Here is a 56,651-nt window from a genome sequence, read left to right as displayed (position 1 = left end):
CATATAGGGCGCATCTGCATCGCCAGCGTCGACCGTCAGGGTGACAAAGGATTTCTTCACGCCCTGCTGCATCTCGTTCTGGATTGCAGCCTTGCCCGGGAAGTCCTGCGGCTTGTCCAGCTTGACGAAGCGACCGAGCCCGCCTTCCAGCAGCGAGTAATCCGTCGACAGATCGCCCTTCCATGCGCGATAGCCCTTCTCCAGTCGCAAGGAATTCAGAGCGTACATGCCGAACGGCTTGGCGCCGCCCGCAATGATCGCGTCATAGATCGCCGGCATGTCGTCGTTCAGCGCGTGGACCTCCCAGCCCAACTCGCCTGCGAAAGACACGCGCACCAGATGCGCGGGTTTGCCAGCCACGGTGGCCGCCTGATGGGTCAGCCAGCCAAGGCTCAGATCCGCATCCGACAGACCCGCCAGCAACTCGCGCGACTTGGGTCCGGTCACAATCAGCGTGTCGCGGGTGGTGGTCACATCCTCGACCGAGACAGTCGCCGGCATTGCGTTCACCAGAATGTCACGGTCATGCCATTGGGCGGAGGCTGCGGTGATCATGACGAAGTCGTCTTCGCCCAACCGCATGCACGACATCTCGGTCAGGATCCGGCCACGGTTGTCGGCGATGTAGACCAGATTGATGCGCCCGATCTTGGGCAGACCACCAGTGACCAGTCCACGCAGCGTTTCGGCTGCACCTTCGCCTTTGACGACAAAGCGCGAGAAGCCCGGCAAGTCCAGAACACCGACGCTATCCCGCACGGCTTCGCATTCTTCTTTGATGCGCGCCTCCCACGGGCCAGAGCGGCCCCAGGTGTGCGTCGCTTCTTCCGATGTATCGTCGCCGTCCTGCGCAAACCAGTTGGCGCGCTCCCAGCCGTTATAGGCGCCCATGACGCCACCCGCAGCAATCACACGGTCATGCACCGGCGAGAGTTTCTTGTCGCGGGCGGCAGGCCATTCGTGATGGGGGAAGTGCATGGCGTATTCGTTGCCGTAAACTTCCATACCTTTCTGATCGCAATAGTCCTGATCGGTGTAGTCGGTGTAGCGGCGCGGATCGACCGCCCACATGTCCCACTCGGGCGCGCCATCGACGATCCATTCGGCCATAACCTTACCGGCCCCGCCGCCTTGGGCGATGCCGAAGGTGAAGACGCAGGCCTCGAACGCATTCGCGACACCGGGCATCGGGCCCATCAGGGGCAAGCCGTCCGGCGCATAGGGGATCGGACCGTTGATCACGCTGGACACGCCCGAGGTTTCCATCAGCGGCACGCGGGCCATCGCGTCGACGACGATGTCTTCAATCCGGTCCAGATCTTCCTGCCACAGCTGGAAGCTGAAATCGTCCGGCATCTGGTCTTCGTCACCGATCCAATGCGCCTTACAGTTCGGCTCGTACGGGCCAAGGTTATAGCCGTGCTTTTCCTGACGCAGATAATACGACACGTCCACGTCGCGGATCAGGGGCAGCTTGCTGCCATGTTCCTTGGACCACGCTTCGACCTCGGGGATCTGTTCGGTCAGCAGGTACTGATGCTCCATCACCATCATCGGCACGGTGCGTCCGCCGTACGGCTTGAACATCTCGCCCACGCGCTGGGCATAATACCCGGCGGCGTTCACAACGTAGTCACATTCGATGTCGCCCTTTTCGGTGTGGACGATCCATGTCTTGTCTTCTTTCTGGGTCACGCCCGTCGCAGGCGTGAACCGCAGGATCTTCTGACCCAGATCGCGCGCACCCTTAGCCATGGCTTGCGTGACCTGAGCGGGGTCGATATCGCCATCCGACGGATCCCAAAGCACGCCCATCAGGTCGTGAGTTTCAAGGAACGGGTAACGCTCTTTCGCTTGCTCGGGCGTCCACATCTCCATCTCGATGCCCTGATAGCGGCCCATGGAGCGCGCATGTTCGAACTCTTCCATCCGCTCCTTGGTGTGCGCCAAGCGGATCGAGCCTGACTGGTGATAGTTCATCGGATAGTCGACCTCTTCGCCAAGACGCGAATACAGCTCGGTCGAATAGCGCTGCATGTTCATGATCGCCCAGCTGTTCGAGAACGTGGGCACGTTGCCCGCCGCGTGCCAGGTCGACCCAGCGGTCAGCTCGTTCTTTTCCAGAAGAACGCAATCGGTCCAGCCCTTCAGGCCAAGGTGGTACAGCGTCGAGGCGCCGACAACACCGCCGCCGATGATGACGACGCGTGCTTTGGTGGGGAAGTCGGACATTGAAGGTCTCCTGTTGGTCAATTCCATGCCAGCCGTGCGGCGAGTGCTCCGAAGATCACGGCGGACAGTTTGTTCATTGTTTGAGTTGATTTGCGGACTTTGTCGGCGGCCAGACCGGCGAAGATGCCGATCAGCCCGTCGGCAATGAAGCCGCCAATAGCGAAGATGATCCCAAGGATCAGGATCTGCTGCCATTCCGGGCCGATCGCGGGATCCACGAATTGCGGCAGGAAGGCGAGGATAAACAGGATCACCTTGGGGTTCAGAAGGTTGGTCACAAGACCACGGCGAAACGCGCGCCACAGATCGGCCCGGCCCTTGCGGGTATCCGGGGCGCTGCTTGAGCGCCAGCTGTGCCACGCAAGCCACGCCAGATAGGCAGCGCCTGCGTATCGGATCACATCCAGCGCGATGGGCGACGCGGCAATCAAAAGGGCCAGCCCGGCAGCGGCAAGGATGACCTGAAAGGCCACGCCAAGGATCACACCTGCGGTGGCGGCCAGACCCGATTTCGGCCCACCGGCTATGCCACTGGCAATGACAAACATCATGTCCGCGCCGGGGGTCAGATACAGCAGGATCGACGCCCCGATGAAGGTGGCGATGACCCATGGATCCATAAGAAAAAGCGTCTCTAACATAGCTTAATCCTTCTGCGGCAGGCCATCGGCGATGTCGTAGTAATCGCCTTTGTCCGCCATGAAGATGTGCTTTTCCAACGTCAGCCCCGTGGGGCCATCGACGGCACCCAGCGCGAAGCTGATCGTGTCTTCGTCATGGGCCTTCCAGAACAGGAATGACCCGCATGTCGGACACGACCCGCGCTTGGCTGCGTCACTGGCCGCGTACCACGACACTTCGCCTGTGATGGTCAAAGCCGTTTCCGGTACGAAGGCCGAGGACCAGATGCCGCCCGATTGCTTGCGGCACTGGCTGCAATGGCACATCGAGACGCCTTCGGGCGTTGCGTCAGTTGAAAATGTGATGGCCCCACATAGGCAGCTTCCCTTGATCATGGCGGCCTCGTTAATAGACCGGCGGAGCGATCACCCAGATCGCAACGGCAGGTTCGTCATAGGGATTGGCCCAGTCATAGGTCTCGTGCTTGATGCGGAAACTGTCGCCGGTTTGAACGGTGAAACTGCGCCCGCCAATGGTCAGGTCCAGCTTGCCCGAGACCATGTATCCGACCTCTTGCGTGGGACGGCTGGCTGGGGTTTGCATCTTGGAATGCGGTTCGAAGGTGGAATGCACCATCTCGAAATCATCGGTCAGGTCGGGCGACAGCAACTCCTCTCGCAACCCTTCGTGGCTTGCACCCATTGGGCGGCGATTTCCGGCCCGCACGATCCGCCCCTGCTCGCCCGCAGGCGAGGACTTGTGTGCGAAGAGAAGCGACATAGGAACGCCCAGCGCTTCGGAAATCGCACGCAGATCGGAAATCGAGGGTTCGGACTTGTCGCGTTCAACTTGGCTAAGCCACCCAATGGAACGGCCCAACGCATCGGCCAGATCCGAGATCGTCATGCCGCGCGATTTGCGCAAGGCCCGCAGGTCAGCCCCAAGACTTGTCCGGTGCAGGTGCTGTGGATCGCTGTGTAGCATGTGACCTCCGCATGAATGTTATCGTGAAATTTTCACGCTTTTTTTCATGCTGGGGCAGAAAGGTGATTCGTGGCAAGCCTGAATGCGACGGAAAATTGTCGTGTTCAGGCTGCGAAATCGGTCAGAAAAACAGAGATTCGACCGGGAACAAGCCTAGCGTGCAAAGGTATCCGACAGGATTTTCGCAAGCGCGTCAGCGTCATTCTGCGTGAACGCAGCGGGCTGATCGCTGTCGATATCCAGCACCGCGATCAGCGCGCCATCGGCATTCCAGACCGGCAACACAACTTCAGAGCGGGTCGAAGATGCGCAGGCGATGTGGCCGGGGAAAGCGTCAACATCATCGACCAACTGCACCTCACCGGTGCGGGCAGCAGCACCGCACACACCGCGCGAGAACGGGATTTGCAAACACCCATGTCCGCCTTGATACGGCCCGATCTTCAGCAGCTCGGGTTCCGTCACGCGATAGAAACCGGTCCAGTCGAACCGATCATCGGCGTGATGCAGTTCACAGGCGACAGTAGCCATCAGGGCGACCTCATCCGTTTCCCCTTCGGTCAACGAGGCAATGATCTGGGCGGTTTCGGCGTAGTTGATCTTCATGTGTTTTCCAAATGAAAAGGGCGCGGAAACCCGCGCCCCTAATCTTGCAGGTCGATGTGACCTTACACGCGTTCGATCGCGATGGCAGTACCTTCGCCACCGCCGATGCAGATCGCGGCCACACCACGTTTCAGACCACGCTTTTCCAGCGCGTTCAAGAGCGTGACCATGATGCGCGTGCCCGAGGCACCGATCGGGTGGCCCAGCGCACAGGCGCCGCCATTTACGTTCACAATGTCGCGCGACAGGCCCATTTCATGCATGAAGGCCATGGGGACGACAGCGAAAGCCTCGTTCACTTCCCACAGATCCACGTCATCTTTGGACCAGCCCAGACGATCCAACAGTTTTTGCGCTGCCGGAACGGGGGCCGTGGTGAACAGGTTAGGTTCCTGCGCGTGGCTGGCGTGACCCATGATACGTGCACGGATTTTCAGGCCAGCAGCGTTGGCCGCGTCTTCCGAAGCCACAACCAAGGCCGCCGCACCGTCCGAAATGGACGAGCTGTTGGCGGGCGTCACCGTACCATCCTTGCGGAAGGCCGGCTTCAGGGTCGGGATCTTGTCGGGGCGTGCGTTGCCGGGCTGCTCATCCTCGCCGACGACCACATCGCCCTTGCGGGTCTTGATGGTGACGGCGGCGATTTCGCCCTCGAACGCGCCGGTCTTCTGGGCTTCCAGCGAGTTCGCCAGCGACTTCAGCGCGTATTCGTCCTGCGCTTCGCGGGTGAACTGGAAACTCTCGGCGCAATCCTCGGCAAAGGTGCCCATCAGGCGCCCCTTGTCGTAGGCATCTTCCAGACCATCCAGGAACATGTGGTCTACGACCGCGCCATGACCGATCCGTGCACCGCCGCGCATTTTCGGCAGGATGTAGGGGGACTCGGTCATGCTCTCCATGCCGCCGGCGACCATGATGTCGGTGCCGCCCAGCGCCACCTGATCATAGGCGATCATCGCGGTCTTCATGCCCGAGCCACACATCTTGTTCAGCGTGGTCGCTGGAACCTCTTTGCCCAGACCGCCAGCAAAACCTGCCTGACGAGCGGGGGCTTGGCCCTGACCAGCAGGCAAAACGCAGCCCATCAGCAGCTCTTCGATTTGGCTGGCCTCTGCGCCCGCGTCTTCCAACGCGGCCTTGATCGCTGCGCCGCCCAGCTCGGAAGCCGTCACACCCGAGAATGCGCCCTGAAATCCGCCCATTGGGGTGCGCGCTGCCCCTGCGATAACCACGTTTTTCATCATAGCCTCCAACCAATGCTTTTCCTGTACTCGCTTACCGAATGGTAAGGATCGCCGTCTAGACTGTAGTTCTACTAACCGCGTGGAAGGAGCGACCCCGTGCAACTAACCTATCAAGACGGACCCGAGGCCCGAGTGATCACCGTAGACAACAGTCGAATCGACGCCGCCATCGCCATCAAGTTCAAAGATCAGATGCGCGATATGACGTCGGATGGCCCGCAGCGTGTTGTCGTGGACATGGCGAAAGTCGACTTCATCGATTCAAGCGGTCTTGGCGCGATTGTCGCCGCCATGAAACAAGTGCCTGACGGGCGCAGTTTCGAACTGGCTGCCCTGTCCAAAACCGTCGGAAAAGTCTTTACTCTGACCCGTATGGACACGGTGTTTACCATCCATGACAACGTGGCCACGGCCCTTGATGACGGTCTTGCCAACGCAAGCTGACAAGACCATCCTTACAGGAGTGCACAGAATTTGCATAACGCGGCGAAGCCACGCTCAGGTCAGAAACTCAACCTGAAATTTCCAAGCGACAACTTGTCTGTGCGACAGGTCTTGGAACAGGTGCTTGCCGTGGCCCTGTCAGAAGATGAAAAATCGGTGGTCGAAATTGTTCTGGCTGAGGTTCTGAACAACATTGTTGAACATGCCTATCAGGAAGATCCTTCAGGCCGCATCGAATTGTCTGTCGAACCCTCGGAAATGGGGTTCCGCGTCTTGGTGCAGGACGATGGACGGCCTCTACCAAAGGGACTACCCAGTAAGCCGGTCGAACATGATCTGAGTTGCGACAGCAGCGACCTTCCAGAAGGGGGATTCGGCTGGCTTTTGGTGCGCGAGCTGACCGAGGAATTACACTATGAACGGCGCGATGGACGGAACGTCCTGTCGTTCTGGATCCCCAATCCCGAGGCAAAAAAACCTGAGATTGCCCCCGTGCGCCATGGTGTCCAAAAACAACGAGAGAACTAATTGTGCCGGTCAACTGCATTTCGAAACGCGAATGAGCGCTCAGTTCAGCTGAACCTGCAGCGGGTACTGTCCATCTTCGAAATCCCCAAAAAGATCATGCAAATCAGGGTGTTCGATCGGTTCGCCAGATTGGTCTTCGACCAGGTTCTGTTCGGAAACATACGCCACATAGTAGCTTTGATCATTCTCGGCCAGCAGGTGATAGAACGGCTGATCCTTGGATGGGCGACTGTCTTCCGGAATGGCGTCGTACCATTCATCAGTGTTGGAAAAAATCGCGTCCACGTCGAATACCACCCCCCGGAAGGGATGCTTCCGATGGCGTACAACTTGACCCAGATGATATTTTGCGTGTGTCTTCAACATTTATCCAACTCTGTCCCATGACTACCGCCGAACACATCGCAATGTCCATGCGGTGCCACCGGAATTTTTGGAAACAGTTTGGGCAGCTTCTATCTGGAACCTCTGCTTTCACACAATCAGCAAAGATATGCCGCGGGCGCGAAAAAGGCTGATGTTCTGATTCCCACAAGCCGGAAAATCCGCTAGAATAAATAAAAAACATACGAGCAGTAGGCAGATGAAAAAACTCATACTCGCGACCATGGTCGTTGCGTTCGTGGCATCATGTGGCGGCAAGTCCAAGGCGCCGCGAAATCTCGATAATGCATGCAGCATCGTTCGGCAGCAGCCGAAAATCCTGAGCGCCATGAAAAAGACCGAGCGGAAATGGAATGTCCCCGTTCACGTCCAGATGGCGATCATCCATCAGGAATCCAAATTCGTGCAGGATGCACGCACCCCGATGAAATACGTGCTGGGCGTTCTTCCGATGGGGCGTCAAAGTTCGGCTTATGGGTATGCGCAGGCACTGGATGGAACGTGGGAAGAATACCAGAAGTCCGAGGGCAGCCGACGGTCGAAACGCACGAACATCCGGCACGCAACGGATTTCATGGGCTGGTACATGAATCAAACGAACGAGGTCACCGGCATCCCGCTGCATGACGCACGCAACCAATACCTAGCTTATCACGAGGGCCGGACTGGCTATCTCCGCGGCAGCTACAAATCCAAATCCTGGCTGATCCGCGTGGCAGATCAGGTGGGGTCGCGCTCGGCGATGTACCAGCACCAGTTGGCAAGCTGTCGGTAAGACCTATTCTGACCCGGTAAAGACCGGGTCAGGTCAACCGTCGGGGAAGGCTTTAGTCGCGCGCGCCCCGCTTATTGATCGCGGCAGTGATCGAAAACAGCGATGATCCAAGCGGCACGCCTTTCTCAAACTCACCCAAAAGAACTGTCGTTTTCGACCCAGCATTGTCCGTGATGATCCACTGGCGAAGCTCTGTCGGGTTTGCAGTGAACTTCAGCTCGATCGTCCCGACTTCGGGATTTTCGGGGTCCTGCGCAACGACCGTGGTCGCCGTCCCATCATAATTGTGACCCACCACCATATTTGCCTGACTCAGATTCACGTCGCGTGCCAGAATCAGGTTCAACGGCGTGCGTTTCAGTGGGTATTGCTGCGGGCCCGCGTTGGATTTTCCATCAAAGATCGCAACCTGAGATCCCCCGGCCACAACCAAGGCATCCATCGGCGGGTTGTATTCAAACCGCGCCCGTCCCGGACGTTTCAGATAGATCGTCCCGGTCGAAATCGTGCCGTCATCATTGATCTGGGTGAACTGCGATTTGGCCGTGGTCAGACCATTCAAATAGTTGGAAATCGCGTTCAGGCTGATCTTTTCGGCCTGAGCCGGAAGCGCCGTGGCCATCAAGGCCAGTGCGGCGAAAGTCATACGCAAGGGGGTCATCTATCTTACCTTTACTGCTCGGGCGTACTCTATCCCGTTTGATATGGGAAATTTAAGCCCGAACAGTAGGTGATAGGCGATAACGCGCCTTTCAAGGGTCGCGGTTATTCCGCGACAGCGGCGGTCACGATCACTTCGACCTTGTGGCCGGGGGTGGCCAGATCGGCCGAGCCGGTCGCGCGGGCAGGCGCATGGCCTTTAGGAACCCAAGCGTCCCAGACCTCGTTCATCTCGGCGAAGTCCTTCATGTCAGCCATCCAAATGATCGCTTGCAGCATGTGCTTGGTGGACGATCCGGCCTCTTCCAAAAGCTTTTCGATCTGCTCCAGACATTCGCGGGTTTGTTCGGCCACGCTGTTGCCGGGGGTGCCGACCTGACCGGCCAGATAGACGACACTTTTGTGGGTGACGCTCTGGCTCATACGGTCGTTCGTGTGACGTCGTTGAATCATGGGTTTGCCTCAGTTTTATTGTCGTTGAAGGAACACGTCGCCCCGCAAGGGACGACGCAGACCGGATCGTTGTCCGGATTTGGTTTACTGCTGTTCGGGGATCAGAATATCGCGTTTACCGACATGATTTGATGCGGAAACGAGACCTTCGTCCTCCATCTGCTCGACCAGACGCGCAGCTTTGTTATAGCCGATGCCCAGTTTGCGCTGGATGTAGGAAGTTGAGCATTTGCGATCCTTGATCACAATTCCAACCGCCTGATCATAAAGCGCATCTTCGCCATTGGTGTTGCCACCCGTGTTCAGCCCTAGAACCGCGTCGATGTTGTCGGCCTTGTCTTCTGCCGGGCCATCCGACACGCCGCCCACATATTCGGGCGGGCCGAAGCTTTTCAGATAGGTGACGACTTCTTCGACTTCCTCGTCGGACACAAACGGCCCGTGGACACGGGTGATTTTCGACCCACCTGCCATGTAGAGCATGTCGCCCATGCCCAGAAGCTGCTCGGCCCCCTGTTCACCCAGAATGGTACGGCTGTCGACTTTTGACGTCACTTGGAACGAAATCCGGGTCGGGAAGTTGGCCTTGATCGTGCCGGTAATCACGTCGACCGACGGGCGCTGCGTGGCCATGATGATGTGAATGCCCGAGGCACGCGCCATCTGCGCCAAACGCTGAATGCAGGCCTCGATTTCCTTGCCGGCGACCATCATCAGGTCAGCCATTTCATCGACGACAACGACGATGAAGGGCAGTTTCACGGGCGCGAATTCCTCGGTCTCGAAGATCGGTTCGCCGGTGTCATCATCGAAACCGGTCTGAACGGTGCGTTCGAACATCTCGCCTTTGGCCAGCGTGTCGGCGACGCGGCTGTTATAGCCTTCGATGTTACGCACGCCCATTTTGGACATCTTGCGATAACGCTCTTCCATTTCGCCCACGACCCATTTCAAGGCGACAACCGCCTTTTTCGGGTCGGTCACAACGGGCGACAACAGGTGCGGAATGCCGTCATAGACAGACAGTTCCAGCATCTTCGGATCGATCATGATCATCCGGCATTCTTCCGGCGTCAGCTTATAGAGCAACGACATGATCATTGTGTTGATGGCCACGGATTTACCGGACCCGGTTGTCCCTGCGATCAAAAGGTGGGGCATCTTGGCAAGGTTTGCCACGACAGGCTCGCCACCAATATCCTTGCCCAGCGCCAGCGGCAGGCGCTGGTTACCGTCGCCAAAGTCGCGGGTCGACAGGATCTCGCGGAAGGACACCATCTCGCGGCGTTCGTTGGGCAATTCGATCCCGATGACCGAACGACCCGGCACGGTCGAGACACGGGCCGACAATGCCGACATCGAGCGCGCGATATCATCAGCCAGACCGATCACGCGGCTGGCTTTTAGGCCGGGGGCGGGTTCCAGCTCGTACATGGTGACGACGGGGCCGGGGCGAACGGATACGATTTCGCCCTTCACGCCATAATCATCCAGAACGGTTTCCAGCATCCGCGCATTTTCTTCCAACGCTTCATCCGACAGAACATGACGCTCGATCGTCGTGGGATTGGCCAACAGGCTCAGCGGCGGAAGCTCGTACCCCGGATGGGAATCGTCGAATTTCAGCGCGGGCTGCGCCTCGGCCTTTGCACGGGTCGAGGGCTGGGCCGATTTCTTCGGCGGATGCTGTACGACCTTCTTGGCAGGCTGAGTAAAGCCCGAATGCTGCGGCGTATACACGCGTGCCTCGGGTTCGGCGGACGGGGCCATCAAATCTTCGACGATCATGTCATCGTCTTCTGCAAGCTCGTCTTCCAACGGGGCCGCCGCATAGGCGTCGACCATAGGCGCTTCGACCATCGGTGCCGCATAAGGATCCGCGTAAGGATCTTCCATGGGCACATCCATGTCGGGCTCGGCAGGCATCGAGGTGTTCAGGATCATCGGATCCGGGCTGCGGCGGTGACGCGATACGGCGCGCTCCAACGGAGGCTCGGCGCGCATTGGGTTGGCAATGGGCATCTCACGCGAACGGTTTTTCAGAGCCGACGCAATCTTGGCCCGAATGCGATCCTCGCCACCCAGTTCATCCGGGATATCCCCTTCGAACACAGCGGGTTCCACCAGTTCCGGCTCGGGCTCGACGTTGCGGCGCATCAGCGATGCCAGCAGGCCCTGCTTTTGCGGCGCGGGGGCGGGTTCTTCGTGAATAACGGCTTCAGGCGCACCATGCATCGGAGGTTCCGGGCGCAGCACACGCGCAGTACGCAAAGGCGGCGGAGACGAGAACTCTTCCTCGAGAAGCTCTTGATACTCGTCCTGCGCATGCTGCTGTTCTTTGCGGGCGGTATGACGGGCCTGCATGTGGCGGGCGGTGGCGGCGGCGCCGGTGGCCGCGCCTTTCGCGCCCTTACCCATCAGGGAAACAATGCCAGCATAGGTCATGACCACGCTGACGGCCAAGAAATGGCCGATGCGCTTCAATTCGGGCTTATCCAGACCAAGGACGAACAATGTGGCAAGCAGGGCGGCAACGGCGGTAACGACCGACATCGCCTTCAGCCCAGCGCCAGCGCTAATCGGAAGGGCCGACAACATCGCACCCAGCACGGTGTCACCAAACAATCCGCCCAGTCCAAACGAATGGGTCCAGCCAGCGCCCGGCACCAAGGTCGATGCATAGACCGAGCACAGCGCCACGGCGATCGGGGCAAAAATCAGACGCCCAACAGCGCGTTCTTCACCGATATGGAACGTCATGCGAAGGCCCCAGACCACAAGGATCAGCGGCAGCGCCCAAGAACCCAGGCCCGCGATGACCGACAAGGGCGACGCGATAAAGGCACCAAATCGACCCAAAGCATTCTGCGCGGGCGTATCGGTGGCCGACATCCAGCCGGGATCTTCAGGCGAATAGCTTCCAAGGATCAACGCAATCACGATGCCAAGGGCAATCAGACCGATGCCCAAAAGCTCTTTCCCGCGTCGTTCCAACACCGCTTGCGTGGTGCTGTCAAAGATCGGATCTCGTTGTTTCGCCTGATACGCCATACCACCTCGTCCTTACTTATACAGACCGTCGCGGATCTGAATCAGACCTCGCGTCATGTCTTCTTTCGGGGCCACCATTGCGACCCGGATGAACCCCTTGCCGGGGTTTTCTTCATTCACATCCCGCGACAGATACGCGCCGGGCAGAACCCGCACGCCAGTCTCGGTCCACATTTTCATCGCCGCAGCTTCGCCATCTTCAACGGGCAGCCACAGGAAAAAGCCGGCTTCTGGGGGCCTGTACCCCGGAACGTCCGCGAAAATTTCATCCGCAATGGCGTACTTCTCTTGGTACAGCCGGCGGTTTTCGATCACATGCTCTTCGTCGGTCCAGGCCCGTTCTGCGACGCGCTGCAAAGGCAAGGGCAGCGGCGCACCGGCATAGGCACGCAGCTGGCGCACCCGCTTGATGCTTTCCGGCCCTCCGGCCACAAAGCCCGAGCGCAAGCCGGGAAGGTTTGACCGTTTCGACAGCGAATGGAAGATCGTCACGCGTTCCGGGTCAGCGCCGCCTTCGCGGGCAACCTCAAGCGCGCCGGGGGGCGGCGCGTCACGGTAAATCTCGGAATAACACTCGTCCGCAAAAATCTTGAAATCATACTTCTCGGCCAGCGCAATCAGGTTCGCCCAGTAGTCGCGGTCTGCCACGGCGCCCTGCGGGTTGGTCGGCGAGCAGATAAAGGCCACTTCGGTCCGGTTCAGGATCTCGGGCGGCAGTTTCGAATAGTCCGGCAGAAAGTTGTTGTCGGGGATCGCGGGCAGGAACACGGGTTCTGCGCCCACGGTCACGGCGGCAACCGCATAGACCTGATAGAACGGGTTCGGGATCAGAACGACGGGCTTTTCGCCGCGCGACGTCTGTTCCGGGCAAAGGGCAATCAACGCGTTGAACAGACCTTCGCGAGTTCCGTTCAGCGCCATGATTTGATCGTTGGGGACATCCACGCCATAGCGCCGATTCAGCCAGCCAGAGATCGCATCCAACAGCTCGGGCGCACCATCATTCGGCGGATATTTTGCAAATCCATCAACGGCTTGGGCCAACACTTCAGGCACCCAGCTTGGAAAGGGATGCTTGGGTTCGCCAATGGTCATATGCATGACTTCTCCGCCCGGCGCATGAGCGTCGAGAAGGGTCCGCAATCGCGGGAATGCATACTCGGGCAAGCCGGAATACCGCTCGGGAAACGTCATTTGAAACGTCTTTATACTGCCTCAGTTTTCGGGGTCATGTCGCCCCGTTACGGTCGACGATAGCCTGCAAATCCCGGCTGGTCCAGAATTTCACCGTAAAATTCGACGCTTGGAGGATGCAGTTGTGGCTTTTAGGACAACACTGCCTCGCAGGCCGCGCCAAGGCGCAGCAGGCGTTCTTCACCCATCGGCGCACCCAAAAGCATGATCCCGGTCGACGGCAGCCCGGTCGGCAGGCTGAGACCGCATAGTCCCAGCAGGTTTCCGATCCGCGTATTACGCAGCGCCCAAAGGTTTTCTTCGACGTAATAGTCATGGTCCGACATCAGGCGAGCCACATTGGGCGGCATGATGGCCGAGGTCGGAAGGACCACGGCATCGTACCCGGCGACCTCGGACAGGAATTCGGTGCGAATGTCGTCCAATCGCTGCCACGCCGCCACAAAATCGGCCCCCGAGAAGGATGCCCCCGCCATGAACCGCTCGCGAATTTCAGCGAACATCAGGTCTGGCTGGGCCTCGATCTCTTCGCGCCACATGGCGTAGGCTTCGGTGGTAAACAGAACGCCCGACATGGCCAAAGCCTCGTCCACAATGGGAAGGTGCAAACGTTCGACCAACGCACCACCATCCATCAGGCGGCCCAGCGCGCTGTCGAACCCGGCCAGCGGTTCGTCCCGGCAGCCCTCGAACCCGTTTTCCAGCACCAAAAGACGTGTGCCTTTCAGGGAAGCGCCGCGCAGATCGGCAGGTGTTCCGCCTTCTAACGTGGCCAACATCAGGGCGGCGTCTTCGACCGTACGGCACAGGGGCCCAACCGTGTCAAAGCTAGCCACCAAGGGCACCACGCCCTTCAACGACACCCGACCCGAGGTCGTTTTCAATCCCACCAGATCATTCCAAGCCGACGGGATCCGCACCGATCCGCCCGTGTCCGACCCGATCCCGCAGGGGGCCAACCCGAAGGCCACCGAGGTCGCCGCCCCAGACGAGCTGCCGCCCGACACGGCGTCATGATCATTCACACAGGGGCTGGTCGCGGTGACCGGATTCAGGCCAAGGCCCGAGAAGGCAAGCTCGCTCATATGTGTCTTGCCCAGACAGATCATCCCGGCGGCGGTGGCGTTGCGCAGAACCTCGGCGTCTTCATTGGGCACGCGGTCTTTTAACAAGGCCGAGCCGGATTCGGTCGCAGTACCAGCAGTGTCGAACAGGTCTTTCCAGCTGATCGGCACACCGTCCAGCGGACCAAGGCGATGCCCGGATTGCGCACGCTCCGACGCGGCGCGGGCCTCGGACATGGCGCGGTCCTCGGTCAGGCGGGCATAGATGCGGTCGCCAAACGGATGAGCTTTGATGGCGTCCAGATAGGTGCGCGCCAGGTCCACCGGGTCAATCTGACCCTTGGCAATACCCCGGCCAAGATCTGCCATGCTCATGTTCAGCCATGCGTTGCTCATCCCTGCCTCCTATTTTCGTTGTTCGATGGACGGTAACGACAGGACGACGCATGGACAATCCCAAACAGCGGGGGCAGAAAGAGGGTATGAAACATGATGCCGATATCCTGATCGTTGGCGGAGGTCTGAACGGCCCTGCCCTTGCGCTGGCTCTTGGAGACACCGGGTTCAAGGTGACCATGATTGACGCGTTGCCGAAGGGCGCGCGGGGGGGCGATGACTTTGACGGGCGCGGTTATGCGTTGGCGTTGGCGTCGCAACGGTTGCTGGTTGCCCTTGGCGTTTGGCCCCAAGTCTCGGAACACGCGCAGCCGCTTCTGGACATCCGCATTTCCGACGGACGCCCCGGCGAAGGCCCCGGCCCGTTCGTGCTGGAGTTCGACCACGCCGAGATCGACGAAGGCCCGATGGGCTATATGGTCGAAGATCGCTTCCTGTCCCGCGCCTTCCTGGACGCAGTCGAGGCACACCCGAACATCACACTGATTGATCAGGATACGGTGGTGGATCAAACGATCGAGCCGGCCTCGGTCACGTTGAAACTAGCCTCGGGCAAAACTCTGACCGGACGCATGGTTGTTGGCTGCGATGGGCGTAGGACTGGCACGGGCGAACGCGCGGGCATCAAGCGGCATGGGCATGATTATGGTCAGACCTCGCTGGTTTGCGCGATTGATCACGAATTGCCGCATGAGGGCGTAGCGCACCAGTTCTTTATGCCTGCAGGCCCCTTGGCGATCCTGCCGCTGCCGGGCAACCAATGCTCGATCGTCTGGACCGAAACCCATGACGAGGCTGCCCGCATTCACGCGCTGGATGACGAAGGATATCTGGAGGAATTGCGCCCACGCTTTGGGTCGTTCCTTGGAGACATCAGCCTTGCAGGAAAACGGTTCACATATCCGCTGAACCTGACCGTGGCGAACAGCTTCATCGCGGATCGTCTGGCCTTGGTTGGGGATGCGGCACACGGGATGCACCCGATTGCCGGGCAAGGGTTGAACGCAGGTCTGAAAGACGTGGCAGCGCTGGCCGAAGTTCTGACACTGGCCCGCCGTCGGGGCGAAGACATCGGTCGTCTGGATGTTCTGGAGCGCTATCAACAATGGCGTCGCTGGGACATTTCGCAGATGGTCATGATGACCGAGGCAACCAACCGGCTGTTTTCAAACGACAATCCAATCCTGCGTGTCGCGCGTGACATCGGATTGGGCGCAGTGAACGCCATGCCCGGCCTGCGCCGCAACTTCATCCGCGAGGCCGCTGGCCTGACGGGGGATCTGCCGCGTCTTTTGCAGGGCCGCCAGATCTGATCGCCCATTGCTGATCCGCATCGCCTGCCCTACCGTGCGGTAAACGCCGGTGGAGGGGCAGCTATGAACATTCTTTTCATCATGTATGACCAGCTGCGGTTTGATTACCTCAGCTGCGCCGGTCACCCGACGCTGAAGACCCCCAATTTCGACCGCGTCGCGGCGCGTGGTGTGCGCTTTACCAATTGCTATGTGCAGTCCCCCATTTGTGGTGCCAGCCGGATGAGCACCTATACCGGGCGCTATGCCTCGTCCCACGGGGCGCAATGGAACGGCTTCCCGCTGCGCGTGGGTGAACACACGATGGGCGACCACCTGCGCGAAGCCGGGATGGGCTGCTGGCTTCTTGGCAAGACCCATATGAAGGTCGATGCCGAGGGTATGAAACGTCTTGGCATCGCGCCCGACAGCGTCATCGGTGCGCGTCAGGCCGAATGCGGCTTTGACGTCTGGGTCCGTGACGACGGTCTGTGGGCCGAGGGGCCAGACGGATTCTATGACGAAAAGCACTCGCCCTATAACGCGTATTTGAAGTCCAAAGGGTACGAGGCCGAAAATCCGTGGTCGGTGAATGCCAACGCGGGCGTTGAAGATGGCGAGATCGCCAGCGGCTGGATGTTCGACAACGCCGACAAGCCCGCCAATATCCGCGAAGAAGACAGCGAAACCGCGTGGCTGACCAGCGAAACCCTGCGCTTCATGGACCAAGCCAAGGGGCCGTGGTGCGCGCATGTCAGCTATATCAAACCGCATTGGCCCTACATCGTGCCTGCGCCCTATCACGACATGTTTGGGCCGGATGACGTGCCGCCCGCCGTGCGCTCGGACGAGGAACGCCAAGATGCGCAGCCCGTGTTTGACGCCTTCATGCACAACAAGATCGCCGCCGCCTTCCAGCAGGACGAGGTTCGTCGCAAAGTGATTCCCGCCTATATGGGCCTGATCAAGCAATGCGACGATCATCTGGGGCGCATTCTGGATCATCTGGACGCTACTGGGCAGGCAGATGACACGATGATCGTTCTGACCTCGGACCACGGGGATTATCTGGGCGATCACTGGCTGGGCGAGAAAGACTTGTTCCACGAACCCTCCGTGAAAGTGCCTCTGATCATTGCCGATCCGCGCTCGTCAGCAGATGCCACCCGGGGCACCACTTGCGATGCGCTGGTTGAAGCCATCGACCTGGCCCCCACCTTTGTCGAGGTCGCTGGCGGCACCGTCGCCGACCACATTCTTGAGGGTCACAGCCTGATGCCGTGGCTGCGCGGCGAAACGCCCGATTGGCGCCAGTTCGCGATCAGCGAATACGATTATTCTTCAACGCCCGTCTGCGACAAACTGGGTGTCAGTACGCGAGATGCGCGGCTGTTTATGGTCTTCGACGGACGCTACAAGCTGATGCACGCCGAAGGCGGCTTGCGCCCAATGTTGTTTGATCTGGACACCGACCCGGACGAGCTGAACGATCTGGCGCGTGGCAACGCCCATCAGGATCAGATCGCCCGCCTGTACGAGATGCTTGGCCAATGGGGCCGCCGGATGAGCCAGCGCGTCACCAAATCCGATGCCCAGATCGAAGCCGGGCGTGGCCGCTCGATGCGTCGTGGCATCCTGCCTTTCCTGAAAGACGGATCCGAAGTGGCGGACGAACTGACGCAGGCCTATCGCGGCCGCGCAGTGGACAATCACGTGCAGGACGACGAGGCGTGATCAGGGCGCATCTCGCTACATTTCCAGAACGACAAGACCTGCTGCTTGAGGCAGTCAGAAGCATCGCGCCGCAGGTTGATCGGCTCTTTGTCTGCTTGAACGAATTCACAGCGCCTCCGCCCGGGTTGGACGAGATCCCGAACCTGGAATACATGATCCCGGATGAGGATCTGAAGGACGCTGGCAAATTCGCGTTTCCGGTGGCTGAGGATGATATCGTTTTCACCATTGATGACGACATCATCTATCCGGACGACTATGTCGAACGTACGCTCGGCTTCACTGACCAGCTTGACCTAGAGAAAAATACGCTTGGGTATCAGGCGCACGCCTTCGTTTTCAAAAAACAGCAAGATAGCCTCGGCTGGCGGAACTTTGCGTTTGGTAAGAAATGCCCTCAGATTTTTAAGGTCGACCTGCTGGGCACCGGGACTGCGTGCTTTCTTGGGCAGAACTGCCCGACGCTGGCCGATATTCAACCCTGCGCCGGCTTTGTTGATCTGCGGTTTTCGCGCCATCAAACGAACACGGGCGTCACGATGTGGTCGCTACCGCGCGACGAGGGCTATTTGACGAACAACCTGCCTGACGGGCTTTGGGACTCCTCACTGTTCAACACCGTGAACCTGAAGAGACCCCCGAACATGAAGAACGAAGTGCGGCGGCTTCTGAATGAAAGAACCCCGCATTCCGGATTGAAGCTGGAAAAGGTTCTGAAAGAGCGTAACACCCCGCCCCTTTGATCCCATCCAGACATGAAAAAACCGGCCAGACGATACACATCTGGCCGGTTCTTCAAATCTTCATCTTAGTAAGCCATGCGGAAGTAGTCGGCTTCGTAGATGTTGGTCATCCCGGTGCCGCAGAAACCCATATTCGCGTTCGAGGTGGAATCAATCTCTCCTCCAGCGATCAGGGACGCACCCTCAATACCATTTGCATTCGCTGTGAAATCGATATCGCCCGCTGCGATAATTTGGCTGCCAAAGATGTGGAAATCCGAGGTGAACGACACACCGCCCATGGTCAACAACACGGCGCCACCACCATCCGCACAACTGTCATTCTTTCCGAGCGTCAAGCTTGAGCTCGAGTCCATGGACTTGGTATCGGTATGGGTGGTTGCGATGATCGAGTTTTCGATGTTCAGCGCCTGACCGAACTTCACCAAACAACTGGTTACAATAACCACATCAGTAATTGCCGACGGCTCGTCGATCGTCAGAACCCCGTTATTACCGCAACCAATAATATGAACACGATTAGCCTTCAGATCCGACATCAATAGCTTCTGGCCGTTGTTGAGGGAAAAGAATTCAACTGGTTTCAAGGGATCAATGTAATCCGGCAAGTATTCGGGATCACGATCTTTCAGACCCTGAATGATAAAGGGCAGCTTGGCCACAATGCGCATGCGATAGGCACCCTCGCGCAGCGCAGCTTGCAGACCCTCGTTTTGTTCCCACCCCGACCGGGGCAGATCAATGTCTCCAAGATTAGGCATGGACACGATGGTACCCGTTTCGAACGAGTTGCCATTGTTCAAAGAAACATGATCGTTTGAATGGATGCAGAACCCATTAGAATAGGCATTGTTCGATTGAACATCGACACGCTCATCTGCCACGAATCCTTCACGGAAACAGGTCGGACGGAAGGTGGTGAACACCGACTGGACTGACATGTCATAGTTAACAAAGCCCAGAACGCGCAGAACAAATGTCGAAACCGGGTTTGATTTTGAACTCAGTCGCGTCGAATAGACATGAACGGCCGATCTCGAGTTTGAATCGGGCGTGAACTTCTCGGTCGACGGGTCATACCTACCGAACGTAATATCCTTCGCCTCGATGACATCGCCATACGTCGCTTTCGGCATGCTTGCTTGAGCCAAAGCCAGTGCTTGGGTCTTCGCCGTGTTTGGATCGCTTTCAAAATCGCGGCGATACAGCGCTGCATGGGCCGTCAGGTCAGCGGACACCTGCAACTGCGTACGCGCGGTCATCAGGTTGTGCATGTCGATCGCCAGACCTCCGACCAGAACGATCGCAGCAAAAAGGAACAATCCGAAAATCGTGATTGCACCGTTTTCGTTTTTTCTGAAGTGCCGGATACGGCTAAGAAATAAAGAGGTATGGGTCATGGCGATCACCTTAATACTCAACGAAATGTTGCGACTGGGCAGAGACCGAGAAGCCAGTAAGGATATTGAATTTCCCGTTAAAAACCAGATCCGAGATCGGAACCGACGCAGTCGTGGTGATCACTCCGGTCGACGAATTGACTGTGGTCTTCACAGTGCCATTGCTGGCAAAGCCCGAGATGCGGTCTTTGACATAGGTCTGAGTGTTGGCCGCAGCTGCCTGCATGTCGTCTACGGGTCCGATACGCCCCACCGACAGTGCTCGGTTCGCGTCTTGTACAACGCGCATCATGATCGATTGTTTGTAGAACACGAAGGACGTGTTGATGATCAGGATGAAAATCATGAAAAGTGCGGGCAACCACAGAACCGTCTCTACGGTCGCAGTACCATCTTCATTCATCACTCTATTTTTGGACCAAATATTCATTTCACCTGCTCAAGATAAGAAAGCTCGACGCCCTTTAAACCTTAACGGGCAACTTAGCCCGCAAGAAGGAAAAAAGAGCCGGGAATGTGTGCAAAATGTGGCATTTCACCCAGCCACCTGTACTTTTGTATAGGTTACCGTGTCGTACCTGCCTTAATGGTTAAAATCGAGCGTTCACGCGCGCCACATTCAGGCCCATCTTCCTTAACGACTCGAATCATACCAAGTGGTTGATACGGGGTAGAAATTCCACTGTCAGGAGAAAATGGTGCCCAGAAGAGGCATCTAGCCCGAAATTATCGCTTTATTATCAAGGCCATACTGGACTGTTTTTTGTGAAATGTGAAGCGATAGTGAAGCGATCTTCTCGGAGCGTCCAAAATTTGTTTCGCAATCCCAGTGCAAGCTGCACCAACCCATACCACCCCTATAATTTGTCCCACTATACAACTGGCTCGTAGCTGGGCCTTCAATTCTCGCCATAGTTCAACAAATGGTCTGGAAATCGCGCTTCATACAGCGTATTTCGAATACCGCACCAAGCCGGACTGAAGCCGTGCATGGAATTTCGAAAAGATAAGTTTATGAAAAAGCTAAAATTTTCACAGAAAGAGCGCCTAGAGCGCTTGCGGAAAAAACGCAGGCGCAGTGACCTGAGGCGCAGAAATTATCTGTATTCCGGTGAGCGTTATCTGATCTCTATGCCCGAGGCATTCAATCTGTCGAGTGAGTGTGCCGATACGCTTGCCTGCATTCAGGAAATTAAAAAAATCGGCAACAATCCGGAAGGGCGACAATCGGTAATCCAGATTGATTTCAGCAAGACTAAATGGGCGTCTGCGGCTGCAATGCTAGTCTTGAACGCTGAAATTGACCGTATAATGTCTAGGCACCCTACCAAGGTTCGATTGATTGCATCCCGACTAGGGGATTGGGCTGCTCATGTTGTTATGCGCCTCGAACAACTGGGTTTCTTTGATCTAATCGGCATTGAGCTTGGCGTTCGCTGGCCTGACGAGTGGAGGCACGAGGAAGTAACAGTTCTCCCGATGATTGCCTGCAATAAACTAGACCCGGCAAGGGTACAAAGAATCCGAACGCGACTAGAGCAGGTTGCGAATGTACTGGAGCAAGGTCCAGAGCTATACGAAGCGATGATCGAAGCGACCGGAAACGCAGTTGACCACGCTTATCCAGAGGATGAAGGTTACAATTTCTCACCCTTGGACGGTAAACCGTGGTGGGCAACCGGTGTGTTCTCTGCTTCAAGGGCAGAGGTAAGTGTAGTTGTATTTGATCAAGGTGTAGGCATACCTGCGACGTTGAATCGGTGGCATCTTGCAGAGCGTGTCCGTTCGATTCTTGGGGTCAGCTCGATAATGTCATCATTGGTTAAGGATCATGCGCGTATGATTGCTGCCGCACTGGAGGTAAGCAGGACATCAAAAGGATCGGCTATGGGCAGAGGTCAGGGACTAACGGACGTGATCTCGCCAGTAGAGGGCTACGGCAAAGGAAGAGTACGTATATTGAGTGGCGCGGGAGGCATCATATATACTCCTAACCAGGAGGTGGAGTTATTTTCACTTCCTCGCCACATTGGCGGGACACTAATTGAATGGAGCCTGCCGGTGGAAATCCAGGCTGAGAGACAAGCGTCATGACCAAACAAATCAATGTCATCGAAGACTTTCATCCGTTCCCGGCAGGGCGCTATCTTGTCGACGGTGATGGAAACGGTACTAGATTTAGAGAGGACTTCCTCCTTCCACATCTGAAGGCGGGTGAGGAGGTCATTATCGACTTAGACGGTGCGCCCGGCTATCCATCATCGTTTTTAGAGGAGGCATTTGGTGGTCTTGTTCGGGCTTCAATGTCGCCAGACATGATTCGTGAACTCTTGAGGTTTCACGCCTCGAAAGGGTATCAAAGATATGTGACCCGCATCTGGGAATTTATCGACCAGGCCGCCGCAAACAAGGCTAAGGGCGGGCAAATAGCAGGATAGGCTGGAATCTAGTTGCTCTCATTTTTAGTTGATGCATTCGCTGCGGGGGTAGGCTTTATCCTCGCTAAACTGGGCACAGTTTGGTTTGACTCTCGCGTCTCTCACAGTTCCTTCATTGAGGAGGAGCGCACACAAGATGTTCATCGCATTGTTGCGCAGATTGATCGAGTTTCAGAGCTCGGGGGGCTGTACTGGCTTCGTGACGGTTCGGATGAAGACGAAGAACTTAAGGTGCAAATTGTGCCCGCAATGCACGACATCGGGAAGATGTGTAGTGACATGTTCGATGGCGATGCCGGGAAGGCTGTGGAAACTGAAGTAAACCGCTTGGATAGTGTTCTTACTGGAGGTGAGTTCGGAGGGCGCGAACGAAAAAAGGACGAAATCCGCGCTATTCAGATGAGAAGCCAGGCGCATGACCTTGCAAGAGTTGTACGCAACCAGAGGCGCAAACTGAAGCGTAAGTGGTTTTGATTCATCTCCCAGCCGCCGTGTAGCAATACTCAGTGATCGCCGCTCCTAAGTCGTGAATTATTGGGGTGTAGAACATACTCCGAGCGGCGCTCTGTCGCGCTCAACAGTTCAGGCTCTTTGGCCTTGTATTCATTACCGTCAAAAAAACAGAGAGCGGCATCTCTGCCGCCCTCGTGGGTTCGTTTTGGGGGTCACACTGTCGCTCTCTTGCCCCGCTCCCATTCCAGGAAGAACAAGAACGCCCCGAGCCTAAACACCAGGTAACCACAGTGGGCCATCACATCTTTTCGGGCATAGGCGATGGGTTCGCCAGGGAGGGGTTCGTCACGCTGGAGATCGAGGACAAGGCGTCCGATTTTCAGGGCGGGTTGGATAGGGTCTTTAAGCACGGTTTTTCTCCTTCTTCTTCAAGGGGAGAAGTGCTTCCACTTGTAGGAATAATCCTTTCCCTCCAAAGACTTAAGATGAAAGTGCGGCACGGGTCAACAGGTTTTCCGCGCTCTGATTGCCTATGCGAAACGCACCCTCCAACATCGCATACCCTCTGAGGTTCCTAGAAGTCCTCACAGAGCTCCCGTTCTTCCAGCATGTACTCTTCCCAGGCAGCGACCAACTGCGGCGAATACCGTTCAAACGCTGCTAGAGTGAACAAAGGAGCCTCGCGCAAGATCGAGCCAAACGTGCGAGAGAGCCTGTCAGCTAGCTCCTGGACTCCCGCATCCCAGCGTTCATCATCATCCCACCAATCTTTCACATCCTCACCGTCGATCCCTTTCAGGGCCGCTTCCGCGTCCTGCCAGGTCATCCCGTGGCAATCCTCTGTGGTCACCTTTCCGGACTTCAGCAGCTTCATGAAGGTTCGCCGCATCCTAGCGATGGTGTTGTCTGCGACCAATCCAAGGGCGATTAACTGCTTCTTGGAAGTGCTCCACCCTTCACCATCCCAGCTCAAACAAATCCGTTGCCAAGCTGCATTGCTGAGCTCCGTTTTGGTCAGAGGGGAGGACACTTTCTTGTTGAGTGTGATTGAGCGATCCAGTGCCTCAAGAGGTCCCCCGTGAAACACCTGACAGGGCACCTTGAAGCGCTTCGGCTGGGTTTTCTTATCCCGTGCGTATTGGCGGTATGCCTCAACCCGAAAGTGACCATCAATGACGATGAAATCGGGCCCACATTGCCAGATTACGATGGGGTCCAGCCTGTGGCCCGGTTCACGCTTGATCGCTTGCTTCAGGTTGTCCAGGTGCAGCTCGTGGCCCCACATATCCCCTGGTCCATCCTCTCGGTGCTGGAAGACCAGAGGCTCCACTGAGAGCGAGGATAACACGACGGTGCGGATGTTCTCAGCTCGTTGTCCCAGGCCCTCCTCATGCTGAAGGGAAAGGCGGTCAAACGCTTCCTTTCGGGTCTCCCCGCGCTCTACCCCCAATTGTTCAAAGAAGGACATTGCCATTCTCCTTGCTTGTTGAATTGAAAGAGGACCCCGAAGGGTCCCCTAGGTTTCAGTTGTGATTTTGGCTTCGGCTAGAACTTCAGCAGCAGGTTCTCACGGTCACCCTTCTGGGCAATCCCGCGTTCTGCCTCTGCCTCTGCCTCGTACCGCTCGTACTCCACCCACGCCTCGTACAGCTCCGGGTTGCTCTCAAAGTGGGCCGCTCGGGACTTCTGTTTGTAGGCGGTGATGATGTTGCGCAACATCTCGACTCGATGGCTTTTAGCCAGGGAGGTGATCCCGTCAGGGACCTTCTCGCGGCCAAGGTCGTAGCGTTCGGTCTGCATTGCAGCTTCGAGCTGAGCCTCAAGGTTCTTCGCGCCGATCTTCACGGTTCCCATGAGGCGGGACCACTCCTGGAATTGCTCCGAGGAGAGGGTAATTGCCCCAATCTTTCGATCCGGACCAGTGAAGCCGTAGTTCAGCTTGCGGAGCTCCTCATCCACAACGCTCCGGGGGCCGGAAGTGACGGTAACCTTCAAGGGCTTCTTGAGGCCGCTCCGCGCTGGTGTGAGCTTGCAGGTATTGAGCTGCCTTCCCCTCACCAAAGTGAGCGTCAAACTTCTCCGCCTTGTCGGGGTGATCGAGTAGGTAAGCTACATCTTTGGAGGTCGGTGTTGCGCTGTACATGTCTCGACGCTTCTCATTGTTCGATTGTGAAAGTGAATGGTCCGATGCCTGCCCTGTCGGTGACAGTCTGCTTCGCAAGAGCGTCCACGCGTTCGTTGCCAGAAATGCCAGAATGCCCAGGGATGTGCGTGAAGGTGACCTCGCGGGTGGCCATCAAGGCGTCCAGTTGCTCCCAAAGGTCACGGTTCTTGACGGGCTTCTTCTTGGCATTCCGCCAATTCTTCACCTTCCACCCCTCAAGCCATTGTGTGGCACTGTTCACCACATAAGCGCTGTCGCTCAGGATATGGACGAGTGCAGCTTCAGGGGTCTCCTCCAGGGCCTTGATGGCGGCGAGGAGTTCTGCTCGTTGGTTGGTCGTGTCGCTGAGGAACCCTGAGGCTTCGGTGAAGGTTCCATCGGGGTTTTGGGTGAAATGGGCCCAAGCGCCAGGGCCGGGATTGCCGCTGCAAGCGCCATCTGTGTAGGCAATGTGGGATTGTTCCGCCGAAGCAGGTTGTTGCATGTTGTTCATGTGGGAAGTCCTATGTTTACTCGGGGGAGATCGAAGCGCTCCTCCCTTTATAGGTGCAACCTTAATGGCGGTTGGGACAGACTGAGGTTCCTCACGAGTTCGCTCGGGAGCCTTGTTTTTATGGCTCAGGAGGTAGGTAAACGGCGGTCGTCTGATAGCAGGGCCCCAGAGGCTACGAGACGCCAATCCGCTCGCAGCTTTTCTGCCTTTCCCGCGCGAAACTGATACACACAACTACGCACGGGTATGATGAACCCCGCCCGCCGGGGGCGAGCCACAAGCAAACTATTGGGGTGGGTCAGGGCTGGCTGGCCTCACTCTCTTTGATCTTCGCCAGGACCCGGTAAACCGACGACCGAGCGATGCCGAGCTCCTCCGCAATCTGGGTGGGTTTCTTCCCCTCTTCCTGCGCCTTCTTAACCGCCTCGTGATCAATCTCTACGGGTCTTCCGTTGAACCGCCCTTCTGCCTTTGCCAGTGCTATGCCTTCTTCCTGCCGCTCTGCCCTGAGCGCGGTCTCGAACTCAGCAATGGCTCCCAGCATAGTGAACATGAGCCGTCCCTGTGGGGTCGTTGTGTCGATGCTTTGTTCAATGACCCGCAGCCCCACTTCTTTCCGCTCTAGCTCCTTGGCGATTTCATGGAGGTCGAGAACTGACCGAGCTAGGCGGTCCAAACGGGTCACCATCAACACGTCCCCGTCCCGCACCCAGTCCAGTGCTCTCTCCAGCTCCGGACGTTTGTCTCGGGACTTTCCACTCGCTTTGTCAATGAACAGTCTCGTTGCACCGTTCTGTTCAAGGCTATGGACCTGTGTCTTCTCGTTCTGCTTGGCGGTCGATACTCGCGCGTACCCTACTATTGTCCCAGTCATGTCTCACCTCGTGTTCGAAATCCTCTAAGGCTTTATGAGAATAGTGTCCCATAAGTGTCAACCCCAACTTATAGGACAAAAAATATCATATGAAATCAATGAGAAGGGGAAATCCTGAAAGTATCCTATTTGGTATACCTTTTAGGACCAAAGGGGAGTGCCCGCTCGTCCATCTATTCGCCTGGGATCGGAGCATACTGGTCTCGCGCTTTCCCTATAGGGGCAACCTAATTGGTCTTCGCCCTCGGAAAGAGCTTCCGGTCTCCCTCTTATTGGGCAACCCAATCAAACTACTGGCTGTGTTATCCCCAGGGTTCCAGTGAAGTGACGAGGGAGGCCCTTCACACAGAGCAAAAGACCCCGGTGGGTGGGGCAGGTGCAGAGAGGGGACCGCAAAGGTGGCCCGTGGGGAGGGGGTACGGGGGGAAATCCATCGCGTTCGATACCTAAGAAGGGGGCTCAAATTTTTGGGGTAAAAGTTGCTTAGCATTCAATGTGGGATATGCCCGCTCCTCAATAGCCCTATCCGGAGAGATCGGTAGGTGGGCTGCACCCTAGTTTGGCTGAAAAATGCGCTCCATAAGATAATATGTCCCGTGAAGAGTTGTGACCAAAATGCTGCCCATAACAAAGGAAAGACAAAAAACTAGACTAACTTCTAAGCAGTTATTGATAGTAGCGGCATGTATTGGCCAATGTCCGGTAATTACTGCTCCAATTGCAGGAGCGCAGATACCAACAACAAAGCAAATTGCGACCAAAAGTAGGCTAGTAATTGCTAGATAGCCAAACAGGTAAGATAAGAACATTCTGCGTGTAAGTTCTTCGGGTCCTTCTGTTTGTGCAGTTTTGATAAAAACCTCAGGTGCTGGAGCGGGCATGGTTTCATCCATGTGTTCTCCACCAAAGGTGGCTACGGCTGCTAGAGAAGCTATATAGAAGCCTGGTAGAAGTGAAATAACGCCAATGATCCCTGTAACGAAGCCAGCATCACCCGTTAGTGTGATTTCACCTGGAAGAAGAGCAACTCCGCTCGTTAGGACAGTTGCGAAAAATAAAGGAAAAACAATAGTATAGAAGCGCATCGAGGTGTGTTCGATGCGTCGATATGCATACCAACGAGTTAGTTCATACCAAGTCAATGTTTCTCTTTCGTTCTTTTTAACTGTCTACTTCAAGCTGTTTATTTTGTCGACTAGAACTTTTGCCATCAGTTCCGAAAACTCTGAGTGTATCTTACTGTCGGGAGTAATGGTTGCCATCTTGGAAGATATTGGGCCCACGATCATTTTTTGGATTAACAATTCATCAAAGAGCACAGTTCCATCAACTATCTTAAACTTGATTGGTTGTGTGGTGCCGTTGAGTTTGTATGAGAAGCGGCCACTCAACAGCTTTCCAGGCACTGCTTTGATAATGTTTTTAATACCATCAATAGTTTTTGGGAACCCTTGCTCTTTTGATGGTTTGAGTACGACAGCTTCTTCAGCCTGCAAACTTGCAGCCGCGTGTCCCATCGTTCCAGTAGGTTTTGTCCGAACGATTTTGAGATCGACACCGTGAGCCTTGGCTAGATCTGCTTCAATGAAATCTTTAGGCATACCGAGAAATTCGAATAACGGGCGATATGGTTCCGCTTTTTTTGCTGTGGAAGTGGTCCGCTTGGCGGTCATTTCCTGTGGATCGTTGACGTATATCTCATTGAAAACGTATCGAAGCAGAGCCTGACAGATTGAACGTCCTAATCCTTCGGATGCTTCAACGGCGGTGTAATAAAGGTGACCATCTTTTGTATTTCTAGGAACCAAGTGAATTGCGATGTGACCACCTGCAGCATTGCCTTGATTTACTTTTTTCTCGATGATGTCTGTGTCATAGCTTCCAGCCGATTGTTTCGTTGAAATAGCTGGATCGCTACCGTTCTCGTCGTGCTTTCCAACATAAAGGAAGGCCAGATCCTTGCTGTCATCAAAAACGATGTCAGATATAAAGTAAGATACGCGTCCACCTTCTCGATCCATCGCAGTTGAGTTGGTGAGGCGATATGTATCTAGAACCCCTAACAGGTCTTTAAGCGGTGCGGGCAGAATGTGTTGCTTGTTCGTTGAGACAAAAAGATCGCAAAACATTACGGGGCGGTTGTGTTGGTTCACTGCAGCACTTTCAAATTATTAGGCTTTTTATAGGTAACCTGAAGTTGATTAGCTATCAATAGCGTTTCCAATGCCGGGATGTAGCCCTGATCGTTCTAGCCCTTCAGAAATGATTTTCTCCAACTCACTCAAGAACTCATCCGAACCATAGTCGTTTGCAACTGACTTACGCCCATGACCATGAATGCGGTTGGTCATTTCTTCCCGAGCTACTCTGCGCATCCAATCCTTATGGGAGTGGCGAATTGAGTATGGTACCTTCTTGATTGTGACCCAAACATCCGCCTTCTTCATCGCTTTAATCATGAGCCCGGAGACGTTTCCCGGTCCACCTCTATGCGCATACCGAGGGATTACATCGATTTTTGAATGAGCGGTTCCGATAAGCTTCTCTTTGCGGCGAGTTAAGATTGTTAACCCCCTCCCTACCAGAGGCACACTTCTCTCGGAGCCTTCGGTCTTAATCGGCCTACCAGGTCCCGCGTTGATCCGAATATGGGGGACATCATCCTTCAAACGCACGTCTTCCCATTTTAGACGGCAGAGCTCAGATGGACGCGCACCCGTGTAGATCATCAGCGTCCAGAGGTCTTTGATGTCTTCATTGCTTTTGTTGATCTCCGGCTGACACAGCTTAATCTCATCTACTGTAAGCGCTTGGCGCTTCTCTTTCGCCGGGCCCTCCTTGTGGCCTTTGGGTAGAGATATTCCTCCGAAGGGGTTGACCAATTGTGGCAGGTTCAATCTGCGCTTTGCCACGTTGTAGACCGCCCGCAGAGACCCCAAGCGCTTCTTCACTGTATCTGCAGCCTTCCCGGCCTCCAACAGTGTATCACGGAGCTTATAGGCGTCATCAAAGGTCACCTCAGCGATCTCCGGATTGTCTTCACCTTTGGCTTCACAGAGAGCCCGTGCAGCTAGCGTTGTTTGCTTCTTGAGGTTTTCAAAGTTATCCCCTGCCCGCTCATCTAGGTAAACCTCTACAGCCTCATTCAAGCGGATGGCCGGAGGTTTCACTCCTTGGAACTTTGCCTTCATAAGCAGGAGCTGCTTCTTGGGATCACTTTCAGCGAGGATTGCTTGGGTCATCTTCTCGAACACCGGCGGCGTTGAAGTATCCAATAGGACGGGCTGCATGTCTGATTGAGCTCCCTGCCAAACCCCAAGGTCCTTCAAGGTTTCCTTTGCAGTCTGATATTCGAGCTTTTCCGTTCCCTTTGAACGGAGCTCCGCAAACAACCGCTGAACCTTTTGGTGAATTTCTTCACGCCTCTGGACCGCAACCAGCTCATCAGTCGTTTCCAGGGTCTGATCGATAAAACTCTTACCAATAACGAGCCGCAAATCCTCGGGAACGCGCCTTCTGTAGCGATAGATCCCGGAGCGGTTTTCTTTTCTGAGATGCTTAACAGACACTGTGAGCCTCATCGCCGTGTTCACTCCGTTGTAAAGCGAATGTGAAGCGATTTCCAGCTAAGTGGCTGTTTTATCTTACATTTCAAGGGAAAATGGTGCCCAGAAGAGGACTCGAACCTCCACGTCCATACGGACACTAGCACCTGAAGCTAGCGCGTCTACCAATTCCGCCATCTGGGCACGGGTTGGTGAAGGGGGATTTAGTGTGACGCGTGGGGAGTGTCAACATTATTTCTTCGCTTTTCCGTGATTCCGTTTGCGCCTTGCTCAAACGCGCTTGGAAAGCTATGCAAAGCCTAGGAATTCAAGGAGAGCTTCCATGTCCAAGTTGGTCACGATTTATGGCGGTTCAGGCTTTGTAGGGCGCTATATCGCCCGTCGCATGGCCAAGCATGGTTGGCGCGTTCGCGTTGCTGTGCGCCGACCGAACGAAGCGCTGTTCGTAAAACCTTATGGCGCCGTGGGTCAGGTAGAACCGATCCTGTGCAACATCCGAGATGACGCATCCGTTCGCGCCGCCATGCAAGGCGCAGATGCAGTTGTAAACTGCGTGGGTGTTTTGAACTCGATCGGGAAGAACAGCTTTGATGCAGTGCATCATGACGGCGCAGGCCGCGTGGCACGGATCGCGACCGAGGAAGGCGTGGGCCAGTTGGTTCAGCTGTCGGCCATCGGCGCGAATGCCGAAAGCGAAAGCGAATACGCCCGCACCAAAGCTCAGGGTGAAGAGGACGTTCAGGCCGCCTTCCCTGGCGCAGTGATCTTGCGACCCTCGGTCATCTTCGGAACCGACGACCAGTTCTTCAACCGTTTCGCCAACATGACCCGCTTCGGTCCGGTCATGCCGATCACTGGCGGCGACACCAAGTTCCAGCCGGTTCACGTGGACGACGTAGCCAACGCTGCCGAGCTGGCGGTACTGGGTCAGGTCGAAGCTGGTGTTTACGAGCTGGGCGGCCCGGACGTGGAAACTCTGCGTGAATCGATTGACCGCATGCTGACCGTTACCCAGCGCCGCCGTTTGGTTGTAAACCTGCCCTTTGGCATCGCACGCCTTCAGGCTGGGATCTTTGATTTGATCCAGTGGATCTCAGGCGGCTTGATTGCATCGCCCCTGACCCGTGATCAGGTCACCAGCCTTGGCTATGACAACGTGGTATCCGAGGACGCCAAGGGCTTTGCCGATCTGGGCATTACCCCGCGTGCCATGGCCGCGATCCTGCCGGACTATCTGTGGCGCTTCCGCGTAAGCGGGCAGTATGCCGCGATCCAGAACTCGGCAAAGAACCTGCGCACTGACATCTGAGGCAACGGTTTGTGAATAGAAAAGGGCGCGGTTCTCCGCGCCTTTTTTCGTTACAGATAGGCGATTCCCAACAGCACCACACCCAGCGCGATCCGATAGATCACATATGGGGTAAAGCTGACGGACCTCAGAAGCCGCATCATCAGGCTGAGCGCTAGCAGAGCTGCGACGAACGAAAACACCGCCGCGATGGCGCCGTCCTTGGCAACTTGCGCATCTGCTGTGGCCACAACTTCGGCCCCCAGCAAAACGCCCGAAGCGATGATCGTCGGGATCGACATCAACATGGCCAGCTTCGCCCCGTCCGACCGCTCGTATCCCAGCGCGCGCGCACCCGAGATCGTGGCCCCGGACCGTGACGTGCCCGGGATCAGCGCCAGCGCCTGCCACAGCCCCATGATAATGGCGTCCCTCAGGCTCCAATCACCCGCGTTCTTCTGAACGCTGCCCTTCTGATCAACCCAATACAGCACCAGGCCAAACAGGATCATCGTCCACGCAATGACCTTGATCGACCGCATCTGATCGCTCAGCCCTGTCATTTTGAAAATCAATCCAAGGACTACTGCCGGTATCGTGGCCACCAGCAACAGGAAGGCAAGCTTCGCGCCCGGCGTGTCGATCCGACCCGTCAACATCCGCGGGATACCCGCCAATCCGATCTGCACATCGCGCCAGAAGTACAGCATCACCGCCCCCAGCGTGCCGATATGCACCGCCACATCAATCGCCAGACCCTGATCCGGAAGCCCGGTCAAATGTGGCACCAACACCAGATGACCCGAGGACGAAACGGGCAGAAACTCGGTGATTCCCTGAATGATGGCGACCAGAAGAATGTGGGCAAGCGACATGCTCGGTTCCTTGAAAATAAAGCTGTGCGGCAAGCTAAAGCAGCGGTCCGGAAAGGGAAGAGGCTTTATAGGTATGCTCTACTTACCTATTTTTTGACGACACGGCGACAAATTGGCTCATCCGTACCCATTTTTTCGCATTTAGGTAAGCATTATTGACTTTTCATTTCTGACGAGTCCCCTTAAAAACCAAACTCCAAGCCAAGAGTCTGCCCGAAAACGGGCCAGCCGAGGGAGAGCCAGGATGGCAAAGCAGCCTATGTTGAAATTCGTGTCGGTCGATCGGGACATGCCCGAGAAGCGCGCCGCCGAAAACCGTAAAGAAGACTTCAACGAGATCTACGCCGAGTTCGCCGCGCAGAAGGCAGCCGAGCAGGCCAGCCGCTGTAGCCAGTGCGGCGTACCTTATTGTCAGTCACATTGCCCGCTGCACAACAACATCCCCGATTGGCTGCGCATGACCGCCACCGGCCGTCTGAAAGAGGCATATGCCCTCAGCCAGTCCACCAACACCTTCCCCGAGATCTGTGGCCGCATCTGCCCGCAGGACCGTCTGTGCGAAGGCAACTGCGTGATCGAACAGTCGGGCCACGGCACCGTGACCATCGGCGCGGTCGAGAAATACATCACTGACACAGCATGGGAAAACGGCTGGGTCGAAGACATCACCCCGGCTGCGGATCGCTCGGAAAAAGTTGCCATCATCGGTGCAGGCCCCGGTGGTCTGGCGGCCGCTGACGTGCTGGTACGCGCTGGCGTCAAAGTCACCGTTTATGACCGCCACGACCGTGCAGGCGGGCTGCTGACCTATGGCATCCCCGGTTTCAAGCTGGAAAAAGACGTGGTCATGCGCCGCGTGAAGTTGCTGGAAGACGCAGGCGTTGAGTTCGTTCTGAACTGCAATGTCGGCGAAGACATCACCTTCCAAGACATCCGCGCCCAGAACGACGCCGTTCTGCTGGCCACCGGCGTTTACAAAGGCCGTGACCTGTCGGGTCCGGGTGCTGGTGCCGACGGCATCGTTCCGGCGCTGGACTATCTGACCTGCTCGAACAAGCTGAGCTTTGGTGACACCGTGCCGGAATACGAAAGCGGCGAGCTGAATGCAGAAGGCAAGAACGTCGTCGTCATCGGCGGTGGTGACACCGCAATGGACTGCGTTCGCACCGCGATCCGTCAGGGCGCCAAGTCGGTGAAATGTCTGTATCGTCGCGACCGCGCCAACATGCCCGGCTCGCAGCGGGAAACACAGAACGCCGAAGAGGAAGGCGTGGAATTCGTCTGGCTGTCGGCCCCGAAAGGCTTCACCGGCAATCCGGTCAACGGCGTGATCGTTCAGAAGATGCGCCTTGGCGCACCCGATGCATCTGGCCGTCGCAGCCCGGAAGTGATCGAAGGCTCGGACTATACCGAAGACGCCGATCTGGTCATCAAAGCCCTAGGCTTTGAACCCGAAGACCTGCCGACCCTGTGGGGCGAGAAAGATCTGCCGGTAACCCGCTGGGGCACTGTGAAAGCCGCGTTCGAGACGCATCAGACCGATCTGGACGGCGTCTGGGCCGTGGGCGACATCGTGCGCGGTGCGTCGCTGGTGGTCTGGGCCATCCGCGATGGTCGTGAAGCAGCGGCCAGCATTCTGGACAGCCTGAGCGCAACTGCCGCTGTCGCAGCCGAGTAAAAGGCCAAGCCACCGACGTTTTGACCATGTTCAACATCAAAGCACTCATAAAACGGCCACCGCGGCCGCAGGATGACTACACGGTCATTCACCGATCTGATCGGGTGCTTGTTCGTATGTGTAAGGGTCATAGCAACAAGATCGTCCTGTGCTTCAACGGTCTATTTCTTGAAGAGGACGGCCCGCCGCGCCTTGAATTCAAGAAGTTGGCCAGCGAAAATCGCCTGCACAATCTGCTGTATGTTACGGATTTGACCCACTCGTACTACTCGCAACCGGGCGTCCGCGATGAGGTTGTCCGCGAGGTGTCGCAGTTCCTCGAGCAGACTGGCTTTGAATGTGACTCGGCAGTGGGAAATTCAAGCGGGGGCTATGGCGCTATGTCATTCGCCGGCGTGTTTGGTCTTTCAAATGTGGTGGCTTTCGTGCCTGCCTTGTCGGTCAGCCCCGAGATGGTTGCAGGACCGGAATGGGATGGATTTCGCGATCATCTCGGCCCGGACATTCTGCCTTCGGCCTTGAACGCGGTTACAGATACGAAAGCTCGCTTCTGTCTCATCTATGGCAACAAGGACGCAGACGATAACAAGCAGAGATCTCTGCTTCAGGGTATCGCGCCTGCTGGGTCTCTTCATATGCTCGAAGTAGACGGCTTGGATCATACAGTTGCCCCGCACCTAAAACGTAACAAACTGCTTGGCCCTATCGTATCGGCCGGGCTTTTCGGCAGCGACGAGGATGTCGCCGCCACTTTCAAATCAATTCCGGAATCTGTGTATCTCTTCGCCGACGCGAATGATCCAGCCAACGCCACATTTTCCTTCAAAGAGGGTGAAACACATGTCAAAGTATGATGCTGATTGGGTCCGCCGCGAAGAAGCCAAGCGCGCCTTTATGAACGAAAACAGCCTTTACCGCGAAGAAGAAGAGCACAGCTCGTGCGGTGTTGGCCTTGTTGTTGCCGTGGACGGCAAGCCGTCGCGCAAAGTGGTCGAAGCCGGTATTAATGCGCTGAAGGCGATCTGGCACCGAGGTGCAGTGGACGCGGACGGCAAGACCGGCGACGGCGCGGGTATCCATGTCGATATCCCCGTACCGTTCTTCTATGACCAAATCCGCCGTACCGGCCACGAGCCGCGTCAAAACCAGTTGATCGCCGTGGGTCAGGTCTTCCTGCCGCGCACCGATTTCGGTGCTCAGGAAACCTGCCGGACGATCGTGGAAACCGAAGTCCTGAAAATGGGCTACTACATCTATGGCTGGCGCCACGTTCCGGTCGACATCGACTGTCTGGGTGAAAAGGCCAACGCGACTCGTCCCGAAATCGAGCAGATCCTGATCTCGAACTCGAAAGGTGTCGACGAAGAGACATTCGAGCGCGAGCTTTACGTGATCCGTCGCCGGATTGAAAAAGCCGCCGCAGCTTCGCAGATCAACGACCTGTATATCGCGTCGCTGTCGTGCCGTTCGATCATCTACAAAGGCATGATGCTGGCCGAGCAAGTTGCGGTTTTCTATCCCGACCTGATGGACGAGCGTTTCAAGTCCAAGTTTGCGATCTATCACCAGCGCTATTCGACCAACACCTTCCCGCAGTGGTGGCTGGCCCAGCCTTTCCGCATGCTTGCCCATAACGGCGAGATCAACACGCTGAAGGGCAACCTGAACTGGATGAAGTCGCACGAGATCCGCATGGCCTCGGCGTTCTTTGGCGATCTTGCTGAAGACATCAAGCCGATCGTGCCGGGCGGGTCGTCGGACTCGGCTGCTTTGGACGCCGTGTTCGAGGTGATGGTGCGCGCGGGCCGTTCGGCCCCAATGGCGAAAACCATGATGGTTCCGGAAAGCTGGTCCAAGCAAGCCATCGACCTGCCGCAGGCGTGGAAGGATATGTATTCCTACTGCAACTCGGTGATGGAACCGTGGGACGGCCCTGCCGCCCTTGCCATGACTGACGGCCGCTGGGTGTGTGCTGGTCTTGACCGGAACGGCTTGCGCCCGATGCGCTATGTTGTGACCAGTGACGGTCTGGTGATTGCCGGTTCCGAAGCGGGCATGGTGCCGATCGATGAAGCAACTGTCGTGGAAAAAGGCGCGCTTGGTCCGGGTCAATTGCTGGCCGTGGATACCAAGGACGGCAAGCTGTACCACGACGTTGAAATCAAGGACAAACTGGCCGCAGCACAGCCGTTTGGCGAGTGGGTTGGCAAGATCAACGACATGGAAGAAAGCCTGTCGCAGATCGACGAGAAGCCGTTGTTCCAAGGCGATGAACTGCGTCGCCGTCAGGTAGCTGCCGGTTACACTCTGGAAGAGCTTGAGCAGATTCTGGCCCCGATGGCTGAAGACGGCAAAGAAACGCTGGCCTCGATGGGGGATGACACCCCGTCGGCTGTTCTGTCGAACAAATATCGCCCGCTCAGCCACTTCTTCCGCCAGAACTTCAGCCAGGTCACGAACCCGCCGATCGACAGCTTGCGCGAATACCGCGTGATGTCGCTGAAAACGCGCTTCGGCAACCTGAAGAACGTGTTGGATGAAAGCGGTGCGCAGACGGAAATCGTCGTGCTGGAAAGCCCCTTTGTTGGCAACGAACAGTTCGTGAAGCTGACCGAGGCGTTCAACTCGCCGATGACCGAGATCGACTGTACATTCCCGGCAGGCGGCGACGAAAGCACGCTGCGCTTGGCGCTGGAAGAGATCCGCGCCCAAGCGGAAGAGGCCGTGCGCTCGGGTGCTGGTCACCTTGTTCTGACCGATCAGGCACAGAACGAAGATCGTGTTGCCATGCCGATGATCCTTGCGACCTCGGCTGTTCACAGCTGGCTGGTCAAGAAAGGTCTGCGGACGTTTACCTCGCTGAACGTGCGTTCGGCTGAATGTATCGACCCGCATTACTTCGCGGTTCTGGTGGGCTGTGGTGCAACCACGGTGAACGCCTATCTGGCCGAGGATTCGCTGGCCGATCGTATCGATCGTGGCCTTCTGGACTGCTCGCTGACCGAAGCTGTTAGCCGTTATCGTGAAGCCATCGACCAAGGTCTGCTGAAGATCATGGCGAAGATGGGTATCTCGGTCATCTCGTCCTATCGCGGTGGCCTGAACTTCGAGGCCGTCGGCCTGTCGCGTGCCATGGTTGCGGAATACTTCCCCGGCATGACCTCGCGCATTTCGGGCATCGGTGTCGGCGGTATTCAGAAGAAAGTGGAAAAAATCCACGCCGCTGGCTTTGGCGGTGGCGACAAGGTTCTGCCGGTTGGTGGTTTCTATAAGGCACGCCGTTCGGGCGAGACTCACGCCTGGGAAGCCCAGACCATGCACCTCATGCAATCGGCCTGCGACCGCGCCTCGTTCGAGATGTGGAAGCAGTATTCGGCGCGTATGCAGTCGAACCCGCCGATCCATCTGCGTGACCTTCTGGACATCAAGCCGATGGGCAAGCCGGTTCCGATCGAGGAAGTGGAAAGCATCAACGCGATCCGCAAGCGTTTCGTGACTCCGGGCATGTCGCTGGGCGCGCTGTCGCCGGAAGCTCACAAGACCCTGAACGTCGCAATGAACCGCATCGGCGCCAAGTCGGATTCGGGTGAGGGCGGAGAAGATCCCGCGCACTTCCACCCGGAACCCAACGGCGATAACCCGTCGGCCAAGATCAAGCAGGTCGCATCAGGCCGTTTCGGTGTAACCGCCGAATACCTGAACCAGTGTGAAGAGCTTGAGATTAAAGTCGCACAGGGCGCCAAGCCCGGTGAAGGTGGTCAGCTGCCCGGCATGAAGGTCACCGACCTGATCGCCCGTCTGCGCCACTCGACCAAGGGTGTGACGCTGATTTCTCCGCCGCCGCACCACGACATCTATTCGATCGAGGATCTGGCCCAGCTGATCTACGACCTGAAGCAGATCAACCCGCGCTGTAAGGTGACGGTGAAGCTGGTTGCATCGTCCGGTGTTGGTACGATTGCGGCTGGTGTTGCGAAAGCGAAAGCCGACGTGATCCTGATCTCGGGCCACAATGGCGGCACGGGCGCATCGCCTGCGACCTCGATCAAATTCGCGGGTCTGCCGTGGGAAATGGGTCTGACCGAGGCACACCAAGTGCTGGCCATGAACAACCTGCGCGACCGTATTACGCTGCGAACCGATGGTGGTCTGCGCACCGGTCGTGACATCGTCATGGCCGCGATGATGGGCGCCGAGGAATACGGCATCGGCACCGCCGCCCTGATCGCGATGGGCTGTATCATGGTCCGTCAATGTCAGTCGAACACCTGCCCCGTTGGCGTCTGTACCCAAGACGAAGAACTGCGTGGCAAGTTCACTGGCAACGCCGACAAGGTCGTGAACCTGATCACCTTCTACGCTCAGGAAGTGCGTGAAATCCTGGCCGAGCTGGGCGCGCGTTCGCTGGACGACGTGATTGGCCGCGCTGATCTGCTGTCGCAGGTTTCGCGTGGGTCGGCGCATCTGGATGACCTCGACCTGAACCCGCTGCTGCTGGTGGTCGATGGTGCGGACAAGATCGTCTACAACCGCGATCGCGCACGCAACGCCGTGCCGGATACTCTGGACGCCGAGATCGTGCGCGATGCGCAGCGCTTCTTGGAAGATGGCGAGAAGATGCAGCTGTCCTATACTGTGCAGAACACGCACCGGACGGTCGGCACGCGGATTTCGTCGCATATCGTGAAATGCTTCGGCATGCGCAACTCGCTGCAGCCCGATCACCTGACGGTGAAACTGCAAGGCTCGGCCGGTCAGTCGCTGGGTGCCTTTGCGGCCCCCGGTCTGAAGATCGAAGTATCGGGTGACGCGAACGACTATGTGGCCAAGGGTATTTCCGGCGGCACCGTGGTTGTGCGTCCGCCGCTGGTCAGCCCGCTGGTTGCCTCGGACAACACGATCATCGGCAACACTGTGCTTTACGGTGCGACCGACGGTTACCTGTTCGCAGCAGGCCGCGCGGGCGAGCGTTTCGCGGTGCGGAACTCGGGCGCGAAAGTCGTGATCGAGGGCTGTGGCTCGAATGGGTGCGAGTACATGACCGGCGGTGTCGCCGTTATCCTTGGCTCGATCGGTTCGAACTTCGGTGCCGGTATGACGGGCGGTATGGCCTATCTGTACGATCCGGACGGCGAAGCTCAGGACCATATGAACATGGAAAGCCTTGTGACCTGCCCCGTTGCAGTTGATCATTGGGAAGCCGAGCTGAAAGGCCTGATCGAGCGCCATGCCGAGGAAACCCGCAGCCAGAAGGCCACGGAGATCCTGCGTCACTGGGACAGCGAGAAAGCCAACTTCCTGCAGATCTGCCCGAAAGAGATGCTGAACAAGCTGCCCGCGCCTCTGTCGCTGGAAGCAGACGCAATTCCCGCCGAGTAACTTCGGCGCAGCAGAAACACACAGGGCGGCCTTCGGGCCGCCCTTTTTTTGTTACAGGCGTGCCAGCCCCACAACATAGTTCTTGCCATAGATCTTCGCACAGCGCGGACAGGTGGTGTAGAAGAACCAGACCTCGGCATTTTGCGTGCCATGCTCTGTCGCAAGCCCCTGCATTTCATTGTGCCAGTTCTTAGCCTCGCGATACCCGCCTTCAAAAACCTTGGTGACGAATTCACCTGACAGGGTGGTCATCTCTTCGGCGTCCACAGGCTTGTTTGCGGCGAACAGATGTTCTGCTTTCCACGACGACAAATCGCGGCTCATCACGACGAAGTCGGACGCCTCATACGCTCCACTGTCTTCCATATGCTTGAAAACGCGGGAAAACACCTTCCCCATATCGACAGGCACATGAAGAACCGAGTGCGTTTTGGCCCTGACAAAGGGCTTATCTTTAAAATGAAGCGTCACGCCTTCCCAAGTCTCAGGTTTGAAAACGGGGCAACAGCCAGTCGGATTATCGCTCATGTCATAGAACGGAAGTTCATTCATTTCCATTGGACCCTCCTTACCTGAATGCATTTTTGCACATCCCGAGAACCCGCGCTTTGATCCAGACCTTGACCCCCGCCCGTTTGTCGTGGTCTGAAAGGTCTGTGGCACGAGCAATGAAAAAAAAGCCGGCAGCCAAGAAAAAGGCGCCGAAGGCAAAGACAGGCAAGACCAAGCCCGGAAAGTGGTTCAAACCACTCCGCTGGCTGCGTCGCGGCGTCTTGGCTGTGGTGATTCTGATCGCCCTGTTCGTTACCGCCTATTCTGTGCTTAACCCCCCCACCACGCCCTATATCATCGCCGAAAAGATGCGGTTGGGGGATGTGGATCGGCAGTGGGTCGATCTGGAAGAAATCGCCCCGGTCATGGCCCGCTCTGTCGTTGCCGCCGAAGACGCGAACTTCTGCCAGCACTGGGGCTTCGATATGGGCGCAATCCGTGCCGCAATCGAGGACGGAGGCAATCGGGGCGCGTCCACTTTGACCCAACAGGTCGTGAAGAATACCTTCCTGTGGCATGGGCGGTCGTGGCTGCGCAAAGTGATGGAAGCCGGGCTGACCCCAGCGGTCGAACTGGTCTGGACCAAGCGGCGAATTGTTGAAGTGTACCTGAACATCGCCGAGTTTGACGAAGGCGTCTTTGGCGTCGAAGCTGCCGCGCGCCACTACTTCGGTGTCGGCCCCGAGGAACTGACCGCAGTGCAGGCCGGCCGTCTGGCGGCCCTACTACCCAACCCCAAGGAACGATCCGCCGCGCGACCGTCGCCATTCGTGCGCAAACGGGCCCAGTCAATCATTGATGGGGCGGCCACGATCCGCGCGGATGGTCGCTCTGACTGCTTCGAGGATTGATCCCGTGACGCGTTCGGGGCAATACGGGACATACTCCAAGACCAGAAGTTGCACATGAACCGCCTTTTTCACGTTCCCCTCTCTCCGTTTTGCCGCAAGGTGCGGCTGTCCCTTGCCGAAAAGAAGGTCGAGGTCGAGCTTGTCGAAGAGCGCTATTGGGAACGTAACCCCGAGTTTCTGCGCCGCAATCCGGCGGGCAAAGTACCGATCCTGAAGATCGACGGACAGCTTCTGACCGAAAGTGCCGCGATCTGCGAATATCTGGAAGAAAAACACCCCGAGCCCGCGCTTCTTCCCCGCGATCCCGAGGGGCGCTATGAGGTGCGTCGTCTGGTCAGCTGGTTTGACGACAAATTCCATAACGAGGTGACCTCGAACCTGCTGTATGAGCGGGTAAACAAAAAGGTCATGGGCGCCGGATATCCCGAAAGCAAGAACGTGAAGGCGGGTGCCAAGGCGATCAAGTATCACCTAGACTATATGGGATGGCTGTTGGACCAACGGCGCTGGTTGGCGGGCAACGAACTGTCGCTGGCGGATTTCGCCGCAGCTGCGCATCTGTCATCGCTGGATTACATCCGAGATGTGGATTGGAACCGGAATGCGAACGTGCGTGACTGGTATGCCAAGATCAAATCCCGCCCGGCATTTCGGTCGATTCTGGCCGACCAGATCCCCGGCTTCCCCCAGCCCGCGCACTACGCGGATCTGGACTTTTGAGCCGCAAGCCGCCGCAGGGGGGCCGTCTGCCCCCCGATCCGGGCAAACCCGGCTCTCCCCCCGAGGATATTTCAGGTAAGAAAATAGAGATTGTCGCACAGGCCGAAGCCGAGGGCTTTGCTATGGCGCGCATTTGTCGACCAGATGCCGTGCCCGAGATCGCCGCACGGCTTGAGCAGTTCGTGGCCGAAGGACGGCACGGGGACATGGCGTGGATGGGTGAGCGGATGCATTGGCGCGGCAACCCCGCCGCCCTTTGGCCCGAGGCAAAATCCGTGATCATGCTGGCCGAGCCCTATACCCCCAGTCACGACCCAATGGAGGTGATCGGACAGCCGGACCGCGCGGCCATCAGCGTATATGCGCAGAATAGAGACTATCATGACATCGTGAAGAAGCGGCTCAAACGCGTGGGGCGCTGGATGATTGATCACTTCGGCGGCGAAATCAAAGTCTTCGTCGACACCGCCCCGGTGATGGAAAAGCCCCTTGGCGCCGCCGCTGGTCTTGGCTGGCAGGGTAAGCACACCAACCTTCTGTCGCGCGAACTGGGGAACTGGTTCTTTCTGGGCGCGATCTTCACCACGCTGGAGTTGCCGGTGGACGAACCGGGGCGCGAGAATTGCGGATCCTGCACCTCTTGTCTGGACGCCTGCCCGACCGATGCGTTCCCCGCGCCGTTCCAGTTGGATGCGCGGCGCTGCATTTCCTATCTGACGATCGAGCACAAAGGCCCCATGTCCGAAGAGTTGCGATCAAAACTGGGCAACCGGATTTATGGCTGTGACGATTGCCTTGCTGCCTGCCCGTGGAACAAGTTCGCCGAAGGCGCACACGAGATGCGCTATGCCGCACGTGAGGATCTTGTGGCCCCGAAACTGGCCGAGCTGATGGGGTTGGATGACGCCGGGTTCCGAGAGAAGTTTTCGGGCAGTCCGATCAAGCGGATTGGGCGGGATCGGTTCCTGCGCAACGTGCTTTACGCCGTCGGGAACTCTGCCGACAGTGCATTTTTGCCTGCGTTAGAGCCGCATTTGGCGGATCCGGACCCAGTGGTGGCAGATGCGGCGCGCTGGGCCAAATCGCGGCTTCAGGCCGTCTAGTTTTCCAAGATTTCGGGCGGTACGATCATGCGATACGCCCCTACCGCAGCGTTGATCCCAGTCGAGGCGTGTGACGCTGGATAGGGCCCGATGGTCGAGGCTCCGATCAGGTAAGTCACCGTCATCTCGTTTCCCGGCACGGGAAGCCGTTTGACACTGCCGACGACCCCCTTTGCCTCGAATGCATAAGCGATTTTTGTGCCCAGAAGCTCGCTGGTTTTCGTGTCTTCATCAGGATCGAAACGGATCACGATGGTTAGCATGGCACCATCATCCGAGGTCTGCTCGACCAGCGCCTGCTTGGTAATGCCCAGAGGGCGAATCGTCGGGTCCTTGGTCACCGCATACCACGCCAGGGCCGCCACGGTTGGCAGCACCACAACCACGATGATCGCAATCAAGATCTTGATGTTTCTGGACAGCAAAACGCCCGCCCCCTTTGAGTGGCATCAGCCTAGGGGACGGGCGTTCAAAAAAAGTTAAGCGGCGTTAGCTTCTCACGAGTTTCTCGTAGCTTTCCGAGATGTCGCGGGTCAGCGCACCCACCTCGAACATATAGTCCCCGATCTGACCAACGGGTGTGACTTCGGCTGCAGAGCCGGTCAGCCAGCACTGTTCGAAATCGGCCAGTTCTTCGGGCATGATATAGCGTTCATGCACGGTGATGCCTTTTTCCTTCAGCATGCCGATAACCGTCTGACGGGTTAGGCCGTTCAGGATCGCGTCGGGAAGCGGCGTGTGAACCTCGCCGTCCTTCACGAAGAAGACGTTCGCGCCGGTCGCCTCGGCCACGTAGCCGCGGTAGTCCATGAACAGCGCATCCGAGCAGCCTTTGGCCTCGGCCGCGTGCTTGGACATGGTGCAGATCATGTAAAGACCTGCCGCTTTGGCGGCTGTCGGAATGGTTTCCGGCGACGGACGTTTCCACTTGGCGATGTCCAGCTTGGCGCCTTTCATCTTGGCGTCGCCGTAGTAATCGCCCCATGCCCACGCGGCCACGGCCATACGGACGGGGTTCTTCGCGGAGCTGACACCCATGTCTTCCCCGGCACCGCGCCACGCAACAACGCGAACGTAGGCGTTGGTCAGGTCGTTCGCCTCGACAACTGCTTGTTTGGCGGCTTCGATTTCATCCACCGAATAGGGGATGGGCATGTCCATCATCTCGCCCGATTTCAGCAGGCGTTCCGAGTGCTTGCGGCTGAGGAAGATCTTGCCGTCATACAGGCGCTCGCCCTCAAAAACCGACGAGGCATAGTGCAGCGCGTGGGTCAGAATGTGGACGTTCGCATCGCGCCAATCGACCAATTGGCCGTCCATCCAGATCTTGCCGTCGCGATCATCATATCCGCTCATGTTTCCGTCCTTTCCAGTTCTGTGCCACGGGACCGTCCCGCAGTGCTTTTGCAATTGTTGCGCAATATCGGTCCGCTTCGGACATAATATTTCGCGAAATCCGCAAATCGCTAACAATTGATTCTTGGAAAGTCAACAACACTGACATAAAACTGGAAACTGTAACATGATTTGTGAAGAGGACATCATGAGTGAGCGGCAGCCCCACGGCGGGCAAAGCCTTCTGTTTCTAACAGACGAGCAATTGCGCAAGGGCATCGAGGCGATGTTCTTTGCCTATCGCGGCTTTACTGCTGATCCGGATCGTATTCTGAACAAATATGGATATGGCCGCGCCCATCACCGTGCGCTGCACTTTATCAGCCGTACACCGGGCACGACGGTAAACAACCTGCTGTCTATCCTTGGCGTGACCAAACAGTCGCTGAACCGCGTGCTGAGGACGTTGATCACGGATGAACTGGTGGAAAGCCGCGTTGGTACCCGTGACAAGCGCGAGCGGCATCTGGTTCTGACCGACAAGGGCGCTGCGCTGGAACAAGAGCTATCCGACGCCCAGCGCGAACGGATGCGCCAAGCCTATCGTGAAGCCGGGCCAGAGGCCGTACAGGGGTTCCGCACTGTGCTAGAAGCAATGATGGACCACGACATGCAGCGCCATTTCACTCGGATGAAGGATAGCAGAAATGACTGAGGCACCCGAGGCACATCTTCTGATCATCGATGATGACGAACGCATTCGTGGGCTGCTTCAGAAGTTTCTGGTGCGCAACGGGTTCTGGGTCAGCGCGGCACGGGATGCGGCGCACGCTCGACGCTTGTTGGCCGGGCTGGATTTCGATCTGATCGTGACCGACGTCATGATGCCGGGCGAAGATGGGATCAGCCTGACCCGATCTTTGCGTGAAACCCTGACCACGCCAATCCTGCTTCTGACCGCCAAAGGCGAGACCGAGGACCGCATCAGGGGCCTTGAGGCAGGGGCGGATGACTATCTGGCCAAACCGTTTGAGCCAAAAGAGCTTCTGCTGCGGATCAACGCTATCTTGCGACGCATACCGACCACGACCGAGGATCAAAGCCCGAAATCCCTGACGTTGGGCGACAAGACCTATGACATCGAGCGGGGCGAGCTTTGGTGCGGCGAGGAGTTGGTGCGCCTGACCGCGACAGAGAACCAGCTGATGAAGATCTTCTCGGCCACACCAGCCGAACCGGTCAGCCGAACCTCGTTGGTCGAGCAACTGGGCCGGGATCAGGGGCAGGCACAAGAGCGTGCCGTGGATGTGCAGATCACGCGTCTGCGCCGCAAGCTTGAAATGGACCCTAAACAACCGCGCTATCTGCAGACGGTGCGCGGAGCGGGATATATGCTGGCGCCGGACTAAGGCACTTTCAGTCGAACAGCACCTCGCATTCCGGCGGCATTTCATAAAGCCAGTCCTGAACAGCGAAGGCTGGGCTCGTGACGGATATCGAACGCGTTGTATCGTCTTGTCCTACCGAAATCTCGCCCTTGCCAGTTAGAAGGTTCAGATCACAGCTGCCGATATCGTCAAGATTCAGCGTGTCATACCAGCGATACGTATACCCGACGACCCTCATCGCGCCCTCACGCCAGGCAAGCGTATGGATCTGCTCCCACCGGTTCCGACCAATTGAACTGTTGTGTGACATCATCTGAAGCGAACCGCGTGGGGTGATCGTTAGCGACGGCTGCTGACCAATCCCTCCGACCCAGATAAGGTTCTGCAGCCAAATTGTTTGCAAACCATCACCCAACTTCAAAAGAAGATCGGCTTGGCCGTGGTCCCCAAAATCAATCAACGCCACATGATCCGCGATACCATCGGCGTTGAAATCGCCGGTGACTTGGGTCGAAAACCCTTCTGCGAAAGCCGGGGGTGCGACCACGAGTAACGGTAGTATCCAGCGCATGGGAACCTCTCTTGTTGTTGTGTCAGTATTGTCCTAGCGTCGCGCCATGACAACGTTGCTCTACACCCACCCCGTCAGCTTTGATCACGTGACCCCGCCCGGCCATCCCGAGCAGGTGGCGCGGTTAGAGGCAATCGAAACCGCCCTGTCGGCCCCTCATTTTCAGTCTCTAGTTCGGCCCGAACCGCCTGTTGCTTCTTTGGATCATGTGCGCCTTGGACATTCCCGTGCCTATTTCGAGCGGATCGAGAATGCCCAGCCGGTCGAAGGTTGGGCGCAGCTGGATGGCGACACCTTCATGGCCCCCGGATCGTTCGAAGCCGCCTTGCGCGCGATTGGTGGGAACGTGGACGCTGTGGATCGCCTGATGGCAGGTGAAGCGCAAAACGCATTTGTCGCCTGTCGCCCCCCCGGCCACCACGCCGAGAAAGCCAACCCGATGGGGTTCTGCCTGTTTTCAACGGTCGCCATTGCCGCCATTCACGCGGCCAATGAGCATGGGCTGGATCGCGTGGCGGTGCTGGATTTCGACGTGCATCACGGCAACGGCACGCAGGATGTGCTGTGGCATGAAAGCCGAGTGCGGTTCGTATCTTCTCACCAGATGCCGCTTTATCCGGGATCTGGCGGTCTTCACCAAAAAGGCGCGTTTGGGCAGGTGCTTAACCTTCCCCTGAAAAGCGGAACCGGCGGCGAGGAAATGCGTGACGCGTGGGATCGCATCCTGACCGACGTGATCGAGCCCTATAACCCGCAGCTTGTTCTGGTCTCTGCCGGGTTCGACGCCCATAGGCGCGACCCTCTGGCCAATCTGCATTGGGAAACCGAGGATTTCGCCTGGCTGGCGCATCGTATCTGCGATCTGGCGGATAAATGCTGTGCCGGGCGGGTGGTATCGTCGCTTGAGGGCGGCTATGATCTGGAAGCCCTTGGCGACAGCGTCGGGGCCTATATCAACGTGATGATGGAGCGCGGCGCATGAGCGACAAACCAGTAAGCGAAATGTCCTTTGAAGAGGCCATGCGGGAACTCGAGGCCGTCGTGGGCCAACTGGAACGCGGTGACGTGGCGCTTGAGGATTCGATCAAGCTGTATGAACGCGGGGCCGAGCTGAAAGCGCGGTGCGAAACCAAGCTGAAAGAGGCCGAAGAAAAGGTCGCTGCGATCACCTTGGACAAGAACGGAGAGCCTAGCGGCACCACTCCTGTCGAAGGGCTGTAAATGTTCAAGACACGTCTGGACGACACGGCGCGCGCCGCGCGGGCGCATCTGCACGCAGCGATTTCCGACAAGGGCGCCTTGGCCGAACCGATGCGCTATGCCACGGCGGGCGGCAAGGGTCTGCGCGCCTTTTTGGTGATGGAAAGCGCCCGTATTCACGGCGTTTCCGAATCCCGCGCGCTGTGGCCTGCAGCCGCAATCGAAGCAATCCACGCCTATTCTCTGGTCCATGATGACATGCCCTGCATGGACGACGACGACCTGCGGCGCGGACTGCCGACCGTGCACAAGAAATGGGACGATGCCACCGCCGTTCTGGTGGGCGATGCCCTGCAAACGCTCGCGTTCGAGCTGCTGACCCATGACGACGTGGGCGAGGCCCGCGTGCCACTGATCTCGTCCATGGCACGCGCCGCCGGACAGTTGGGCATGGTGCATGGGCAGGCGTTGGATATCGCCGCCGAAACCGCCGATTCCCCGCTGAATTTGGACCAGATCACCGAGCTTCAGGCCGGTAAAACCGGCGCGCTCATCCGTTGGTCTGGCGAAGCGGGTGCCATGTTGGCCGGGGCAGACATTGCCCCGATGCGAGACTATTCCACCGCGCTTGGTCTGGCCTTTCAAATCGCCGATGACATTCTGGATGTCGAAGGGGATGCCGCCGCCGTTGGAAAAGCCGTTGGCAAGGATGCGGATGCAGGCAAAGCCACGTTCGTCTCGCTTTTGGGGTTGGAAGCGGCAAAGACCCGCGCAAAAGAGCTTGTTGATCAAGCCTGTGACGCACTTTCACCCTATGGTGAGGATGCCGACACCTTGCGAGAGGCCGCGCGCTTCGTTATCCAACGGGACAGATAGGCAAACGGGGCATTTTATGTCTGACAGACCCGAAACACCCATTCTGGACCGCGTAGCAGTCCCCGCCGACATGAAATCCTTGTCGGACAGCGAGCTTGAGCGGCTGGCCCATGAAGTCCGGGCCGAAACGATCTCGGCCGTGTCGGAAACCGGCGGGCATTTGGGCGCTGGTTTGGGTGTTGTTGAGCTGACCGTGGCGCTGCATGCGGTGTTTGACGCCCCCAAGGACCGGATCGTCTGGGACGTGGGCCACCAGTGTTACCCACATAAGATTCTGACGGGTCGACGTGACCGCATCCGCACTCTGCGCTGCGAAGGTGGCTTGTCTGGCTTCACCAAACGCTCGGAAAGCCCGTTTGATCCGTTCGGCGCCGGGCATAGCTCGACCTCGATTTCGGCTGCCCTCGGCTTCTCGGTCGCCCGCGACCTTGGCGGCGCACCGGAACATGGGATCGGCGACGCGGTTGCCGTGATCGGTGACGGATCCATGTCGGCCGGTATGGCGTTCGAAGCGATGAACAACGCAGGTCACCTGAACCGCCGCCTGTTCGTGATCCTGAATGACAATGACATGTCGATCGCCCCGCCGGTCGGTGCGCTGTCCAGCTATCTCAGCCGTCTTTACGCCGAAGAACCGTTTCAAGAGTTGAAAGCCGCCGCTAAAGGCGCGGTCAGCCTGCTGCCCGAACCCTTCCAGGAAGGCGCACGCCGCGCCAAGGAAATGGTGAAATCCATGACCGTCGGCGGCACTCTGTTCGAAGAACTGGGCTTTTCTTACGTTGGCCCCATCGACGGGCATGACATGGACAGCCTTCTGTCCGTCTTGCGCACCGTCCATGACCGCGCCACCGGCCCGATGCTGATCCATGTGATCACCAAAAAGGGCAAGGGCTATGCCCCCGCCGAGGCGGCGCGCGACCGTGGCCATGCCACTGCGACATTCGACGTGGCCAGCGGCAAGCAGCACAAAGCGCCATCCAATGCGCCTAGCTATACCTCGGTCTTCGGGAAAGAGCTGGTCCGGCTGGCCACCGAAGATGACAAGGTCTGCGCCGTCACCGCTGCGATGCCGGACGGGACCGGGCTGAACCTGATGGCGGAACGCTATCCCTCGCGCTGTTTTGACGTGGGCATTGCCGAACAACATGGCGTCACCTTCGCCGCCGCGCTGGCCGCTGGCGGCATGAAGCCCTTCTGCGCGATGTATTCGACCTTCCTGCAACGCGGATACGACCAAGTCGTGCATGATGTGGCCGTCCAACGCCTGCCCGTGCGCTTTGCCATCGACCGTGCCGGTCTGGTGGGCGCCGATGGGGCGACCCATGCCGGATCCTTCGACATCGCCTTCTTGGCCAACCTGCCCGACATCGTCTTGATGGCCGCCGCGGATGAAGCCGAGCTGATGCACATGATCGCCACCGCGCATTCGATCAACGACCGGCCATCCGCCTTCCGCTACCCGCGTGGCGAAGGCGTGGGTGTCGAGCTGCCTGAAAAAGGCGAAGTGCTGGAGATTGGCAAAGGTCGCATGATCCGCGAAGGCTCGCGCGTGGCAATCCTGTCCTTCGGCACCCGCCTGTCGGAAGCCGAAGCCGCGGCCGAGGCTTTGACCGCACGTGGCATCACCCCCACCGTCGCTGACGCCCGTTTCGCCAAACCGCTGGATCGCGAGTTGATCCTGTCGCTGGCGGAACACCACGAAGCCCTGATCACCATCGAAGAAGGTGCAGTCGGTGGATTCGGAAGCCATGTGGCGCAGCTTTTGGCGGAAGAAGGTGTGTTCGACACCGGCCTTAAGTTCCGCTCGATGGTTCTGCCCGATACGTTCATCGACCACGCATCGCCTGCACGGATGTACGAGGACGCCAAGCTGTCCGCCAAGGACATCGAAGCCAAGGTGCTGGACGTGCTGGGCGTCGCGCAGATCGGTGAAAAGCGAGCCTAACCCTCGGCTTTTAGCAGTGCTTTCAGCCCGTCCTGATAGGTCGGAAAGCGCAGCTTTACCCCCAGCTCGTCTTTGATCCGGTCGTTCCGCACCCGCTTGCTTTCCGCATAAAAACTGCGCGCCATTGGGGTCATCTCGGCGGTTTCGAAATCTATGGCAGGTGGCACGGGCAGACCCAGCAACTCTGCCGCATAGGCCAGAACATCCTCGGGCGGGGCGGCGTTGTCATCGCAGAGATTATAGATCCCTCCCGGATTGGGCTGTGTGATCGAGGCCGCCAGAACCTGCGCGATATCGGCGACATGGATGCGCGAAAACACCTGATCTTTCTTGATGATCCGCCGCGCGGTCCCCTTACGCACCTTGGAAAACGGGCCGCGCCCGGGGCCATAGATACCCGCCAGCCGGAAGATATGCAGGGGCAGCCCCGCCTCCGCCGCCAACGCCTGCCAGTCCGCTTCGGCCTGCACGCGCAATTTGCCCCGTCGTGTGGACGGCATAAGCGGCGTGTCCTCGTCGACCCATCCGCCCTGATGGTCGCCATAGACTCCGGTGGTCGAGAGGTAGCCGACCCACTCAAGCTGCGGGGCTAAAGCTGAGATTTCGTCTCTAACCTGGCGCAAAACGGGGTCTCCGTCCCCGTCTGGCCCGGCAGAGATCAGAAGATGTGTCGCCTGAGACAGCGCATGCGAAATGTCGCCGCCCGGCCATTGGATCACATCCGGCCCAGCCTCGCGCGAGGTGCCGATTACGGTGAAATCACCCGGCAATTCTGCCGCCAATGCGCGCGCCGAATAGCCAAATCCGAATACAAAGAGTGTCTTTTTCATGCGCGCAGTATCGCCGCCACCGCGCGATTTGAAAGTGCAAAATCACCGGACCCGGATAGGGGGTTGCGCTAACAGAAGATTTCGGAACAATTGGTCCATGGAAAGACCAATTCTTAAATCTTGGCCCGAAAGTGCTGCGCGATTGATTGCCGTCGCCGCCGGGCGTGAAGCAGCAGACACCGTAATTCAAGGCGGCCGCGTGGTGAATGTTCACACGCGCGAGGTGCTGGACTGGCAGGTCGCGATGGCCGACGGGCGCTTTGCCTATGTCGGCCCAGACGCAAGCCATTGTATCGGACCGGATACACAGGTGATCGACGCCGATGGGCAATATCTGATCCCCGGCCTGTGCGATGGGCATATGCATATTGAAAGCGGAATGCTGACCCCGGCCGAGTTTGCCCGCGCCGTGATCCCCCATGGCACCACCACCATGTTCACCGACCCGCACGAGATCGCAAATGTGCTGGGATTGGAAGGTGTGCGCTTGATGCATGATGAGGCTCTGATCCAGCCGGTCAACATCTATACACAGATGCCGTCCTGCGCGCCGTCCGCGCCGGGACTTGAGACAACCGGCTTTGAAATCACCCCCGAGGATGTGGCCGAGGCGATGACGTGGCCCGGCATCATCGGGCTGGGCGAAATGATGAATTTCCCCGGCGTGATTCATAGCGACCCAAAAATGCTGGCGGAAATGGCTGCAACACAGAACGCGGGCAAGACCATCGGCGGGCACTATGCCAGCCCCGATCTGGGCCCGAATTTCCACGCCTATGCGGCGGGTGGGCCTGCCGATGACCACGAGGGCACCTGTGAAACAGACGCCATTGCGCGTGTCCGTCAGGGGATGCGGTCGATGATGCGGCTAGGGTCCGCTTGGTTTGACGTGGAAAAACAGATCACGGCGGTGACCGAAAAGGGACTGGACCCGCGCAATTTCATCATCTGCACGGATGATTGCCATTCGGGAACGTTGGTCGAGGAAGGCCATGTGAACCGCGCCCTGCGTTATGCGATCAGCTATGGCTGTGATCCTTTGATTGCGCTCCAGATGGCGACGATCAACACCGCGACCCATTTCGGATTGGAACGCGAACTAGGCTCTATTACACCGGGAAGACGTGCTGATGTGATCTTTACCGACGACCTGTCCACCCTGCCGATCAACCGCGTATTCGCCCGTGGCGCCAGCGTGGCTGAGGGCGGAAAGATCACCGTGGACTGCCCACATCTGGATTGGCCGGACCATGCGAAGGCCACGATGCACATGGGTAAAGCAATCGTGCCCGATGACTTCATCGTGAAAGCACCCGAGGGTGCAAACTCGGTCACGGCCAAAGTGATTGGGATCGTCGAAAATCAGGCGCCCACAAAGGCTCTAACACGGGACCTTTCGGTGTCTGACGGCATCGTTCAGACCGACGAAGCGCAGGATGTGGCGCAGGTTGCGCTGGTCGAACGCCACAAGGGCACCGGCGGCGTGGTCAATGGCTTTGTGAATGGGTTCGGGTATCAGGGCCAGATGGCCATGGCATCCACCGTGGCACATGACAGCCACCACATGATCGTGGTTGGCACCTCGCATGACGACATGGCACTGGCCGCCAACCGTCTGGCCGATGTTGGCGGCGGTATGTGTGTCTATCAAGGCGGAAAAGAGCTGGCACTGGTCGAACTGCCCGTCGCGGGCCTGATGTCCGACGCCCCGGCATCCGAGGTGGCCGTGAAAGCGCAGGGCATCATTGATGCAATGGAGACTTGCGGCTGCACCTTGAATAACGCCTCGATCCAACACAGCTTCTTAGCCTTGGTTGTCATACCCGAGTTACGGATCTCTGATTTGGGATTGGTAGATGTGACGAAATTCGAACTGACCGATTTGTTGAAGGAAAATTAATGACCCCCAGCGCACCCTCAATCCCTGTGGTTAGCCCCGGCGGCGGAGACTATCAGGTTTTCACCGACCCCAAAGCCGCGGTGGACGAGCTGAAATCGCTTTATGAAATTGCCTGCGCCTTTCTGTGCGAGACGTTCGAGCAGAACGCCAGCGGCACTCAACCACCCAGCCGGTTCCGCGCGTTTTATCCCGAGATTCGCCTGACCACGACCAGCCACGCGCAAAAGGACAGCCGTCTAAGCTTTGGCCACGTGTCGGCCCCCGGCACCTATGCCAGCACGATCACCCGCCCGGATCTGTTCGAGAACTATCTGGTGCAGCAAATCGAATTGTTGATGCAGAACCATGGCGTGCCAGTGCAGGTCGGATACTCGACCACCCCGATCCCTGTGCATTTCGCGGTGTCGCGCAATCCGGACATCACCGTTCCACAGGAAGGGGCGATGACCTATCCGCTGCGAGATGTCTTTGACGTGCCGGATTTGTCGACCACCAATGATGACATCGTAAACGGCGTGGCCGAGCTTGATGACGGCAATGCCGCGCCGCTGGCCCCGTTTACTGCCCAACGTGTGGACTATTCGCTGGCCCGCCTGTCGCATTACACCGCGACCACACCCGAGGACTTCCAGAACCACGTTCTGTTCACCAACTATCAGTTCTATGTCGAAGAGTTCGAGGCCTACGCCCGCCAGATGCTGGCCGATCCCGACAGCGGATATAATGCCTTTGTTGGGCCGGGCTATCATCGGATCACAAACGCGGATGAAGATCTGCCGACCCCGGAAAAACTGCCGCAAATGCCCAGCTATCACCTGACGCGTCCTGACGGATCAGGGATTACGCTGGTCAATATCGGTGTCGGCCCTTCGAATGCGAAAACTGCAACGGATCATATTGCGGTCCTTCGCCCTCATGCCTGGCTGATGGTTGGCCACTGTGCAGGACTTCGCAACAGCCAGCGCCTTGGGGACTTCGTTCTGGCCCACGCCTATCTGCGTGAAGACAAAGTACTGGACGATGATCTGCCGATCTGGGTACCGATCCCGCCACTGGCGGAAATCCAGATCGCCTTGGAAAAGGCCGTGGCGAAGATCACCGAATACGAAGGCTATGACCTGAAGCGCATCATGCGAACCGGTACCGTCGCGACACTGGACAACCGCAACTGGGAACTGCGCGACCAACGTGGCCCTGTCCAGCGCCTATCCCAGTCCCGCGCCATTGCACTTGATATGGAAAGTGCGACCATCGCGGCGAACGGTTTTCGCTTCCGGGTGCCCTATGGCACGCTGCTCTGCGTCTCGGACAAACCGCTGCACGGAGAGCTGAAACTGCCCGGTATGGCGTCCGATTTCTACAAGACGCAGGTGGCGCGACATTTGCAGATCGGGATTCACGCGATGGAGACCCTGCGCGATATGCCGATCGAACGTATCCACAGCCGGAAACTGCGTAGCTTCGAAGAAACGGCATTCTTGTAAGTGGGGGGCAAATAGCCGTTTGAAGGTGAATTCAAACCTGACCCTAGGGAAGCCACGCTATTTTTTGGCGAAAAAGCGCGATTTCCTAGGAAAATAGGGGCAACTAACGATTGTGTCGCCCTGCTACATACAGTTAAATGCCCGCAATGAAGCCCAAGAAATGGGCAATTGTGAGGAGTGTTATACATGTCGAAACCGATGACCAAGACCCAGCTGGTAGCCGCTCTGGCCGAAGAAATGGGTTCGGACAAGAAGTCCGCCGCTGGTGCCCTGGAAGGTATCATCAACATCATCACCCGCGAAGTTTCGGGCGGTGGCGCTGTGACTCTGCCCGGCGTTGGCAAAATCTATTGCCGCGAGCGTCCGGCACGCATGGTGCGCAACCCCGCCACCGGCGAGCAGATCCAGAAAGAGGCCGACAAGGTCGTCAAGATGACCATCGCCAAAGCGCTGAAAGACAGCGTAAACGGCTGATCTGGTCACAAGGGGCCTTGCCCCGCTGCCAGAATTCGGAAAGGGTCGCCAAATTGGCGGCCCTTTTCATTAAGGCGTTGCCAATTCGCGTTGATACATTGAGCATCGCTTTTCGCGTTCGACCGAAGGAAGAGACAGCGAATAAGCGATCCAATATGAACTGGAAGCGCTCTAGGAGACGACATGGATCTGCGCGCAATCTTCATGGGGCTGGCCTTTGCCCTGATGTGGAGCTCGGCCTTCACTTCGGCCCGGATCATCGTCTCGGATGCTCCGCCCCTTTATTCATTGTCTCTTAGGTTCCTGATCTCGGGGCTACTTGGCGTCATCATTGCACGTGCACTGGGGCAAAGCTGGCAGCTGACACGGAACCAGTGGCGAGCCGTCATCATCTTTGGATTTTGTCAAAACGCGCTGTATTTGGGTCTAAATTTCGTCGCCATGCAGTGGATCGAAGCGGGTCTCGCCTCGATCATCGCATCCACCATGCCATTGATGGTGGCCCTTGCTGGCTGGATCCTACTGGGGGATCGTCTCCGCCCGATGGCGGTCGCGGGATTGTTTGCAGGTATCATCGGCGTGGCTCTGATTATGGGATCACGTCTGTCAGGCGGCGTGGACATCACAGGTGTCATTCTGTGTTTCGTGGCAGCTGCCGCGCTGACCGCCGCCACCCTGTCTGTGCGCACTGCATCTTCGGGCGGCAATCTGATGATGATTGTCGGCTTGCAAATGTTTATCGGTGCCGGCGCACTGTTCATCGCAGCCCTGTTCCTTGAGAGCCCAGCCTTCACCCCCAGCCTGCGCCTTGCCTCGGCTTTCACCTATACCGTTCTGGTTCCCGGTCTAATGGCCACGTGGGTTTGGTTCACCTTGGTCGGCCGAATTGGAGCGATCAAAGCCGCGACGTTCCACTTCCTGAACCCGTTTTTCGGTGTCGCAATTGCATGGTTGCTGCTTGGCGAAGCGCTAAGTGTTGTGGACTTTATCGGCGTGGCCATCATCACCGTCGGCATCCTTGCGGTGCAATTGTCGAAACAAAACCCCACAGAGACGTGAAGCCGCTTGCCCGCTTCGTGAGATGACTTTCCGGGCAATATCCGAGACATTCCAAGCATGGAACTTGTCTTTGGATATCTTGCCGGGCTTCTAACCCTGATCAACCCCTGCGTCTTGCCGGTGCTGCCCATCGTGTTGGCCACCGCATTGCAGGCCAGCCGGTTTGGCCCCTTAGCTGTTGCGGCAGGGATGAGCGTATCTTTCGTCACGCTTGGCCTTCTGGTCACAGTGCTGGGCTATACCATCGGCCTGACCGAGGACATGGTCGCCCGCGCCGGTGCCATCCTGATGGTGGGTTTTGGCCTAATCCTGATGACCCCTGTTCTGTCCGAACGATTTGCCACCGCCACGGCGGGTGTCTCGACCCAAGCGGACACGACTCTGGACGACGTGAACCGCAATGGCCTGTCTGGTCAGTTCCTTGGCGGTATGTTGCTTGGCGCAGTCTGGAGCCCCTGCATCGGTCCAACCCTAGGCGGTGCGATCTCGCTTGCCTCGCAGGGTAAGTCGATCCAGTGGGCCGCTGCCATCATGGTGGCGTTCGCGTTGGGCGTCTCCACGATCATCATCGCACTGGGCTATGGCGCGCGGGCCGCAATCATGCGCAGACAGGCTCTAATGCGGCGGATTGCGCAGAAATCACGCCCGATTATGGGCGCCATATTCCTCGCCGTTGGCGTCGCTATTCTGTTTCGTTTTCACCACACCCTCGAAGCCTGGGCAGTGCAGTTCCTGCCTGCATGGCTCAACGATTTCTCTGTATCCCTCTGAAAGGAGATAACCATGAACCGCCGCGACTTCCTGTCCCTTACCGCCGCCGTATCGCTTGTGCCGGCCTTGGCCCGCGCAGGCTCTATGGACTATGCCCCCGGCCTTGTTACCCAAGCGCTAGAGAACGGCGAAACCGTCTTTTTGGACTTCAAAGCCAGCTGGTGCTCGACCTGCGCCGCGCAAGAACGCGTGATCAATGCTTTGAAGGCCGAGAACCCAGCCTATAACGATGCGATCACCTTTATCGATGTCGATTGGGACAAGCATGGAAAGTCAAAACTGGCCAAGTCGTTGCGCATTCCGCGACGTTCGACATTGGTTGTTTTGAAAGGCGATGAAGAGCTTGGGCGCATCGTAGCTGGCACCAGCAAGGCCGACATTCAGGCGCTGATGGATACCGCACTGACCGCCGCCACGGCCTGATCGCCAACGAATGGATCGGCTGGGCTGAACGCCTTAGCCGATCTGACCGCGCGGGCCTTCGCCAATCTGCGCACGATGCAGCATCAGGTGGTCAAGGATCACGCAGGCGGCCATCGCCTCGCCAACTGGGACGGCGCGGATCCCAACGCAGGGGTC

At 57.6% G+C, this 56,651-nt stretch carries 56 protein-coding genes and 1 tRNA gene (2 of these 57 running past the window's edge); 28 read left to right on the top strand and 29 right to left on the bottom strand.

The genetic code is table 11. The annotated features are described in order from the left end of the window. From ALP8811_RS15485 to ALP8811_RS15460, 6 genes are all read right to left on the bottom strand, one after another. Positions 1 to 2,232, bottom strand: partial view of a GcvT family protein gene (locus tag ALP8811_RS15485; protein WP_108858154.1) — the 5' portion only. It extends 216 nt beyond the left edge of the window; the window shows 2,232 of its 2,448 coding nt (coding positions 1-2,232); its start codon is at positions 2,230 to 2,232; its stop codon lies off the left edge, out of view. 17 nt (positions 2,233 to 2,249) lie between these two features. Further along, a complete protein-coding gene (locus ALP8811_RS15480; protein ID WP_108858153.1) occupies positions 2,250 to 2,873 on the bottom strand; it encodes a LysE family translocator in 624 nt (207 codons plus the stop codon). A 3-nt stretch (positions 2,874 to 2,876) separates the two neighbouring features. Beyond that, positions 2,877 to 3,248, bottom strand: coding sequence for a GFA family protein (locus ALP8811_RS15475; protein ID WP_108858152.1), 372 nt, complete (start codon positions 3,246 to 3,248; stop codon positions 2,877 to 2,879). A 10-nt stretch (positions 3,249 to 3,258) separates the two neighbouring features. Continuing rightward, complete coding sequence (locus ALP8811_RS15470; RefSeq protein WP_108858151.1) at positions 3,259 to 3,837, bottom strand: helix-turn-helix domain-containing protein; 579 nt, start codon at positions 3,835 to 3,837, stop codon at positions 3,259 to 3,261. A gap of 153 nt (positions 3,838 to 3,990) precedes the next feature. Continuing rightward, on the bottom strand, positions 3,991 to 4,443 hold the full coding sequence (gene msrC, locus ALP8811_RS15465; RefSeq protein WP_108858150.1) for a free L-methionine (R)-S-oxide reductase MsrC: 453 nt from the start codon (positions 4,441 to 4,443) through the stop codon (positions 3,991 to 3,993). Between the two features lie 62 nt (positions 4,444 to 4,505). Further along, on the bottom strand, positions 4,506 to 5,684 hold the full coding sequence (locus ALP8811_RS15460) for a thiolase family protein (RefSeq protein WP_108858313.1): 1,179 nt from the start codon (positions 5,682 to 5,684) through the stop codon (positions 4,506 to 4,508). Between the two features lie 99 nt (positions 5,685 to 5,783). Between ALP8811_RS15460 and ALP8811_RS15455 the strand changes: the two genes are divergently transcribed. Then, the gene (locus ALP8811_RS15455) at positions 5,784 to 6,131 is read left to right on the top strand and encodes an STAS domain-containing protein (RefSeq protein WP_108858149.1); all 348 of its coding nucleotides are present in this window, start codon (positions 5,784 to 5,786) and stop codon (positions 6,129 to 6,131) included. A 99-nt stretch (positions 6,132 to 6,230) separates the two neighbouring features. Beyond that, positions 6,231 to 6,659, top strand: a complete 429-nt coding sequence (locus ALP8811_RS15450; RefSeq protein ID WP_281260734.1) for an ATP-binding protein — start codon at positions 6,231 to 6,233, stop codon at positions 6,657 to 6,659. Between the two features lie 39 nt (positions 6,660 to 6,698). Here the strand turns inward: ALP8811_RS15450 and hspQ are convergent, their stop codons facing one another. Beyond that, positions 6,699 to 7,025 (bottom strand): heat shock protein HspQ, encoded by a 327-nt coding sequence (gene hspQ, locus ALP8811_RS15445; RefSeq protein ID WP_108858147.1) that lies wholly within the window; start codon positions 7,023 to 7,025, stop codon positions 6,699 to 6,701. Between the two features lie 217 nt (positions 7,026 to 7,242). Here hspQ and ALP8811_RS15440 point away from each other — a divergent pair, with 217 nt between their 5' ends. After that, positions 7,243 to 7,818, top strand: a complete 576-nt coding sequence (locus ALP8811_RS15440) for a transglycosylase SLT domain-containing protein (protein WP_108858146.1) — start codon at positions 7,243 to 7,245, stop codon at positions 7,816 to 7,818. 52 nt (positions 7,819 to 7,870) lie between these two features. Here ALP8811_RS15440 and ALP8811_RS15435 read toward each other — a convergent pair whose 3' ends face one another. The 5 genes from ALP8811_RS15435 to ALP8811_RS15415 form a co-directional block, all read right to left on the bottom strand. Next, positions 7,871 to 8,479 (bottom strand): LolA family protein, encoded by a 609-nt coding sequence (locus ALP8811_RS15435; RefSeq protein ID WP_108858145.1) that lies wholly within the window; start codon positions 8,477 to 8,479, stop codon positions 7,871 to 7,873. A gap of 104 nt (positions 8,480 to 8,583) precedes the next feature. Further along, positions 8,584 to 8,931, bottom strand: a complete 348-nt coding sequence (locus tag ALP8811_RS15430) for a RidA family protein (protein WP_108858144.1) — start codon at positions 8,929 to 8,931, stop codon at positions 8,584 to 8,586. An 84-nt stretch (positions 8,932 to 9,015) separates the two neighbouring features. Next, positions 9,016 to 11,982, bottom strand: coding sequence for a DNA translocase FtsK (locus ALP8811_RS15425; protein ID WP_108858143.1), 2,967 nt, complete (start codon positions 11,980 to 11,982; stop codon positions 9,016 to 9,018). A 12-nt stretch (positions 11,983 to 11,994) separates the two neighbouring features. Beyond that, positions 11,995 to 13,176 carry an aminotransferase class I/II-fold pyridoxal phosphate-dependent enzyme gene (locus ALP8811_RS15420; RefSeq protein WP_108858142.1) on the bottom strand — a complete coding sequence of 394 codons (1,182 nt, stop codon included), beginning with the start codon at positions 13,174 to 13,176 and terminating at the stop codon, positions 11,995 to 11,997. A gap of 131 nt (positions 13,177 to 13,307) precedes the next feature. Beyond that, positions 13,308 to 14,636 (bottom strand): amidase, encoded by a 1,329-nt coding sequence (locus ALP8811_RS15415; RefSeq protein WP_245924677.1) that lies wholly within the window; start codon positions 14,634 to 14,636, stop codon positions 13,308 to 13,310. A gap of 86 nt (positions 14,637 to 14,722) precedes the next feature. Between ALP8811_RS15415 and ALP8811_RS15410 the strand changes: the two genes are divergently transcribed. The 3 genes from ALP8811_RS15410 to ALP8811_RS15400 all read left to right on the top strand — a co-directional run bounded on the left by ALP8811_RS15410 (position 14,723) and on the right by ALP8811_RS15400 (position 18,405). After that, on the top strand, positions 14,723 to 15,949 hold the full coding sequence (locus ALP8811_RS15410; protein WP_108858311.1) for an FAD-dependent monooxygenase: 1,227 nt from the start codon (positions 14,723 to 14,725) through the stop codon (positions 15,947 to 15,949). Between the two features lie 63 nt (positions 15,950 to 16,012). Then, positions 16,013 to 17,662 carry a sulfatase-like hydrolase/transferase gene (locus tag ALP8811_RS15405; RefSeq protein WP_108858141.1) on the top strand — a complete coding sequence of 550 codons (1,650 nt, stop codon included), beginning with the start codon at positions 16,013 to 16,015 and terminating at the stop codon, positions 17,660 to 17,662. 95 nt (positions 17,663 to 17,757) lie between these two features. After that, complete coding sequence (locus ALP8811_RS15400; RefSeq protein WP_146184038.1) at positions 17,758 to 18,405, top strand: hypothetical protein; 648 nt, start codon at positions 17,758 to 17,760, stop codon at positions 18,403 to 18,405. A gap of 65 nt (positions 18,406 to 18,470) precedes the next feature. Here ALP8811_RS15400 and ALP8811_RS15395 read toward each other — a convergent pair whose 3' ends face one another. Further along, positions 18,471 to 19,805, bottom strand: a complete 1,335-nt coding sequence (locus ALP8811_RS15395; RefSeq protein WP_108858139.1) for a Tad domain-containing protein — start codon at positions 19,803 to 19,805, stop codon at positions 18,471 to 18,473. 10 nt (positions 19,806 to 19,815) lie between these two features. Next, positions 19,816 to 20,208, bottom strand: coding sequence for a TadE/TadG family type IV pilus assembly protein (locus ALP8811_RS15390; protein ID WP_181363785.1), 393 nt, complete (start codon positions 20,206 to 20,208; stop codon positions 19,816 to 19,818). A gap of 587 nt (positions 20,209 to 20,795) precedes the next feature. Here ALP8811_RS15390 and ALP8811_RS15385 point away from each other — a divergent pair. The 3 genes from ALP8811_RS15385 to ALP8811_RS15375 are packed head-to-tail and all read left to right on the top strand — an operon-like array spanning position 20,796 to position 22,717. Further along, entirely contained in the window at positions 20,796 to 21,899 is a 1,104-nt protein-coding gene (locus ALP8811_RS15385; protein WP_108858137.1) for a hypothetical protein, read from the top strand. Continuing rightward, entirely contained in the window at positions 21,896 to 22,243 is a 348-nt protein-coding gene (locus tag ALP8811_RS15380; protein ID WP_108858136.1) for an STAS-like domain-containing protein, read from the top strand. The genes ALP8811_RS15385 and ALP8811_RS15380 overlap by 4 nt, the downstream gene beginning before the upstream one ends. Positions 22,244 to 22,255: 12 nt before the next feature. Further along, a complete protein-coding gene (locus tag ALP8811_RS15375; protein ID WP_108858135.1) occupies positions 22,256 to 22,717 on the top strand; it encodes a hypothetical protein in 462 nt (153 codons plus the stop codon). A 553-nt stretch (positions 22,718 to 23,270) separates the two neighbouring features. Here the strand turns inward: ALP8811_RS15375 and ALP8811_RS15365 are convergent. From ALP8811_RS15365 to ALP8811_RS15335, 8 genes are all read right to left on the bottom strand, one after another. Then, positions 23,271 to 24,164 (bottom strand): hypothetical protein, encoded by an 894-nt coding sequence (locus ALP8811_RS15365; protein WP_108858133.1) that lies wholly within the window; start codon positions 24,162 to 24,164, stop codon positions 23,271 to 23,273. Between the two features lie 77 nt (positions 24,165 to 24,241). Then, the gene (locus ALP8811_RS15360) at positions 24,242 to 24,769 is read right to left on the bottom strand and encodes a hypothetical protein (RefSeq protein WP_108858132.1); all 528 of its coding nucleotides are present in this window, start codon (positions 24,767 to 24,769) and stop codon (positions 24,242 to 24,244) included. A gap of 83 nt (positions 24,770 to 24,852) precedes the next feature. Next, the gene (locus ALP8811_RS15355) at positions 24,853 to 25,353 is read right to left on the bottom strand and encodes a ribonuclease H family protein (RefSeq protein ID WP_245924676.1); all 501 of its coding nucleotides are present in this window, start codon (positions 25,351 to 25,353) and stop codon (positions 24,853 to 24,855) included. 298 nt (positions 25,354 to 25,651) lie between these two features. After that, complete coding sequence (locus ALP8811_RS15350; RefSeq protein WP_108858131.1) at positions 25,652 to 26,227, bottom strand: recombinase family protein; 576 nt, start codon at positions 26,225 to 26,227, stop codon at positions 25,652 to 25,654. Positions 26,228 to 26,781: 554 nt separating this feature from the next. After that, on the bottom strand, positions 26,782 to 27,312 hold the full coding sequence (locus tag ALP8811_RS16275; protein ID WP_181363784.1) for a hypothetical protein: 531 nt from the start codon (positions 27,310 to 27,312) through the stop codon (positions 26,782 to 26,784). Positions 27,313 to 27,396: 84 nt separating this feature from the next. Further along, positions 27,397 to 28,380 carry a hypothetical protein gene (locus ALP8811_RS15345; protein WP_146184036.1) on the bottom strand — a complete coding sequence of 328 codons (984 nt, stop codon included), beginning with the start codon at positions 28,378 to 28,380 and terminating at the stop codon, positions 27,397 to 27,399. Positions 28,381 to 28,428: 48 nt separating this feature from the next. Next, positions 28,429 to 29,808 (bottom strand): DUF6538 domain-containing protein, encoded by a 1,380-nt coding sequence (locus tag ALP8811_RS15340; protein ID WP_108858129.1) that lies wholly within the window; start codon positions 29,806 to 29,808, stop codon positions 28,429 to 28,431. Positions 29,809 to 29,889: 81 nt separating this feature from the next. Beyond that, positions 29,890 to 29,976: transfer RNA gene (locus tag ALP8811_RS15335), tRNA-Leu, on the bottom strand. A 139-nt stretch (positions 29,977 to 30,115) separates the two neighbouring features. Between ALP8811_RS15335 and ALP8811_RS15330 the strand changes: the two genes are divergently transcribed. Then, the gene (locus tag ALP8811_RS15330; RefSeq protein WP_108858128.1) at positions 30,116 to 31,102 is read left to right on the top strand and encodes a complex I NDUFA9 subunit family protein; all 987 of its coding nucleotides are present in this window, start codon (positions 30,116 to 30,118) and stop codon (positions 31,100 to 31,102) included. 50 nt (positions 31,103 to 31,152) lie between these two features. Here the strand turns inward: ALP8811_RS15330 and ALP8811_RS15325 are convergent, their stop codons facing one another. After that, positions 31,153 to 31,956, bottom strand: a complete 804-nt coding sequence (locus tag ALP8811_RS15325) for an undecaprenyl-diphosphate phosphatase (protein ID WP_108858127.1) — start codon at positions 31,954 to 31,956, stop codon at positions 31,153 to 31,155. Between the two features lie 244 nt (positions 31,957 to 32,200). On the opposite strand from ALP8811_RS15325, the gene ALP8811_RS15320 reads away from it, so the two are divergent. Genes ALP8811_RS15320 through gltB form a run of 3 tightly spaced genes read left to right on the top strand, consistent with a single transcriptional unit; the run spans position 32,201 to position 39,013 of the window. Then, complete coding sequence (locus ALP8811_RS15320) at positions 32,201 to 33,634, top strand: NAD(P)-dependent oxidoreductase (RefSeq protein ID WP_108858126.1); 1,434 nt, start codon at positions 32,201 to 32,203, stop codon at positions 33,632 to 33,634. 26 nt (positions 33,635 to 33,660) lie between these two features. Next, positions 33,661 to 34,488 carry a hypothetical protein gene (locus ALP8811_RS15315; RefSeq protein WP_108858125.1) on the top strand — a complete coding sequence of 276 codons (828 nt, stop codon included), beginning with the start codon at positions 33,661 to 33,663 and terminating at the stop codon, positions 34,486 to 34,488. Further along, the gene (gene gltB, locus ALP8811_RS15310; RefSeq protein ID WP_108858124.1) at positions 34,475 to 39,013 is read left to right on the top strand and encodes a glutamate synthase large subunit; all 4,539 of its coding nucleotides are present in this window, start codon (positions 34,475 to 34,477) and stop codon (positions 39,011 to 39,013) included. The genes ALP8811_RS15315 and gltB overlap by 14 nt, the downstream gene beginning before the upstream one ends. 51 nt (positions 39,014 to 39,064) lie before the next feature. On the opposite strand, the gene ALP8811_RS15305 is transcribed toward gltB, so the two are convergent. Further along, positions 39,065 to 39,571 (bottom strand): hydrolase, encoded by a 507-nt coding sequence (locus ALP8811_RS15305; protein ID WP_108858123.1) that lies wholly within the window; start codon positions 39,569 to 39,571, stop codon positions 39,065 to 39,067. A gap of 110 nt (positions 39,572 to 39,681) precedes the next feature. Here ALP8811_RS15305 and mtgA point away from each other — a divergent pair, with 110 nt between their 5' ends. From mtgA to queG, 3 genes are all read left to right on the top strand, one after another. Further along, the gene (mtgA, locus tag ALP8811_RS15300) at positions 39,682 to 40,416 is read left to right on the top strand and encodes a monofunctional biosynthetic peptidoglycan transglycosylase (RefSeq protein WP_108858122.1); all 735 of its coding nucleotides are present in this window, start codon (positions 39,682 to 39,684) and stop codon (positions 40,414 to 40,416) included. Between the two features lie 54 nt (positions 40,417 to 40,470). After that, complete coding sequence (gene fzlA, locus ALP8811_RS15295; RefSeq protein WP_108858121.1) at positions 40,471 to 41,136, top strand: FtsZ-binding protein FzlA; 666 nt, start codon at positions 40,471 to 40,473, stop codon at positions 41,134 to 41,136. 68 nt (positions 41,137 to 41,204) lie between these two features. Beyond that, positions 41,205 to 42,239, top strand: coding sequence for a tRNA epoxyqueuosine(34) reductase QueG (gene queG, locus ALP8811_RS15290; RefSeq protein ID WP_108858309.1), 1,035 nt, complete (start codon positions 41,205 to 41,207; stop codon positions 42,237 to 42,239). Here queG and ALP8811_RS15285 read toward each other — a convergent pair. Continuing rightward, complete coding sequence (locus ALP8811_RS15285) at positions 42,236 to 42,664, bottom strand: hypothetical protein (protein WP_108858120.1); 429 nt, start codon at positions 42,662 to 42,664, stop codon at positions 42,236 to 42,238. The genes queG and ALP8811_RS15285 overlap by 4 nt on opposite strands. 64 nt (positions 42,665 to 42,728) lie before the next feature. Next, a complete protein-coding gene (locus ALP8811_RS15280) occupies positions 42,729 to 43,595 on the bottom strand; it encodes a branched-chain amino acid aminotransferase (RefSeq protein ID WP_108858119.1) in 867 nt (288 codons plus the stop codon). A 187-nt stretch (positions 43,596 to 43,782) separates the two neighbouring features. On the opposite strand from ALP8811_RS15280, the gene ALP8811_RS15275 reads away from it, so the two are divergent. Both ALP8811_RS15275 and ALP8811_RS15270 read left to right on the top strand, forming a co-directional pair. After that, positions 43,783 to 44,289 carry a MarR family winged helix-turn-helix transcriptional regulator gene (locus ALP8811_RS15275; RefSeq protein ID WP_108858308.1) on the top strand — a complete coding sequence of 169 codons (507 nt, stop codon included), beginning with the start codon at positions 43,783 to 43,785 and terminating at the stop codon, positions 44,287 to 44,289. Then, positions 44,282 to 44,983: a response regulator gene (locus ALP8811_RS15270; RefSeq protein ID WP_108858118.1), complete on the top strand. Its 702-nt coding sequence runs from the start codon at positions 44,282 to 44,284 to the stop codon at positions 44,981 to 44,983. Before ALP8811_RS15275 ends, ALP8811_RS15270 begins: the two co-directional genes overlap by 8 nt. Before the next feature lie 7 nt (positions 44,984 to 44,990). Here ALP8811_RS15270 and ALP8811_RS15265 read toward each other — a convergent pair whose 3' ends face one another. Next, entirely contained in the window at positions 44,991 to 45,533 is a 543-nt protein-coding gene (locus ALP8811_RS15265) for a hypothetical protein (protein ID WP_146184035.1), read from the bottom strand. A 46-nt stretch (positions 45,534 to 45,579) separates the two neighbouring features. On the opposite strand from ALP8811_RS15265, the gene ALP8811_RS15260 reads away from it, so the two are divergent. From ALP8811_RS15260 to dxs, 4 genes are read left to right on the top strand one after another with little or no spacing between them, the layout of a single operon-like run. After that, positions 45,580 to 46,515 (top strand): histone deacetylase family protein, encoded by a 936-nt coding sequence (locus ALP8811_RS15260; protein WP_108858116.1) that lies wholly within the window; start codon positions 45,580 to 45,582, stop codon positions 46,513 to 46,515. Beyond that, complete coding sequence (locus tag ALP8811_RS15255; protein ID WP_108858115.1) at positions 46,512 to 46,754, top strand: exodeoxyribonuclease VII small subunit; 243 nt, start codon at positions 46,512 to 46,514, stop codon at positions 46,752 to 46,754. The genes ALP8811_RS15260 and ALP8811_RS15255 overlap by 4 nt, the downstream gene beginning before the upstream one ends. Continuing rightward, complete coding sequence (locus ALP8811_RS15250; protein ID WP_108858114.1) at positions 46,755 to 47,609, top strand: polyprenyl synthetase family protein; 855 nt, start codon at positions 46,755 to 46,757, stop codon at positions 47,607 to 47,609. It begins immediately after the preceding gene. A 16-nt stretch (positions 47,610 to 47,625) separates the two neighbouring features. After that, on the top strand, positions 47,626 to 49,554 hold the full coding sequence (gene dxs / locus ALP8811_RS15245; protein ID WP_108858113.1) for a 1-deoxy-D-xylulose-5-phosphate synthase: 1,929 nt from the start codon (positions 47,626 to 47,628) through the stop codon (positions 49,552 to 49,554). On the opposite strand, the gene ALP8811_RS15240 is transcribed toward dxs, so the two are convergent. Then, positions 49,551 to 50,384 (bottom strand): SDR family oxidoreductase, encoded by an 834-nt coding sequence (locus ALP8811_RS15240; RefSeq protein WP_108858112.1) that lies wholly within the window; start codon positions 50,382 to 50,384, stop codon positions 49,551 to 49,553. The two genes, dxs and ALP8811_RS15240, sit on opposite strands and share 4 nt — an antisense overlap. Before the next feature lie 97 nt (positions 50,385 to 50,481). Between ALP8811_RS15240 and ade the strand changes: the two genes are divergently transcribed. The 6 genes from ade to ALP8811_RS15210 all read left to right on the top strand — a co-directional run bounded on the left by ade (position 50,482) and on the right by ALP8811_RS15210 (position 56,495). Continuing rightward, on the top strand, positions 50,482 to 52,284 hold the full coding sequence (gene ade, locus ALP8811_RS15235; RefSeq protein ID WP_108858111.1) for an adenine deaminase: 1,803 nt from the start codon (positions 50,482 to 50,484) through the stop codon (positions 52,282 to 52,284). Continuing rightward, positions 52,284 to 53,768, top strand: coding sequence for an AMP nucleosidase (locus tag ALP8811_RS15230; protein ID WP_108858110.1), 1,485 nt, complete (start codon positions 52,284 to 52,286; stop codon positions 53,766 to 53,768). The genes ade and ALP8811_RS15230 overlap by 1 nt, the downstream gene beginning before the upstream one ends. Positions 53,769 to 53,954: 186 nt before the next feature. After that, complete coding sequence (locus ALP8811_RS15225; RefSeq protein WP_108858109.1) at positions 53,955 to 54,242, top strand: HU family DNA-binding protein; 288 nt, start codon at positions 53,955 to 53,957, stop codon at positions 54,240 to 54,242. A gap of 183 nt (positions 54,243 to 54,425) precedes the next feature. After that, on the top strand, positions 54,426 to 55,301 hold the full coding sequence (locus tag ALP8811_RS15220; RefSeq protein ID WP_108858108.1) for a DMT family transporter: 876 nt from the start codon (positions 54,426 to 54,428) through the stop codon (positions 55,299 to 55,301). Positions 55,302 to 55,358: 57 nt separating this feature from the next. After that, complete coding sequence (locus tag ALP8811_RS15215) at positions 55,359 to 56,072, top strand: cytochrome c biogenesis CcdA family protein (RefSeq protein ID WP_108858107.1); 714 nt, start codon at positions 55,359 to 55,361, stop codon at positions 56,070 to 56,072. Positions 56,073 to 56,084: 12 nt separating this feature from the next. Continuing rightward, positions 56,085 to 56,495, top strand: coding sequence for a thioredoxin family protein (locus ALP8811_RS15210; RefSeq protein WP_108858106.1), 411 nt, complete (start codon positions 56,085 to 56,087; stop codon positions 56,493 to 56,495). A 33-nt stretch (positions 56,496 to 56,528) separates the two neighbouring features. On the opposite strand, the gene aroC is transcribed toward ALP8811_RS15210, so the two are convergent. Continuing rightward, positions 56,529 to 56,651: the final stretch of a chorismate synthase gene (gene aroC, locus ALP8811_RS15205; RefSeq protein WP_108858105.1), read on the bottom strand. 987 nt of this gene lie beyond the right edge of the window; 123 of the gene's 1,110 nt are visible here — the last part of the coding sequence; its start codon lies off the right edge, out of view; its stop codon occupies positions 56,529 to 56,531.

Source organism: Aliiroseovarius pelagivivens (assembly GCF_900302485.1).
GTDB lineage: Bacteria > Pseudomonadota > Alphaproteobacteria > Rhodobacterales > Rhodobacteraceae > Aliiroseovarius > Aliiroseovarius pelagivivens.
Note: the sequence above shows the minus strand (reverse complement) of the source record. Positions and strands in the feature narration are given on the sequence as shown.

Coding starts and splice junctions, on each gene's coding strand:
- ALP8811_RS15325 (WP_108858127.1), bottom strand. CDS start 31,956: ATGTCGCTTGCCCACATTCTTCTGGTCGCCATCATTCAGGGAATCACC.
- ALP8811_RS15385 (WP_108858137.1), top strand. CDS start 20,796: ATGGAATTTCGAAAAGATAAGTTTATGAAAAAGCTAAAATTTTCACAG.
- ALP8811_RS15470 (WP_108858151.1), bottom strand. CDS start 3,837: ATGCTACACAGCGATCCACAGCACCTGCACCGGACAAGTCTTGGGGCT.
- ALP8811_RS16275 (WP_181363784.1), bottom strand. CDS start 27,312: ATGCGCTTCTATACTATTGTTTTTCCTTTATTTTTCGCAACTGTCCTA.
- ALP8811_RS15350 (WP_108858131.1), bottom strand. CDS start 26,227: ATGACTGGGACAATAGTAGGGTACGCGCGAGTATCGACCGCCAAGCAG.
- ALP8811_RS15330 (WP_108858128.1), top strand. CDS start 30,116: ATGTCCAAGTTGGTCACGATTTATGGCGGTTCAGGCTTTGTAGGGCGC.
- ALP8811_RS15270 (WP_108858118.1), top strand. CDS start 44,282: ATGACTGAGGCACCCGAGGCACATCTTCTGATCATCGATGATGACGAA.
- ALP8811_RS15240 (WP_108858112.1), bottom strand. CDS start 50,384: ATGAAAAAGACACTCTTTGTATTCGGATTTGGCTATTCGGCGCGCGCA.
- ALP8811_RS15460 (WP_108858313.1), bottom strand. CDS start 5,684: ATGAAAAACGTGGTTATCGCAGGGGCAGCGCGCACCCCAATGGGCGGA.
- ALP8811_RS15230 (WP_108858110.1), top strand. CDS start 52,284: ATGACCCCCAGCGCACCCTCAATCCCTGTGGTTAGCCCCGGCGGCGGA.
- ALP8811_RS15260 (WP_108858116.1), top strand. CDS start 45,580: ATGACAACGTTGCTCTACACCCACCCCGTCAGCTTTGATCACGTGACC.
- fzlA (WP_108858121.1), top strand. CDS start 40,471: ATGAACCGCCTTTTTCACGTTCCCCTCTCTCCGTTTTGCCGCAAGGTG.
- ALP8811_RS15430 (WP_108858144.1), bottom strand. CDS start 8,931: ATGATTCAACGACGTCACACGAACGACCGTATGAGCCAGAGCGTCACC.
- mtgA (WP_108858122.1), top strand. CDS start 39,682: ATGAAAAAAAAGCCGGCAGCCAAGAAAAAGGCGCCGAAGGCAAAGACA.
- ALP8811_RS15405 (WP_108858141.1), top strand. CDS start 16,013: ATGAACATTCTTTTCATCATGTATGACCAGCTGCGGTTTGATTACCTC.
- ALP8811_RS15305 (WP_108858123.1), bottom strand. CDS start 39,571: ATGGAAATGAATGAACTTCCGTTCTATGACATGAGCGATAATCCGACT.
- ALP8811_RS15255 (WP_108858115.1), top strand. CDS start 46,512: ATGAGCGACAAACCAGTAAGCGAAATGTCCTTTGAAGAGGCCATGCGG.
- gltB (WP_108858124.1), top strand. CDS start 34,475: ATGTCAAAGTATGATGCTGATTGGGTCCGCCGCGAAGAAGCCAAGCGC.
- ALP8811_RS15380 (WP_108858136.1), top strand. CDS start 21,896: ATGACCAAACAAATCAATGTCATCGAAGACTTTCATCCGTTCCCGGCA.
- ALP8811_RS15390 (WP_181363785.1), bottom strand. CDS start 20,208: ATGAATGAAGATGGTACTGCGACCGTAGAGACGGTTCTGTGGTTGCCC.
- ALP8811_RS15410 (WP_108858311.1), top strand. CDS start 14,723: ATGAAACATGATGCCGATATCCTGATCGTTGGCGGAGGTCTGAACGGC.
- ALP8811_RS15415 (WP_245924677.1), bottom strand. CDS start 14,636: ATGAGCAACGCATGGCTGAACATGAGCATGGCAGATCTTGGCCGGGGT.
- ALP8811_RS15275 (WP_108858308.1), top strand. CDS start 43,783: ATGAGTGAGCGGCAGCCCCACGGCGGGCAAAGCCTTCTGTTTCTAACA.
- ALP8811_RS15215 (WP_108858107.1), top strand. CDS start 55,359: ATGGAACTTGTCTTTGGATATCTTGCCGGGCTTCTAACCCTGATCAAC.
- ALP8811_RS15480 (WP_108858153.1), bottom strand. CDS start 2,873: ATGTTAGAGACGCTTTTTCTTATGGATCCATGGGTCATCGCCACCTTC.
- ade (WP_108858111.1), top strand. CDS start 50,482: ATGGAAAGACCAATTCTTAAATCTTGGCCCGAAAGTGCTGCGCGATTG.
- ALP8811_RS15265 (WP_146184035.1), bottom strand. CDS start 45,533: ATGCGCTGGATACTACCGTTACTCGTGGTCGCACCCCCGGCTTTCGCA.
- ALP8811_RS15250 (WP_108858114.1), top strand. CDS start 46,755: ATGTTCAAGACACGTCTGGACGACACGGCGCGCGCCGCGCGGGCGCAT.
- ALP8811_RS15440 (WP_108858146.1), top strand. CDS start 7,243: ATGAAAAAACTCATACTCGCGACCATGGTCGTTGCGTTCGTGGCATCA.
- ALP8811_RS15320 (WP_108858126.1), top strand. CDS start 32,201: ATGGCAAAGCAGCCTATGTTGAAATTCGTGTCGGTCGATCGGGACATG.
- dxs (WP_108858113.1), top strand. CDS start 47,626: ATGTCTGACAGACCCGAAACACCCATTCTGGACCGCGTAGCAGTCCCC.
- ALP8811_RS15475 (WP_108858152.1), bottom strand. CDS start 3,248: ATGATCAAGGGAAGCTGCCTATGTGGGGCCATCACATTTTCAACTGAC.
- ALP8811_RS15220 (WP_108858108.1), top strand. CDS start 54,426: ATGGATCTGCGCGCAATCTTCATGGGGCTGGCCTTTGCCCTGATGTGG.
- ALP8811_RS15435 (WP_108858145.1), bottom strand. CDS start 8,479: ATGACCCCCTTGCGTATGACTTTCGCCGCACTGGCCTTGATGGCCACG.
- ALP8811_RS15210 (WP_108858106.1), top strand. CDS start 56,085: ATGAACCGCCGCGACTTCCTGTCCCTTACCGCCGCCGTATCGCTTGTG.
- msrC (WP_108858150.1), bottom strand. CDS start 4,443: ATGAAGATCAACTACGCCGAAACCGCCCAGATCATTGCCTCGTTGACC.
- ALP8811_RS15280 (WP_108858119.1), bottom strand. CDS start 43,595: ATGAGCGGATATGATGATCGCGACGGCAAGATCTGGATGGACGGCCAA.
- ALP8811_RS15420 (WP_108858142.1), bottom strand. CDS start 13,176: ATGACGTTTCCCGAGCGGTATTCCGGCTTGCCCGAGTATGCATTCCCG.
- hspQ (WP_108858147.1), bottom strand. CDS start 7,025: ATGTTGAAGACACACGCAAAATATCATCTGGGTCAAGTTGTACGCCAT.
- ALP8811_RS15395 (WP_108858139.1), bottom strand. CDS start 19,805: ATGACCCATACCTCTTTATTTCTTAGCCGTATCCGGCACTTCAGAAAA.
- ALP8811_RS15315 (WP_108858125.1), top strand. CDS start 33,661: ATGTTCAACATCAAAGCACTCATAAAACGGCCACCGCGGCCGCAGGAT.
- ALP8811_RS15355 (WP_245924676.1), bottom strand. CDS start 25,353: ATGAACAACATGCAACAACCTGCTTCGGCGGAACAATCCCACATTGCC.
- ALP8811_RS15425 (WP_108858143.1), bottom strand. CDS start 11,982: ATGGCGTATCAGGCGAAACAACGAGATCCGATCTTTGACAGCACCACG.
- ALP8811_RS15225 (WP_108858109.1), top strand. CDS start 53,955: ATGTCGAAACCGATGACCAAGACCCAGCTGGTAGCCGCTCTGGCCGAA.
- ALP8811_RS15365 (WP_108858133.1), bottom strand. CDS start 24,164: ATGTCCTTCTTTGAACAATTGGGGGTAGAGCGCGGGGAGACCCGAAAG.
- ALP8811_RS15340 (WP_108858129.1), bottom strand. CDS start 29,808: ATGAGGCTCACAGTGTCTGTTAAGCATCTCAGAAAAGAAAACCGCTCC.